The 40,407-nt window shown below is 61.5% G+C and carries 34 protein-coding genes and 1 pseudogene; 16 read left to right on the forward strand and 19 right to left on the reverse strand.

Going from position 1 to position 40,407, the window contains the following annotated elements; genetic code table 11:
* Both NFH97_RS20695 and pyrC read right to left on the reverse strand, forming a co-directional pair.
* Window positions 1-1,806 (reverse strand): retention module-containing protein (locus NFH97_RS20695; RefSeq protein WP_349625520.1); only part of this gene is annotated, 1,806 nt, incomplete at its 3' end.
* A 469-nt stretch (window positions 1,807-2,275) separates the two neighbouring features.
* Window positions 2,276-3,316 carry a dihydroorotase gene (gene pyrC, locus NFH97_RS20700; RefSeq protein ID WP_349625521.1) on the reverse strand — a complete coding sequence of 347 codons (1,041 nt, stop codon included), beginning with the start codon at window positions 3,314-3,316 and terminating at the stop codon, window positions 2,276-2,278.
* A 260-nt stretch (window positions 3,317-3,576) separates the two neighbouring features.
* Here pyrC and NFH97_RS20705 point away from each other — a divergent pair, with 260 nt between their 5' ends.
* Window positions 3,577-4,095 (forward strand): hypothetical protein, encoded by a 519-nt coding sequence (locus NFH97_RS20705; RefSeq protein WP_349625522.1) that lies wholly within the window; start codon window positions 3,577-3,579, stop codon window positions 4,093-4,095.
* A gap of 207 nt (window positions 4,096-4,302) precedes the next feature.
* Here NFH97_RS20705 and NFH97_RS20710 read toward each other — a convergent pair whose 3' ends face one another.
* Entirely contained in the window at window positions 4,303-5,544 is a 1,242-nt protein-coding gene (locus NFH97_RS20710; protein ID WP_349625523.1) for an NAD(P)/FAD-dependent oxidoreductase, read from the reverse strand.
* Window positions 5,545-5,680: 136 nt separating this feature from the next.
* Window positions 5,681-6,142, reverse strand: a complete 462-nt coding sequence (locus tag NFH97_RS20715; protein WP_349625524.1) for a tellurite resistance TerB family protein — start codon at window positions 6,140-6,142, stop codon at window positions 5,681-5,683.
* A gap of 120 nt (window positions 6,143-6,262) precedes the next feature.
* Here NFH97_RS20715 and NFH97_RS20720 point away from each other — a divergent pair, with 120 nt between their 5' ends.
* A complete protein-coding gene (locus NFH97_RS20720; RefSeq protein ID WP_349625525.1) occupies window positions 6,263-6,730 on the forward strand; it encodes a DUF3592 domain-containing protein in 468 nt (155 codons plus the stop codon).
* A 128-nt stretch (window positions 6,731-6,858) separates the two neighbouring features.
* Window positions 6,859-7,479, forward strand: coding sequence for a TetR/AcrR family transcriptional regulator (locus NFH97_RS20725; protein WP_045993008.1), 621 nt, complete (start codon window positions 6,859-6,861; stop codon window positions 7,477-7,479).
* Window positions 7,480-7,551: 72 nt separating this feature from the next.
* Here the strand turns inward: NFH97_RS20725 and NFH97_RS20730 are convergent, their stop codons facing one another.
* The 3 genes from NFH97_RS20730 to NFH97_RS20740 form a co-directional block, all read right to left on the reverse strand.
* The gene (locus NFH97_RS20730) at window positions 7,552-8,196 is read right to left on the reverse strand and encodes a lysozyme (protein WP_349625526.1); all 645 of its coding nucleotides are present in this window, start codon (window positions 8,194-8,196) and stop codon (window positions 7,552-7,554) included.
* A 406-nt stretch (window positions 8,197-8,602) separates the two neighbouring features.
* Window positions 8,603-9,910: an ArgE/DapE family deacylase gene (locus tag NFH97_RS20735; protein WP_349625527.1), complete on the reverse strand. Its 1,308-nt coding sequence runs from the start codon at window positions 9,908-9,910 to the stop codon at window positions 8,603-8,605.
* A gap of 228 nt (window positions 9,911-10,138) precedes the next feature.
* A complete protein-coding gene (locus tag NFH97_RS20740) occupies window positions 10,139-10,837 on the reverse strand; it encodes a GntR family transcriptional regulator (protein ID WP_349625528.1) in 699 nt (232 codons plus the stop codon).
* Between the two features lie 258 nt (window positions 10,838-11,095).
* Between NFH97_RS20740 and NFH97_RS20745 the strand changes: the two genes are divergently transcribed.
* The 6 genes from NFH97_RS20745 (at window position 11,096) to NFH97_RS20770 (ending at window position 19,124) form a co-directional block, all read left to right on the forward strand.
* A complete protein-coding gene (locus tag NFH97_RS20745; RefSeq protein ID WP_083970426.1) occupies window positions 11,096-12,793 on the forward strand; it encodes an ABC transporter substrate-binding protein in 1,698 nt (565 codons plus the stop codon).
* Between the two features lie 95 nt (window positions 12,794-12,888).
* Window positions 12,889-13,869, forward strand: a complete 981-nt coding sequence (locus tag NFH97_RS20750) for an ABC transporter permease (RefSeq protein ID WP_045993011.1) — start codon at window positions 12,889-12,891, stop codon at window positions 13,867-13,869.
* Window positions 13,866-14,699: an ABC transporter permease gene (locus NFH97_RS20755; RefSeq protein ID WP_045993012.1), complete on the forward strand. Its 834-nt coding sequence runs from the start codon at window positions 13,866-13,868 to the stop codon at window positions 14,697-14,699. The genes NFH97_RS20750 and NFH97_RS20755 overlap by 4 nt, the downstream gene beginning before the upstream one ends.
* Window positions 14,700-14,702: 3 nt before the next feature.
* Window positions 14,703-16,463, forward strand: a complete 1,761-nt coding sequence (locus tag NFH97_RS20760; RefSeq protein WP_349625529.1) for an ABC transporter ATP-binding protein — start codon at window positions 14,703-14,705, stop codon at window positions 16,461-16,463.
* On the forward strand, window positions 16,463-17,893 hold the full coding sequence (locus tag NFH97_RS20765) for an FAD-binding oxidoreductase (RefSeq protein WP_349625530.1): 1,431 nt from the start codon (window positions 16,463-16,465) through the stop codon (window positions 17,891-17,893). Before NFH97_RS20760 ends, NFH97_RS20765 begins: the two co-directional genes overlap by 1 nt.
* 109 nt (window positions 17,894-18,002) lie before the next feature.
* Window positions 18,003-19,124, forward strand: a complete 1,122-nt coding sequence (locus NFH97_RS20770) for a pyridoxal phosphate-dependent aminotransferase (RefSeq protein WP_349625531.1) — start codon at window positions 18,003-18,005, stop codon at window positions 19,122-19,124.
* Window positions 19,125-19,427: 303 nt separating this feature from the next.
* Here NFH97_RS20770 and NFH97_RS20775 read toward each other — a convergent pair whose 3' ends face one another.
* A complete protein-coding gene (locus tag NFH97_RS20775) occupies window positions 19,428-20,255 on the reverse strand; it encodes a 2OG-Fe dioxygenase family protein (RefSeq protein WP_349625532.1) in 828 nt (275 codons plus the stop codon).
* Between the two features lie 306 nt (window positions 20,256-20,561).
* Here NFH97_RS20775 and NFH97_RS20780 point away from each other — a divergent pair, with 306 nt between their 5' ends.
* The gene (locus NFH97_RS20780; protein WP_349625533.1) at window positions 20,562-22,370 is read left to right on the forward strand and encodes a putative bifunctional diguanylate cyclase/phosphodiesterase; all 1,809 of its coding nucleotides are present in this window, start codon (window positions 20,562-20,564) and stop codon (window positions 22,368-22,370) included.
* A 258-nt stretch (window positions 22,371-22,628) separates the two neighbouring features.
* Entirely contained in the window at window positions 22,629-23,432 is an 804-nt protein-coding gene (locus tag NFH97_RS20785) for a lipopolysaccharide biosynthesis protein (RefSeq protein ID WP_349625534.1), read from the forward strand.
* 202 nt (window positions 23,433-23,634) lie between these two features.
* Here NFH97_RS20785 and NFH97_RS20790 read toward each other — a convergent pair whose 3' ends face one another.
* Both NFH97_RS20790 and NFH97_RS20795 read right to left on the reverse strand, forming a co-directional pair.
* On the reverse strand, window positions 23,635-24,978 hold the full coding sequence (locus NFH97_RS20790; protein WP_349625535.1) for a UDP-glucose dehydrogenase family protein: 1,344 nt from the start codon (window positions 24,976-24,978) through the stop codon (window positions 23,635-23,637).
* 164 nt (window positions 24,979-25,142) lie between these two features.
* The gene (locus tag NFH97_RS20795; RefSeq protein ID WP_349625536.1) at window positions 25,143-26,141 is read right to left on the reverse strand and encodes an NAD-dependent epimerase; all 999 of its coding nucleotides are present in this window, start codon (window positions 26,139-26,141) and stop codon (window positions 25,143-25,145) included.
* A gap of 195 nt (window positions 26,142-26,336) precedes the next feature.
* Between NFH97_RS20795 and NFH97_RS20800 the strand changes: the two genes are divergently transcribed.
* Both NFH97_RS20800 and NFH97_RS20805 read left to right on the forward strand, forming a co-directional pair.
* On the forward strand, window positions 26,337-27,443 hold the full coding sequence (locus NFH97_RS20800) for a glycosyltransferase (protein ID WP_349625537.1): 1,107 nt from the start codon (window positions 26,337-26,339) through the stop codon (window positions 27,441-27,443).
* 3 nt (window positions 27,444-27,446) lie between these two features.
* Window positions 27,447-28,181: a lipopolysaccharide kinase InaA family protein gene (locus NFH97_RS20805; protein WP_349625538.1), complete on the forward strand. Its 735-nt coding sequence runs from the start codon at window positions 27,447-27,449 to the stop codon at window positions 28,179-28,181.
* Here the strand turns inward: NFH97_RS20805 and NFH97_RS20810 are convergent.
* The 4 genes from NFH97_RS20810 to NFH97_RS20825 all read right to left on the reverse strand — a co-directional run bounded on the left by NFH97_RS20810 (window position 28,145) and on the right by NFH97_RS20825 (window position 32,714).
* Entirely contained in the window at window positions 28,145-29,056 is a 912-nt protein-coding gene (locus NFH97_RS20810) for a glycosyltransferase family 2 protein (protein ID WP_349625539.1), read from the reverse strand. The genes NFH97_RS20805 and NFH97_RS20810 overlap by 37 nt on opposite strands.
* A 188-nt stretch (window positions 29,057-29,244) precedes the next feature.
* Window positions 29,245-30,336, reverse strand: coding sequence for a glycosyltransferase (locus tag NFH97_RS20815; protein WP_349625540.1), 1,092 nt, complete (start codon window positions 30,334-30,336; stop codon window positions 29,245-29,247).
* Window positions 30,337-30,526: 190 nt separating this feature from the next.
* Complete coding sequence (gene galE, locus NFH97_RS20820; RefSeq protein WP_349625541.1) at window positions 30,527-31,540, reverse strand: UDP-glucose 4-epimerase GalE; 1,014 nt, start codon at window positions 31,538-31,540, stop codon at window positions 30,527-30,529.
* Window positions 31,541-31,616: 76 nt separating this feature from the next.
* Window positions 31,617-32,714 carry a glycosyltransferase gene (locus NFH97_RS20825; RefSeq protein ID WP_349625548.1) on the reverse strand — a complete coding sequence of 366 codons (1,098 nt, stop codon included), beginning with the start codon at window positions 32,712-32,714 and terminating at the stop codon, window positions 31,617-31,619.
* Window positions 32,715-33,008: 294 nt separating this feature from the next.
* On the opposite strand from NFH97_RS20825, the gene NFH97_RS20830 reads away from it, so the two are divergent.
* On the forward strand, window positions 33,009-34,196 hold the full coding sequence (locus NFH97_RS20830; RefSeq protein WP_349625542.1) for a glycosyltransferase: 1,188 nt from the start codon (window positions 33,009-33,011) through the stop codon (window positions 34,194-34,196).
* Window positions 34,180-35,484 carry a PIG-L deacetylase family protein gene (locus NFH97_RS20835; RefSeq protein ID WP_349625543.1) on the forward strand — a complete coding sequence of 435 codons (1,305 nt, stop codon included), beginning with the start codon at window positions 34,180-34,182 and terminating at the stop codon, window positions 35,482-35,484. Before NFH97_RS20830 ends, NFH97_RS20835 begins: the two co-directional genes overlap by 17 nt.
* Window positions 35,485-35,488: 4 nt before the next feature.
* Here NFH97_RS20835 and NFH97_RS20840 read toward each other — a convergent pair whose 3' ends face one another.
* Together NFH97_RS20840 and NFH97_RS20845 are read right to left on the reverse strand one after the other, a co-directional pair.
* A complete protein-coding gene (locus NFH97_RS20840) occupies window positions 35,489-36,850 on the reverse strand; it encodes an O-antigen ligase family protein (RefSeq protein ID WP_349625544.1) in 1,362 nt (453 codons plus the stop codon).
* 20 nt (window positions 36,851-36,870) lie between these two features.
* Window positions 36,871-38,262 (reverse strand): sugar transferase, encoded by a 1,392-nt coding sequence (locus tag NFH97_RS20845; protein WP_349625545.1) that lies wholly within the window; start codon window positions 38,260-38,262, stop codon window positions 36,871-36,873.
* Window positions 38,263-38,510: 248 nt separating this feature from the next.
* Between NFH97_RS20845 and NFH97_RS20850 the strand changes: the two are divergent.
* A pseudogene (locus NFH97_RS20850) lies at window positions 38,511-38,773 on the forward strand (transposase); the annotation flags it as partial.
* 29 nt (window positions 38,774-38,802) lie between these two features.
* Here NFH97_RS20850 and NFH97_RS21260 read toward each other — a convergent pair.
* The 3 genes from NFH97_RS21260 to NFH97_RS20865 are packed head-to-tail and all read right to left on the reverse strand — an operon-like array spanning window position 38,803 to window position 40,090.
* Window positions 38,803-39,024, reverse strand: coding sequence for an integrase core domain-containing protein (locus NFH97_RS21260; RefSeq protein ID WP_502878719.1), 222 nt, complete (start codon window positions 39,022-39,024; stop codon window positions 38,803-38,805).
* Between the two features lie 60 nt (window positions 39,025-39,084).
* Window positions 39,085-39,744 (reverse strand): DDE-type integrase/transposase/recombinase, encoded by a 660-nt coding sequence (locus tag NFH97_RS20860; protein WP_349625546.1) that lies wholly within the window; start codon window positions 39,742-39,744, stop codon window positions 39,085-39,087.
* Window positions 39,641-40,090, reverse strand: a complete 450-nt coding sequence (locus NFH97_RS20865; RefSeq protein WP_349625547.1) for a DUF1153 domain-containing protein — start codon at window positions 40,088-40,090, stop codon at window positions 39,641-39,643. Before NFH97_RS20865 ends, NFH97_RS20860 begins: the two co-directional genes overlap by 104 nt.
* Between the last annotated feature and the right edge of the window lie 317 nt (window positions 40,091-40,407).

Here is a 40,407-nt window from a genome sequence, read left to right on the forward strand (position 1 = left end):
CGTGCCGTACTGGCCGGCGCCCGTCGGCGCGTCCAGTGCCACGCTGGCCGGATCAGCCTCGGTGGTGTCGGCGCCGGTGGTGTCGTTGGACAGCACATTGCCGGTGATCGACGCGGTCTCCTCGGCAATAGTGTTGCTGTCATCACGAGCCTTCGGCACATCGTCGTTGACGTCGATGGTCAGACTGGTCGAGGCCGTATCGCCATCGCTGTCGGTAACGACGATGGAGAACTGATCCGCCAGATCGTCGCTGCCGGTGCCCTGGCTGGTGTGGTCCTGGGTGCTGCCATCCAGGGTGTAGCTCCAGCTGTACTCGCCGTCAGAGACACTGACGCTCAGGGTGCCGTAGTCGCCTTCGACCGTGCCGCCGCCCGTCACGTTCTGGCCGTTGATCACCAGCGAGGCCAGGCTGTCGCCACCGGTGGTGATCGGCAGACTGCCGTTGGTGCTCTGGCTGCCGTCGCCTGCCGCGCTGCCGCCCGGCAGTCCGGCTTCGCTGACGCTGAACTGACCACCTTCGGCATCGGGGGATTCGTCCGGCACGCTGACGGTGGGCGTGGAATCCGCCGCCACGGTGACGGTGAACACCGCGTCGCTGGTGTCGCCATCGGCATCGCGGATGGTGTAGTCGATGACCGCATCGCCCTCGAAGCCTGCCGCCGGGGTGAAGGTCACCTCACCGGTGTCGCTGTCGAAGCTCACACTGCCCTGGCTCGGATCACGCAGGGTGGCGTCGGTGACACTGGCACCATCAGCGCCCTGAACATCGCTGGTGCCGTCGGAATTGACCAGCACGTTGTAGGTGACCGCTGTGTCCTCGCCGGTCGTGGTGGCATCATCCACCGCCTCGGGCGCATCGTCGAGAATCGCGATATCCAGAGTGCCACTGGTGGTACTGCCATCGCTATCGACAGCACTAATCTCGATGCTGTCGACCACGCCATCGTCGGTTGCTCCGTCGACGCTGTCGTTGTCGACGTTGTCGGTCAGATCGTAGGTGTAAGCAACGCTACCACCGGTGTCATCGCCGCTATAGCTTGTCAGCGTCAGGCTGCCCAGGGGCGTCTCGATGGTCAGCGGATTGCCGGACAGGCCATTGAGTCGATCCAAGCTGATCGGACCACTGCCGCCAACGGTAATGAACGACAGGCCATCGGGAGCGGATACACCAAAACTGCCACTCGCTGATGTCGCGGCGGAGCCTGATGCACTACCGCCAGGAAGTCCCGCCTCACTGACGGTCTGTTCGGCAGAGGAAAAGCCGATATCGGCGCTGCCTGCTGCTCCCGCAGGCCCATCGAGCCCCGTCAGGGTGACGGACTCGTCCTCATCGGCCGCGGTCCCGCCATCCTGCTCCTGAACGTCGTAGACCTCGCGCTGATAGCCGTACTCGAACGACAGTGGCGACACTTCCTCGACGATACGCAAAAGACGCACGAAATCGTGCCCGCCCTCGGCGCCGGCGCCCCCCGCGGAGCCAGCGGCAGGAGCTTCCAACGCCTCGAGCAGATCTCCTTCGCCCTCTTCGAGCAGCGCCAGGACCCTGGCGACCTCGGCGTCTTCTATCACCTCGTCATCGGCCGACCCTTGCTCGTTGATCGCCTCGCTAATCGCCACCTCGACTTCGCCACCGAGCTGCGCCAGGCGGGTGCCGTCGGGTTGCACGAGGTTCACTCGAGCGCCGGTTTCGGTGATCACCACCTCGCCCCCAGTCAGGCGGTCGCCCTCGGCCAGGGGCCTCAGATTGCCTTCCGCATCTCTGGCCCAGGCTTGGCCGGTAACTTGTACGACGATGGCGATGATCATAGGGGGGCGTCTCTCTTTTTTTGGATGACAGACCTAGGCCTTGTGAACAAAGGGATGACAAACCTAGTCCGGCAGCAACAAAACTGTGCTTATGCGCACATTACATGCATGGGGTATAGGTCAATACTGTACTAGAGGACAATGAACTACCTCTAATCCAATGGCCCAACTTTTCCATGCCTCTTCGCTACCCCTTTGATGCTTCACGTCAGTCCTTGTCGAGCCCTCCTCCAATACAGAGCCGCCTCCCCTGGCATTCCCCTGGCCCGCACCTCGGCGCTGGCCAGGCGCCAGATACGAAAACGGCGCGCCCTTTTGGGGCGCGCCGTTTTCGTGGTCAAGAAACCCTGAGCCATATCATCAGGGCTAGCTAAAGCAGATTATCGTCCAGAACATCTCATCCAAGTATGAGGACGGCGTACCAGGCCGCGGCTCGAGGTCGCCACGTCAGGTCATAGCATCAGGTCTGTCAGTCCTGGCGCATCTTCCAGCCCAGGGTTTCACCGGCACGCAACGGCACCAGCGTCTTGCCTTCGCCAAACGGCAGTTCCGCCGGTACCTGCCACTCGACCTTGTCCAGGGTGATCGAGTCGCTGTTGCGCGGCAGGCCATAGAAGTCGGGACCGTGGTGACTGGCGAACCCTTCCAGCCGATCCAGCGCGCCGGCCTGTTCAAAGGCGGTGGCGTACAGCTCGATGGCCGTCAGCGCGGTATAGGCGCCGGCACAGCCACAGTCACTTTCCTTGTCGTGACGGGCATGGGGCGCGCTGTCGGTGCCGAGGAAGAAGCTCTTGTCGCCCGAGGTCGCCGCCTCGATCAGCGCCTCGCGATGACGCTCGCGCTTGAGGATCGGCAGGCAGTAGTAATGCGGGCGAATCCCGCCCACCAGCATGTGGTTGCGGTTGTAGAGCAGGTGATGAGCGGTGATGGTCGCGCCGATATTCGACGGCGACTCGGCCACGAAGCGCGCCGCGTCGGCGGTGGTAATATGCTCAAACACCACCTTGAGATCAGGATGACGGGACAGCAGCGGCTTCATGACCCGCTCGATGAACACCGCCTCGCGATCGTAGATGTCGATCTCGTGATCGGTCACCTCGCCATGCACCAGCAGCGGCATCCCCAGCCGTGCCATGGTGGCTACCGCTTCCTCGCAGTGACGCAGATCGGTCACGCCTGAGTCGGAATTGGTGGTGGCCCCGGCCGGATACAGCTTGACCGCCTGCACCTTGCCGCTGCCCCAGGCCGTCTCGATGTCTTCCGAAGTGGTGCGATCGGTAAGATAGAGGGTCATCAGCGGTTCGAACTGGCTTTCCGCAGGCAAGGCAGCCAAGATGCGTTGGCGGTAGTCCAGTGCCTGGTCCAGATTGGTCACCGGCGGCTTGAGGTTCGGCATGATGATCGCACGGCCCATCTGGCGGGCGGTATCGGCCACCACGGAGGCCAGAGCGACGCCGTCGCGCAGGTGAAGGTGCCAGTCGTCGGGCCGGGTCAAGGTAATCGCAGTCACTTGTTATCCTGTCGTCGAGTGATCCATGGTCGGGCGCAGTATACCGTAAAGGGCAACGTTTCATGGCCCAAACGGGGTGAGATTTCGCGTATCATTCGAGGGACATGCGCGCGGATCTGATCCGCACCGTCGAGGAGTCGCGGCACGTTACCATCGATGTCCGGGGCGATACGTTGTCAAGGCGCCGTCAACGAGCCGACGAGTCCCAGGGCCTCTGGCCGCGCGCAGACTTATTACAGAAACATCCTAGCGAGAGTTACATGCCCAAGGTTCGTCACTACGCCGACCTCGTCGCCACCCTGGCAGGCCTGATGTGGCTGATGCTTTACTGGTCGATCAGCGTGTCGCTGCATATCGGCAGCGCCGAGCCGGCCCTGGCCGCCCTGCTGCTGCTCGGCAGCATGATCCTGGTGAGCTTCGTTCACCGCCCGGTGCGAGTGATGCTGGGCCGCTACCACGTCCGCAAGCGGCGCACGGAGATGTGGATGCACATCCTGGCGCTGCCGCTGAACCTGGCTTTTCTGCTGGCCATCGGCATCGACCATCTGATTACACCGATGAGCGGCGCCCAGAAGATGCTGCTGTTCAATGTACTGGCGACGGCCAGCTGGCTGGTGTTCCTGGTGACGCTGCTGATCAAGCTGCTGGCACGCGCCCTGGCCGATCGCCGCGGGTCATCCGGCGCCGAGCCTGCTCTCTCGACCAATAGCTCGACCGATACTTCAAACAACAGTAACTCAGCCTCCGTCCTTCACCGTCGTGACGCCGACGAGGCCTGATAAAGGCCTCAGATCATGACGGGGCCGACGTCTGGTCACCGACTGGCCCCAGCCTGACCAACCCCGCCGCCGCCGACAACGGCGCTTGCACGCAGCTTGCCCGCCGCTTCCCCACCTCTTTCGCCCTCGCTGACAGCCACGCCATACCGCCCCATGCAGAGGCGGCATGGCCCCGGACTGCCGGCATGGGCCGGCGCCAGCGCGGGATCAGAAGCGGTCCACCCTGAACGGCGCCATGTCGATGTCCGGCTGCTCGCCATCGATGACCTGCGCCAGCAGCTTGCCGGTCACCGGGCCCAGGGTGAAGCCCTGATGACCGTGGCCACAGGCCAGCCACAAGCCTGACTGCCCGGGTACGCCACCGATCACCGGCTTCATGTCCGGGGTACAGGGTCTGGCGCCTTTCCATGGCGTGGGCTCGAGACGCTGCCCCAGCGGAAACAGCTTGCGCGCCTGCTGCTCCGCTGCCTCCAGCTGTTCCAGGTGGGCCGGCGCATCAAGACGCTCAAGCTCGGCGCCCGTGGTCAGGCGAATCCCGCTGCTCATGGGCGCCAGCAGATAGCCTACCTCGGCGTCCATCACCCAGTGGGTCAGCCTGGCGTCATCCGACTGACCATAGTGCATGTGGTAGCCACGCTTGACGAACAGCGGGATCGACAGACCCAGGGCCTTCATCCAGTCCTGTGACCAGGGGCCCAACGCCATCACCAGCCCATCTGCCTCCAGGGTGTCGCCCGAAGTGTCGATGCGCCAGGTATCGCCCTGCCGGCGCACATCGGTGACGTCCGCCTGGATGATCTCACCGCCATCATCGGAAAATGACTTGGCGTAGGCGGCCACCAGATCACCCGGATTTGCCACCGTCCAGGGATCGAGCCAGTGGATCGCCCCGGCAAGTCCGGGCTCCAGATCCGGCTCAAGGCGCGCCAGCGCCTCGCTGTCGAGGTAGTCGAAGCGGATGCCGAAGCGCTTGGCATCCAACTCGGCCTGGGCCGCTCGCTCGCCCAGCGCCTTGCTGCTCCGATAGACCTCGAGCCAGCCTTGGCGACGTACCAGCGCGTCGGCACCGGAAGCCTCGATCATCGCCGAGTGGGCCTCCAGGCAGCCGCCTATCAGCGAGGCGTACTCCGGTACGATCTGTTCGTAACGGGCGGGCGCCGAGTTCTGCCAGTACTTGAGCAGCGTCCCGGCGCTTGCGAACATCGCGCCCGGCCGATACCGAATGTCGATCTGACGATTGGGTACCACCCGCAACAAGGTCGCCAGATCGCGCGGGAAGGCATAGGGACGCACCGCCTCGCGCTGGATGATGCCGGCGTTGCCGTAGGAGGTCTCGCGACCGGGCTCACGACGGTCGACAAGTGTGACCTGGTGGCCACGGCGCCTCAGATGCCACGCCACCGACACACCGACCATGCCGGCTCCCACTACCACCATCTTGCGCGACATCATTTCCTCCTTGTCCTATAACGCCTGCTAACGTCTGACGACGAGTGATTACCTGGATATGCCGCCCGTCGCCAGTAAAACCATGGCGACCACGGCGTCATATGCAGAAAACCTTATTGTAACGTCGAGACTTTCGCTACACACCCTCGGCGCGATTCTGTTCGACGATGCGGGTGCGCACGAAGTCCGAGTGGCTGACGTGCAACAACTCCGCCAGGGCGCGGATACGGTGTTCCTCCAGGGCATCCTTCTCGCCGTCGGCAAACGCCAGCGCCCACATCTGCTGTACCAGCGCTACCCGGTCCTGATAGCCGGTGCGGTCACGCAACTCACGCACGAAGCGGTGATGATCCACCGCACCCTCGGCCTCTTCCCGAGCCAGTGTCATCAGCTCGTCCAGCGCTTCGTCCTCGAGTTCGAACTGTTCCTTGAGCTGGCTGCGCATCAACTGGATCTCGCTGTCATCCAGGCGGTAGTCCGCACGAATCACCTCGCACAGCAGTACCACCGTGGCCAGTGACAGGTCCACCCTGGACGACGCATCCTCTTGCTGCGCCACATCATTGATCCAACGCTTCAGGGACGCCATCATCGTCATCGTGTTTTCCTCGTTGTTGCGCCTTCCAAGAGTTGCGCTTTCCAGGAGGCTCATGAACCGCGCGTGACGGAGCCCCCCTGCTTCGCCCTCGACATTCATGGGCTCATTCGGAATACCACCATGCCTCATCCGCTGCTGATCGTCTCCCTCGCCGCTCTGATCGGCGCCGTCATCGCCGGCGTCGGCGCGTACAAGGTCCGCGACGTCAACCGCTGGCCGACTACCGAGGCCACCGTGACCCACACCGAGGTCCGGCTGGCGGAAGCCCAGCGCCACCAGCGCGAGCGAGACGATCAGCAAAGGCGTTACCTGGCATTGCTGCGCTTCGAAGCCACCATCGACGGTCGGCGTATTCAATCCGACAACGCGGGCTTCGATGGCGTTCCCTCCTTCACCCGACAGGAAGACGCCGATGCCTACATCGCCGACTATCCCGTAGGCAGCGTCGTGCGTGTGCGCTACTCACCGCGCAAGCCTGAGCTGATGCATGTGGGCAACGCCTCGCTGCCCTGGGGCCGCATCGGCCTGGCGGGTTTCCTGCTGGTGGCAAGCCTCGGCGCCTTTGCCCTGTTCTCGTTCAAGACTTGAATCACGCCTCACGCCCACTCGCTGTCGCCAGCCCCGCACATCCTGGCGTTGAAACATGAATGTGTAATGCAGACTACAATCGTCCCGACAGCCTGATATCGCCCCCTCCTGGATTGATGGAAGCCACGATGACGTCCGCAGATTCATGCTCTACACCGAAGGGCGAGGCCCGCCGCCAGCGGCTGCTGGCCGCCGCCCGCGAGGTATTCCTGGACAAGGGCTACGCCGGCGCCAGCGTCAATGACATCGTCGCCCGAGCGGGCGGCTCGCTAAGCACCCTCTACAAGCTGTTCGGCAACAAGGAGGGGCTGTTCACCGCCGCCCTGGAAGCCCAGGCCTCCAGTGTCTGGTGTCGACTGGGACAGGCCGGCGAGCGTCCGCCGCAAGAGGTGCTGGAGGAGCTTGCCCGAGACCTGATCGACCTGGCGCTGCCAAACGCCAACATCCGACTGATTCGTGGGATCGCCGCCGAGGCCGAGCGTGCCCCGGAGCTGGGAGCACTGTTTCTCGATCACGGCCCGGATCGTACCCGCCGTGAACTGGCCGACTACCTGCGCGACCAGCATGCCCGCGGCAAGCTGGTGGTAAAGGACCCGCGCACCTCGGCCGGCTTGTTTACCGGCATGGTGCTCGGGGAATGGATGCTCGATTCGCTGGTCGGGCGCCCACCCTCGCTGACACTGGAGGCGAGAGACCACCGCGCACGCTACGCGACCGAGCTTTTTCTGGCGGGGCATGCACCGACTTGAAGATAGGGCTGACTCCTTGCCCCACCCCGCTTCGGGCACCTCTTCTAGCGGGCTCCCTACAAGAAAACTTGCCTAGATGTCAGGCCCGTAGTCACCCTCTTTAAAGATGCGCCACTCCTCGGCGCGACGCCGCTCCAGTCCTGGCATCACCTCGCCGCCAGCGTACTTCCAGGCAAGCCACGCCTGTTCAAGCGTCGCGTAGGGGGTCACCGTACGGGAATCACACAGCATGGCCACCAGTGACGAGTTTGAAAATGCCGCCAGTCCGATATTGAAGGCCAGCAACACCAGGGCATCGAACTGGTGCTGACGAAGACCTCGCGCCCCCACCCAGGGACGACAGGCCTCGAGGCGATCGAGCACCCCAAGCTCCACGTGCCGCAGGTCCTGGCGCAACAGTGACTCCGCCCAGTGCTTGTCGATGCCATTGGCAAACCACGGCCACTGCTGCCGAATGATCAGATGCCCCACACCGATCGTCGCCCCCTTCTGCCAGTGGTGGATGGGCGCTCCGCTCAGGTCGAGATAGGGCATCAGCCGGCAGCCCTCGGCGTTGATCAACCATCGTCGCCCTCTCGGGCTCAGCCGACCGGGCGGAGGACTGACCTCCGCGTCGATCGCATCGTAGAGCGAAACCGGTCTCGGCCCTTTACGCCTTGTCCCGCCGGCTGCGGGATTCTCCTCGGGGTCATCCTTCCCGCCCACTTGTGTTGCCATGCCACCCTCCCTGCCAATTGACGCGAGCTCTGCATGAAATGTCGACATTCCTGAGCCCGCTCGTGCAGCACCCTCCGCTCCACTCCATGGAACAACGCTTTTAGAGTGGCAGCCTGCTGACGGCAAAACCCCGACTCAGGACAACAGAAACCGAGTCGTTCGGCGGTCACAGACGAAAGTGCTCGACCCAGTCAACCTTGGCGGGTCGAGCTTGAGGAGTGGAATTGGGCGGGCTGGACTTGCGGGCGGGTCTTTCGGGCGGGTCTTGCCGACAGGCCTGCGAGTCAGGCTTTCGCGCTGAGCTTGCAGGCTGAGCTTGTGGACCGAGCGTCCAGGCCGGGCTTGCACGGCGATCGTGAGGGCCCGGCCAGGGCTGGCCGGGCCAGCGCTGGCCGGACTATGGGTATCACTGCGGACAGGTATCGGAAGCGGCCTGGCCCTCGGCCCAGCGCCCCCAGCGATACAGAAACAGCGCGTAGGCCTTGAGGGTGTGCTGGATAGAGGCAATCTCGACCCGCTCATCGATGCCATGGATGCGTTCGGCCACGGGCCCGTAGCAGGTCCCGGCGATGCCGTGTCGATTGAGCGCTCGCAGATCCGTGGTGCAGGTCAACGCCACCGAGGGCAGCTCCTCACCGGTCAGCGCACGATGACAATCGGCCAGCAGGGCGACCCCGGGGCTGTCGGTGTCGACGTGGTGGCCCTCGGAGCGGAAGCCGTGAAACTCGACGTCCAGCCCGGAGATACCCGGGCCCAGCGAGGCGCTCGCCGCCTCGACACAGCGCCGCACCTTTTCCATGATGTCTTCCACCCGAACTTCGGGCGCGAAGCCGATACGCCCCTCCAGGGTCGCCCGGGACGGCACGCTGGACGCCCAGTTGCCCCCTTCGATCTTGCCGATATTCAGGTTGAACGGGTGCTCGATCTCGTCATAGGGCGGCTCGCGCCCGGCGTTCAGTTCCGCCTCCAGTGCCTTGAGCGGCGCCACCACCAACTGGATCGCCTCGATGGCGTTGGCCCCGGCGGCGGTATCCAGCACATGTGCCGGCACCCCATCCAGCGACACCTTGAACCACAGGGTGCCGATCTGGGCCGTGGTCAGGGTCGCCCCGAAAGGCTCGGGAATCAGCGCAAAGTCGCCGCGGCCGTCACGGGCCAGGCAGGCCAGCGCGCCATGGCCGGTGCATTCTTCCTCGATCACCGTCTGCAGCGTCAGCGGAAAATCGATGTCGAGCCCTGCCCGCTTCATCGCCGCCACCGCCGTCACCATGGCGGCGATGCCAGCCTTCATGTCGCCAGCGCCGCGCCCGTAAAGCCAGCCGTCCTCCTGCCAGGCTTCCCAGGGCGGACGAGACCACATCGACAGCGGCTCCGCCGGCACCACGTCCAGGTGGCCGTTGAAGATCAGATGCGGCCTGGACGAGGTGCCGTTGATCACCGAGATCAGGTTGTGTCGGTCGACGCCCCTGGCCACCGGTGCCTGCTCGGCATCTGCGCCTTTCTCGGGCAGTGGTACGCGCTCGACAGGCAGCCCCATGTCCAGCAGATGGCTTTCCATCACCTCAAGTACCCCGGCCTCCGCCCCCAGTACGCTGTACTCGCGCACCAGAGCGCTGGTCAGGGCAAGGGTCTCCGGCATCAGTTCGTCGCAGGCATCGAGCAGCCGCCGTTCGTTGGCGTCCAGGGCATCGGTGGATAGTTGTGGTGTCGTCATTGACGGCAAATCCCGCATGTTAAATGTGTTTTACGCGTACTAGTTATGCACCTTCGAGCACCTGCAGCACAAGCCCAGCGCACCCGATACAGGATCTCGCCGCAGCCCTGGGCCCACCGTTCGACCAGGACTTACGTCGCTATTTGAGTCGCAATTTGAATCGGTATTTGAGTCACTGCTGGAGTCGCTAGTTCGACCACGACGTCACTCCCGACGTCGCCCAGTCGTTCAGCCACGCGCCACCCCGGCGTGATCGGCCAACCGCTCGATCACCGAGTCCCTGGCCACGCCAATATGGTAGTCCACCTCGTCCCGGCAGCGCTGAGGATCACCGCTCTTCAGTGCCTCCAGCAGCCGCCAGTGGGAAGCGGCGATGCTTTCGGGGGTCTCGTGGGTACGGGTGATCAGGGTGATGCACAGCCGCAGCTCAAAGCTCAGGTCGTCGAAGGCACGTGCCAGCCGGGCGTTGTCGGCCAGCTCGAACACCAGGCGATGAAAGGCCAGGTCCTCCTCGATCTTGAGCCCCTCGTCATCACCGGCGGCGACCTCGCACAGACGACTGATCTGCCGATGCAGACGCTGCTCGATAGCCGCGTCGAAGCGCACCATCACTCGCTCGAAGGCGTGGCGTTCCAGACCGATGCGCAGATCGAAGACATCGCTCAGCTCGGCCACATCCAGGGTACGCACGAAGAACCCGCGCCGCGGTCGCGATACCAGCAGGCCACGGCTCTCCATCAGCCTGGCGGCCTCGCGTACCGGGGCCCGGCTGATGCCGAGCTCCGCCGCCAGCCCCGCCTCCGACAACCGCTCGCCCGGTGCGAAGCGCGAGGCCAGGATCGCCTCGGTCAAGTAGTCGACCACCTGGTCCACCAGGTTGCGCTGAACCACGAAGGGCGCGGCTGAGGGGTCCCGAGGATTGGCCATGCTCGACTCCCGTAGTTGGCCTGAAGGGTCATACCCCAGTATGACCGCATCCTGCGTCGAACAACAGTCGATTGCCGACTGTCGACAGTTTGTGCCGAGGCTGCTAGGTTCTAAAGGGCTTACGGAAATCCCCAACAACAACAGTCCCGGAGCTGGCCTCAGCGACGCGAAAGCCCGGCAACAGCGCACTGGCAGCGCTTTCTACCCCAGGCTTCACGCACCTCTGGCAACACCTCCGGGCCACCAAGGTGCCCTGATATGACCTCGAACTCCCGCCACCCCCACTTCGCCGCTCTGCCATCTTGCTCGCCGCTGTCCCCCTCGCCCCGGGCAAGCTCGACTCAGGCACGCGCCTCTCGCTTCAACACTTCCCTGCTGACGCTGGGGCTCGCCGCCCTGCTACCGCTGGCGGCCACCCCGGCGCTGGCCCAGGACGACGGCCAAGACGCCCAGCAAGAGGCCACCCAGGAACCCCAGCGGGGCGGTGTCATCGACACCATCATCCAGCCGGAGCCGCCGGGCCTGGTGCTGGGCATGATCCAGAACGCCCCCACCCGCACGGTGGCCGGCAACATCTACGAGGGCCTGCTGCGCTACTCCACCGACATGGAGCCGATGCCGCAACTGGCCAAGAGCTGGGAGATCAGCGAAGACGGCCTGACCTACACCTTCCACCTTCAGGAAAACGCTAAGTGGCATGACGGCGAGGCCTTCACCGCCGAAGACGTGGTGTTCTCCGCCGACGTCTTCCACCGCGACTTGAATCCCAGCGCCCGTGCGGTGCTCGAGCACGTCGAGAGCATCGAGGCGACCGACGACCACACCGTGGTGTTCACCCTGAAGAAGCCCTTCGGCCCCTTCCTGATCTCGTTCGAGGCCGGCACCTTCACCATGGTGCCCGAGCACATCTACGCCGGCACCGACTTCCGCAACAACGAGGCCAACAACCATCCCATCGGCACCGGCCCGTTCCAGTTCGACAGCTGGGACCGCGGCACCGTCATCAAGCTGACCCGCTTCGATGACTACTACGAGGAAGGCCTGCCCTACCTCGATGGCATCAACTGGCACGTCATTCCGGACGGCGCCTCCCGCGCGGTGGCCTACGAGAACGGTACCGTCGACGTGCTGCCCTACGGCACCGTGGAGAACTTCGACGTCCCCCGGCTGACCGCCATGGACAACACCTGCGTGACCGAGAAGGGCCACGAGTACTTCAGCCCCTTCGCCATGCTGTGGATGAACAATCGTGAAGGACCGACCGCCGACAAGCGCTTCCGCCAGGCGGTGATGTACGCCATGGACCGCGAGTTCGCCCGGGACGTGCTGTGGAACGGCATGGGCCAGGTACCGGCAGGGCCGTTTGGCTCCAACGCCAAGTTCAATGACCCCGACCTCGAGGGCTACAGCTACGACCCGGACAAGGCCGAGGAACTGCTCGACGAGATGGGCTACGACGGCGAGGAGGTCACCCTGCTGCCGCTGCCCTACGGCGAGACCTGGAATCGCTGGGCCGAGGCGGTACAGCAGAACCTCAAGGAGGTGGGCATCAACGTGCGCACCGAGGCCACCGACGTGGGCGGCTGGAACCAGCGCCTGGGTGAGCGCGACTTCGACCTGGCCTTCACCTACCTGTACCAGTACGGCGATCCGGCACTCGGCATCTCGCGGACCTACCTGTCCACCAACACCGAGAAGGGCTCCCCCTGGAACAATGTCGAGGGCTACCAGAACCCCGAGGTGGATGAACTGTTCAACGCCGCCGCCACTGCCTATCCGGACAGCGAGCGTGAGCGTCTCTACCACGAGGTGCAGCAGATCCTGCTCGAGGACGCACCGCTCGGCTGGTTGCTGGAGCTCGGCTTCCCGACCATCTACCGCTGCAACGTCAACAATCTGGTGACCTCGGCGGTGGGCGTCAACGACGGCTTCAAGGACGCCTGGATCGCCGACTGAGCCAAAAACGGCGATACGGCGCGGCCCACCACGGGCCGCGCCAGCCCTGATTTTGCTGCTGCCATCACCACAGGCTTACTGCCCGGGACCTCACCATGCTCTACGCCCGCCTGATCATTTCACGACTGTTGAAGGCCGCCATCGTGCTGCTGCTGATCGTCGTGTTCAACTTCGTGCTGATCCAGCTCGCCCCCGGCGACCCGGCGGCCATTCTGGCCGGGGAAGCCGGCGCCGCCGATGAAGCCTTCATCGCCCAGCTGCGCGAGCAGTTCGGGCTGGACCAGCCCATGTATGTCCAGCTGTGGCACTACGTGTCCGGCATCCTGACCCTGGACTTCGGCTACTCCTACCGCCAGCAGATGCCGGTGCTGGACCTGATCCTCGACCGCCTGCCCGCCACCCTGCTGCTGACCGGCACCGCCTTCGTGCTGTCGCTGGTGCTCGGCATCCTCGCCGGCTCCATGGCCGCGATGCGCGTCAAGAAGGCCTCGGGCTCGCTGATCATGGCGCTGGCCCTGCTGTTCTACGCCACCCCGCTGTTCTGGGTGGCGCTGATGGCGGTGGTGCTGTTCTCGGTGTACCTGGACTGGCTGCCCGCCTACGGCATGTTTACCGTCGGCGCCAACCTGGAAGGCCTGGCCTACGCCCTGGACGTGGCCAAGCACCTGGTACTGCCGGCCACTACCCTGGGCCTGTTCTTCATGGCCATCTATACGCGCATGACCCGCGCCTCGATGCTCGACGCCGCCCAGCAGGACTTCGTCAAGACCGCCAAGGCCAAGGGCCTGGCGCCAAGGGTCATCCAGCGCCGCCATATCCTGCGCAACGCCCTGTTGCCGATCATCACCCTGGCGGGTCTGCAGGCCGGCCAGATGGTCGGCGGCGCCATCCTCACCGAGACGGTGTTCGCCTGGCCGGGCATCGGCCGACTGATGTACGAGGCGCTGATGCAGCGTGACTACAACCTGCTGCTCGGCATCTTCTTCTTCTCCGCCGCCCTGGTGATCCTGTTCAACATCGCCACCGACCTGGTCTATCGACTGGCCGATCCACGCATCAAGGGGGCCGCCGCATGAGTTTCTTCGCCCGTTTCGCCCAGAACCGAGGCGCCCTGGTGGGACTGATCATCCTGTGGGCGATCATCCTGATGGCCGTGCTGGCCCCGGTGCTGTTCCCCGAATCCCCCTGGCGCATGGTGCAGCGCCCCTTCCTGCCACCGCTGGCCCAGGACGGCTTCTGGCTCGGCACCGACACCATGGGCCGCAACGTCGCCGCCGGACTGATGCACGGCGCCTGGGTGTCGCTGCTGATCGGTCTGGTCTCCACCGCCGTGGCGCTGGCCATCGGCGTGCCGCTGGGCGCCATCGCCGGCTACTACGGCGGCCTGGTGGACGACGCTCTGATGCGCTTCACCGAGTTCTTCCAGACCATCCCCAACTTCGCCCTGGCCATCGTGCTGGTGGCGATCATGCAGCCCAGCGTGACCTCCATCGTGCTGGCCATCGCCATCGTCAGCTGGCCGCCGGTGGCCCGCCTGGTGCGTGCCGAGTTCATGTCGCTGCGCCATCGCGAATACGTCGAGGCGGCGCGCCTGGTCGGCCAGACCAACACCCAGATCATCCTGCGCCAGATCCTGCCCAACACCCTGTCGCCGATCATCGTGCTGGCCTCGCTGATGGTGGCCACCGCCATCCTGCTGGAGTCGGCGCTGTCGTTTCTCGGCCTCGGTGATCCCAACGTGATGTCCTGGGGCTACATGATCGGCGCTGCACGCACCGTGATCCGCCAGGCCTGGTGGCTGTCGTTCTTCCCGGGCCTTGCGATCCTGTTGACCGTGCTGGCGTTGAACCTGGTCGGCGAAGGGCTCGATGACGCCCTCAACCCCAAACTCGCACGGGAGCGCTGAGCCATGAACACCTTTGACAACAGCACCAGCGGCACCAGCGCATCCACTGCATCGCGCAGCGAACCGGTGAAGGTGCCGAAGGGAGCAACCGCTGGCGATCCTTGCGGCGATCACAGCGGCGATCCAGCCCCGGAACCGATCCTGCGCATCGAGGGCCTGAGCGTCGCATTGCCCGCCGGCGCCGATCGCGAATACGCCGTGGAAGAGCTGTCCTACGAAGTCAGCCCCGGCGAGATCCTGTGCGTGGTGGGCGAATCCGGCTCCGGCAAGTCCATGGCCGCCAACACCGTCATGGGCCTTCTGCCCAAGGGCGTGCGCCCGGTGGCCGGGCGGGTGATGTTCGAGGGCGAGGACGTGCTGACCCTCGACGAGAAGCGTCACCGGGCGCTGCGCGGCAAGAAGATCGGCATGATCTTCCAGGAGCCGATGACCGCCCTTAACCCGCTGATGCGTATCGGCGACCAGATCGCCGAGGTGTTCGAGGCCCACGGCGAGCTCAAGGGCGCCGAGCGTCAGGCCCGGGCGCTGGAGCTGCTCAAGGAAGTCCGCCTGCCCCAGCCCGAACGGGCCATCCGCGCCTACCCCTTCGAGCTTTCCGGCGGCCAGCGTCAGCGGGTGATGATCGCCATGGCGCTGGCGCTGGAGCCGAAGCTGTTGATCGCCGATGAGCCCACCACCGCGCTGGACGTCACCACCCAGGCGCAGATACTCGAGCTGATCGCCGACCTGCAACGTCGCCACCATATGGCGGTGATGTTCATCACCCACGACTTCGGCGTGGTCGCCGAGATCGCCAACCGAGTGTGCGTGATGCGCCACGGCCGGATCGTCGAGATCGGTCGCCGTGACGAGGTGCTCGACAACCCCCGTCACGACTATACCCGGGCGCTGATCGAGGCCATTCCCAGCGACGCCGCGCCGCCCGAGCGCGAGCCAATGGCGCCGACGCCGATCCTCGAGGTACGCGATCTGAATCGGGTATTCCGTTCCCGCGGCGGGCTGTTCAAGCCCTCCCGTGAGGTACGCGCCCTGGACGAGGTCAGCTTCACCCTGTCACGCGGCGAGACCATCGGCATCGTCGGCGAGTCGGGCTCCGGCAAGTCGACCCTGGGGCGCTGCGTCGTGCGGCTGGAGCGCCCCGACAGCGGCGAGATCCTGCTCGGCGGCGAAGACCTGTCCGCGCTCAAGGGCGACGCCCTGCGGCGCCAGCGCCACCGGGTGCAGATGGTGTTCCAGGATCCCTACGCCTCGCTCAACCCGCGCACCCGGGTGGGCATGGCCATCGCCCAGGGCCCCATCGCCAACGGCGTGCCCCGCGAAAAGGCATTGGCCAAGGCCGACGAGCTGCTCGACCTGGTGGGGCTTGGCGGCAGCGCCGACCGCTTCCCTCATGAGTTCTCCGGCGGTCAGCGCCAGCGCATCGGCATCGCCCGCGCCCTGGCACTGGACCCGGAGCTGATCGTTGCCGATGAAGCGGTGTCGGCGCTGGACGTATCGATCCAGGCCCAGGTGCTGGAGCTGCTCGAGGATCTGAAGCAACGCTTCTCGCTGTCGCTGCTGTTCATCACCCACGACCTGCGCGTCGCCGCCCAGATCTGCGATCGCATCATCGTCATGCAGAAGGGCCGCATCGTCGAACAGGGCAGCGCCCAGGAAGTCTTCACCCGACCTCAGGCCGACTACACCCGCGAACTGCTCGCCGCCATTCCCGGACGCGACAAGACCACCGATGACAAGACCAGCAACGAGGAGACCACCCACTGATGGCCGTCACCTCCCAGCAACTATCGTCATCGCTTGCCACCCTGATCGAGACACTGCGCGAGCGCCTGGGCGCCGCCCAGGTGTTGACCGGCGACGACGTGGCAAGCCGCCAGGTGGACTGGCTGAGCGGTGCGCCCTGTCGCGCCGCGGCCATCGTGCGGCCCGGCACCCCCGAGCAGGTAGCAGAGGTGCTCGCCCTGTGCCACCAGGCCCGCCAGCCGATCGTCACCCACGGCGGCCTGACCGGGCTGGTCCACGGCGCCGAGGCGGCCCCGGACGAGCTCGCGCTGTCACTCGAGCGTCTTGCCGCCATCGAGGAGATCGATCCGGTGGCCGGCACCATCACCGTGCAGGCCGGCGCGCCGCTGCAGAAGGTCCAGGAGGCCGCCCGCGAGGTCGGCATGCAGTTTGCGCTCGACCTGGGCGCCCGTGGCAGCTGCAGCATCGGTGGCAATATCGCCACCAACGCCGGCGGCAACCGGGTGATCCGCTACGGCATGATGCGCCAGCAGGTGCTGGGGCTCGAGGCGGTGCTGGCCGATGGCCAGGTGATCAGCGCCATGAGCCCGATGCTCAAGAACAACGCCGGCTACGACCTCAAGCAGCTGTTCATCGGCAGCGAAGGCACCCTGGGCGTGGTCACCCGGGCGGTGCTCAAGCTGCAGCCGGCGCTTGGCGACACCCGCACCGCGCTGGTCGCCTGTCCAGACTTCACCTCGATGACGTCGTTGCTTACGCACCTGCGTGACAGCCTTGGCGGAAGCCTCGCCGCCTTCGAGGCCATGTGGCAGAACCACTTCGCCCTGATCACCGAACAGGAGCGTCATCAGCCGCCGCTGGACACCGACGCGCCCTACTACGCCCTGGTCGAGTCGCTGGCCAACGACGAGGACCACCACCGCCAGCAGTTCGAGGCGGCACTCGAAGCGTCCGTCGAACAGGGCTGGGTGGTCGATGCCGTGATCGCCCAGTCGGAAAGCCAGCGCGACAAGCTATGGGCGATTCGCGATGATATCGAAGGACTGGTGGAGGCGCTTTCGCCGATCATGGCCTTCGACGTCAGTCTGCCGATCGGCGAGATGCAGGACTATGTCGCCGAGGTCCAGGCACGCCTCGAGGCCCGCTGGCCCCAGGTGCGCCTGGCGGTGTTCGGCCATCTGGGTGACGGCAACCTGCACCTGTCGGTGGGTGTGGGCAGCGATGATCCGGACACCCGCCACGAGGTCGAGGGCTGCCTCTACGAGCCGCTGGCCCGGGTCAAGGGATCGATCTCCGCCGAGCACGGCATCGGCCTGGAAAAGCGCGACTGGCTGTCGATCTCGCGAAGCCCCGAGGAACTCGCGCTGATGGCGACGCTAAAGCGCACCCTAGATCCCCATGGCCTGCTCAACCGCCACAAGGTGGTGCCCTGGTCCGTGCCACAGACCTGACCGGACCTGACCTGACCTGACCTATTGACATAAGCCGCTGTCGTAACGCTCTCGGACCACCCTCTGACACGCCTCCGCACCCTTCAAGCCAACTCCCACAGGACATCCCATGGCATCCGATACCCCCACCTTCGCCGACCACCTCTACTCCCCGGGACCGGACAACCCCTTCCCTGGCATCTGGGTGCTGAAGCGCCGTATCGGCAAGGAGATCCCGCACCGTCTGGGCTCCAACGAAGGCCTGGACATGCCCCATCGCGCCCTGCGCGAGCACTTCGGTGACGCCATGGTCGAGCACGTCTACTGCTACGGTGACTCCGAGGCCCTGGGCGTGCGCGAACGCCTCGTCCGGCTGCACGGCTTCGACCTGGACACCCTGCTGGTGGACGCCGGCTGCGACAGCCTGCTGGCGCTGGTGCTGCGGGCCACCGCCCCCGCCGGTACCAGCGTGGTCAGCTCTGCCGGCACCTACCCCACCTTCGGCTACTTCGCCAAGGGCCAGGGCTGCCGCCTGATCGAGGTCGACTACGAGGAGACCGCCGAGCACCTGGCGCCGGACATCGACGCCCTGATCGACGCCGCCCACAGCCACCACGCTCGGCTCGTCTACCTGGCCAACCCGGACAACCCCACCGGCTTCGTCCACGACGAGGCTACGGTCGCGCGGCTGCGTGACGCCCTGCCTGATGACTGCTGGCTGCTGCTGGACGAGGCCTATCACGACTTCCGCGACGACGCCGCCAAACCCAGTTTTACCCGCGCCCTGCCCGGGGTGATTCGCTGTCGCACCCTGTCCAAGGCCCACGGCCTGGCCGGGCTGCGCGTCGGCTACGCCATCGCCGAGCCCGACACCCTGGCGATGCTGATGAAGGTGCGCATCCACTACGCGGTGTCGACCCTGAGCCTGGCCGCCGCCGAGGTGGTACTGGACCACCAGGACGAGACCGACGCCCACATCCAGGCGGTGCTGGAGCGCCGGGCGCGCCTTTCCGAGCACTTCAAGGCGCTGGGCGCCGACGTGCTGCAGAGCGGTACCAACTTTATCGGCATTCGTCTGGCCGACGCGGATCTGGCTAAACGAGTCAACGCCGACCTGCTGGACGAAGGCAAGCTGATCGCACGCCCGGCTCACCCGGCCCTCGGCCACGTGCTGCGCATCACCGCCGTGGCCGATGCCCTCGAGCCCGGGCGGCTTGCCCGCCTCGAGCAGGCGGTGCGTGAAGGAGGCTGAGGCCAAGGCTGAGGCGATGGAAAGTCAGTTTCCAGGCAACGTCTCGATGGCAGGCGAGACCTCAATGGCAGACAGGATATTAACGGCAGGCGAGGTCTCAATAGCAGAGAATATCTCAACAAAAAGTACCGCCAGGCGACCGAGGTCGCCTGGCGGTAATGCTGGGGTGAAGTAAGCGCCGTAGGCCCTATCGCATGCCAGCATAGCAAGCGGCTGGCCCGGGCCCTCGACCCGGACCTCGCCACGGACCCTCAAGGTCGGTGAAACACCACCGACGCCACCTTGCCTGGTGGACGCCGGCCTTCAGCTGGCGCTTTCCAGTATCGCTTCGTTCAACACCGCCTGGGGGAAGTGGCGGCGCAACATGCGATTCTGGAACTCGTCCACGAAGCAGGCGTTGATGATGATGATAAAGCGCTCGAAAGGGGCGCTTGGCTCGCACTGGGTGATCGCATCGACGCTATGGAACAGGCGATCGTCACGCAGGTGCAGCACCTCCCCCGGCGCCAGCGTCACCCGGCCGACTTCCTGCTGGCCGGCCTTGTCCCGATACAGGGTGTTCACCGCCCCGCTGACGTTGTCGCGATTGAGCACCATGATGCTCAGGTACTTGCAGCCATCGGCGTGGATACCCTGCCCCTGCAACGGATCCACGGTGCCGTCACCACGTACACCGGTGATCTGCATCAGAATGGGCGCGCGGCGCTCGAGCCCCCAAAGCTCCGCCCAGGCCTTGACGAACGCCTTGACGTCCTCGCGCTCGGTAAACTCGGGCAACAGCGGCTCGTAGTAGCGCAGCCGATCCGCCATGCTGGCGGCGTCATTGAAGCGCCCGCCCTGGGCCATGGGACACTCGCCCAGGGTTTCAACCTCTCCCTCGTCGTTCAGGTGCAGCCAGGACATGCGCTTCCAGCGGCGATTGACGTAGGGGTCCCGCGGCAGGTCACCAATGAATGACTGCCAGGCGGACAGATCAATATGCGCCAGGCGCGTCTTGCTCCAGGACTGAGAGGCGACCTCCTCCAGGACAGAGAAATCCCAGTACCCGGATTCAGGAATCCGGAGCCCAACGTTGATCGTCTCGATGGCGGCAAGATGCCGACCTTGTGCGACTTTCTGCGCTATTTTCATGTCATTAACCTCGGTTTTGTGCACAAACATGTGCACTTCATGGATGTTGCATATGCAACACCGAGGATCATGTGGAGCGCCCACACAGTGGTCAAATACCGGGAACGAAGAAACTTCGTTGACCAACTTGATGCCAAAAGAGAGTATCTGCGACGTTTATTCCGATAATGGAAAAACTCATTCCGGCGTTTGGTACTCGCTGCTAGCGACAATTTGTACGACACTGCCGATATATGCGGATTCGTTACTTTTGTTCGGGCACACCCTCTGGCACACCTCGCTGCCCTTGCTCAGGAAATGACGCCATTGCACATCGGTGACAGATTCCACGCACCGCGCTCGACCGCTGCCGATGCCGGTAGCGGCGCAGAGAACGCCCTCCCGCTGCCGTCCCTGACGCTCAGCGACTGGCGCTTTCGTGAACTGCTGATGAGCCTTTCACGCGTCGCGGTGCAGGGGTACGACAGGGACAGGCGCGTCATCTACTGGAATGGGGCCAGTCAGGCGCTGTATGGCTACAGCGAGCAGGAAGCCCTGGGCAAGCGTCTGGAACAGTTGTTGATACCGGAGGCCATGGTCGACGCGGTGATCGATGCTCACCAGGCGTGGGTCCACCGCGGCGTGGAGATCCCCGCCGAAGAGCTCGAGCTCAAGCACCGTTCCGGCGCCAGCGTACCGGTGTTCTCCCATCACGTGATGCTGGGCCGGGAGACCGACAATCCGCTGATGTTCTGCATCGACATCGACCTGGCGGGTGAGCGCAAGGCGCGTCGCGATCTGGACTACATGACGCGCTTCGACCGCCTGACCGGCCTGCCCAACCGCCACGCCTTCGAAATCGAGCTCAAGCGGACCCTGGCAGAGTGTCGGCGCCACAACGACAGCCTGTTAATCCTGTTTGTCGACCTCGACCACTTCAACGAGATCAACGACACCCATGGCTACGACTGCGGCGACAAGGTCATCCGTCAGGCGGCCAATCGCCTGCAGGCCTTCCGGCGCAGCGATGACCTGCTCTGCCGCTTCGGTACCGATGAGTTCGTACTGGCCCTGCCCCAGGTGGACATGGCCACAGACGCCATACAGGTGGCAGAGCGCCTGCTGGAAAGCCTCTCCCGCCCGATGCGGGTGGACGGCCGCGAACTGAGAATCCACGCCTCGATCGGCATCAGCACCTTTCCCGACAATGGCAGCGAGGTGCAGGAACTGGTGGGCAGTGCCGACGCCGCCAAGACCCGGGCCAAACTCACCGGCCGCAACACCTACCAGTTCTTCAGCCCCGAGGCCCACGCGGCGATGGTGCGCCAGCACACCATCGCCGAACGCCTGCAGCGCCTGCTCGACCAGGACGGCGGCGGCGAGCTTGGGCTGGTCTACCAGCCCCAGGTGGCTGCCGCCAGCGGCCATATCGACTCCCTCGAGGCGCTGCTACGCTGGACGACCCGGGACGGTGAAGCCATCTCCCCCGCGGAGTTCATCCCGGTGGCCGAGCGCAGCGAACTGATCAAACGCCTGGAGAACTGGGTGCTGCACAAGGTGTGCGAGCAGCAGCGCCAATGGCGCGCCGAGGGCAGCCGCCAAGTGCGGGTGGACGTCAACGTCTCCGGGCGTCACGCGGTCATGCCCGGCATGTTCGAGGCCTTCGCCTCCTGCGTCGCGTCATACGGCCTGGGGCCTCGCGAGATCGGCATCGAACTCACCGAGAACGTGCTGATCGAGGCCGGCCAGGACGTGCTGGACAGCCTGCGCAGACTCTACGACCAGGGCTACAAGATCGCCATCGACGACTTCGGTACCGGCTTCTCATCGATGAGCTACCTCAAGGTGCTGCCGATCACCGCGCTCAAGATCGACCGCACCTTCGTCGCCGAGTGCACCCAGGACCCCAGGGACAGGGCGATCATGGAAGCCAGCATCTTCCTTGGCCACCGCCTCGGTCTCGAGGTCGTCGCCGAAGGCGTCGAAACCGACGAGCAACAGGCGCTATTGCAGGAAATGCGCTGCGACCTGCTCCAGGGCTTCTACTACCACCGCCCCATGGATGCCGATCTGGCGGGGAGGCTGTTGCGTGCCGACAAGTCAGTCCTTTTACCAACAGGTAAAATGAGTCACTAGGCGCGCCCTTTCCAGTTCGGCGACCGTTGCACTGCTCCCTGCGCCTGCCTCTTTACGATGCCCCGGCACGAAGGCCCCTTCACAACCCCAGCCGCTTCATAACAGTCCTTACACGCAGGCGCTTGCGCGATACAACGGCTTCTGTATCCTCTGCAAGGCACCTCGCAATGAATTGTGCCATCGACTTTCTACATAACATTGAACACGCCGCCACCGACTCCTCGGGTACGGCGAAGCGCGAGCAAGGACCCTACTGCAATGGCTAACACCCCCACCCAACCTCCGGAGCACTACTATCCAAGGCCGCCGGCGGATGACGAGATATCGCTGGTCGATATCACCCTGATCCTGGTCAGGCGCTGGAAGATGATGGCAGGGGTGTTTGTGGTCATCGTGCTGCTGGCGCTCGCCTTTGCACTGACCAAGGCCGACAGCTACCGCTACGTGTCGGTCTACCACGTGGCCGAACGCCAACCCAGCGAAGAAGCCGGTGTCGGGCTGCTGGAAACCCCGGAAAGTGTGGTCGCGAAGATCGACAACTACTACTTCGACATGGTGACAAGCCAGTTGCTGGAGGAAAAACCCCTCGACAGGCTCGGCTTCGAGACCACCGCCAAGGCGCCGGAAAACGTGGCTTTCCTGACCCTCTCCTCGGAGGCTGGAGAGGATCGCGCCGAACTGGTCACCGAGTATCACCAAAAGCTTCTGGACACGGTCAAGGCCGACCAGGATGAGCTTGTCGCCAAGCGTCGCGAGACCCTGGAGCAGCAGCTCGCCAGCGCCAACGAGAGTCTCGAGGCCGCCAAGCAGTCCGCCTCCGAGAGCGCCGCCGAACTGGTGGCCACCTACACCGGGAATGTGGTCGACATCGAAGAGAAGCTGGCCTACCTCGCCGAAGGCAATATTCAGCGCGTGGCAGCCCAGAGTCGCGAGCCTGTAGGAACCAGCAAGGCCCTGATCATGGCGCTGGCTATCGTGCTGGGTGGCATGCTGGCGGTGATGGCCGCCTTCCTGGCCGAATTTGCCGGCACGGTGCGCAAGGCGTCAGCCCGCAAGGGCTAATGAGCCTTTAGCTCCCGTTAAGCGGACACAAGCGCCAATCGCATAACGCCCCGAAGGCCATGGCCTTCGGGGCGTTTTGCTTTCAGGTAACTTTCTCGAGCTACTTGATTTCGGTCGACCTTCTTTCGAGCTAGCAGGCAATGCGGCCCACGCACTGTCTGTTAAAACGCTTTCCGGATAGCACCTTCTTCTTCAGCGTTCTTTATGCAACGCCCTCAAGCGAATCACCTCGACCGACGGCGTAGTACATCAGCCCGGCCTGGCGCACGCTCTCGGGGTCGTAGAGGTTGCGGCCATCCACCACCACCGGCATCGACAGCTGGCCCTTGAGCCAGGGGAAGTCCAGCGAGCGGAACTCCTTCCACTCGGTGCAGATCACCAGGGCGTCAGCTCCCTTGACCGCCTGGATGCGATCCCCCGCCAGCATAAGGTCTTCACGCTCACCGTAGATGCGGCGAGTCTCGCCCATGGCCTCAGGGTCATAGGCCTGGACCCTCGCGCCGGCTTCCCACAGGGCCTCCATCAGGGTACGGCTGGGGGCGTCACGCATATCATCGGTATTGGGCTTGAACGACAGCCCCCAGATGGCAATAGTTCGACCCTTGAGGTCACTGTCAAAGGCGTTGGCCAGCTTGGCGAACAGTGTCTGTTTCTGGCGCTGGTTGACCGCTTCCACCGCCCCCAGCAGTTCGGCCTCGTAGTCCACCTCTCGGGCGGTGCGAGCCAGAGCCTGGACATCCTTGGGGAAGCAGGAGCCGCCGTAGCCACAGCCCGGGTAGATAAAGTGGTAGCCGATCCGCGGGTCGCTGCCGATGCCGCGGCGTACCTGCTCCACGTCGGCGCCGAGGCGCTCGGCCAGATTGGCGATCTCGTTCATGAAGCTGATCTTGGTGGCCAGCATGGCGTTGGCGGCGTACTTGGTCAGCTCCGCCGCCCGCACATCCATGAACATCAGCTTTTCCTGCAGACGGATGTAGGGCGCGTAGCACTCCCGCATCAGCTGCTTGACCTTGTCGGAATCAGTACCGACCACGATACGCGCACCGTGGGCAAAGTCCTCGATGGCAGCGCCTTCCTTGAGAAACTCAGGGTTGGAGCAGACGTCAACGTTCAGGCTGACACCGCGCTGCTCGAGCTGCGACTCCACCATCGCCTTGACCCGATCGGCGGTGCCCACCGGCACGGTGGACTTGTCGACTACCACCTTGTCTTCCTGCATATGCTCACCGATGGCCTTGGCCACCGCCAGCACGTACTGCAGGTCTGCGCTGCCGTCCTCATCCGGCGGGGTGCCCACGGCGATAAACTGCAGCACACCATGGTTGACCGCCCTGGTGGCATCGGTCGTGAACTTGAGCCGCCCCGCCGACACATTGGCCTTGACCATGGGCTCAAGGCCCGGCTCGAAGATCGGGATCTCCCCGGCTTCGAGGCGTGCAATCTTGTTCTCATCCACGTCCATGCAGATGACATCGTGACCGACGTCCGCCAGACAAGCACCTGTGACCAGGCCCACGTAGCCGGTGCCAAAAATGGTGATCTTCATCCCTTGTCACTCACTGAACATTTTGATCGGCCAAGGATAGCAATCCCGCCCTGCAAATGGCACAGCCGTTTCTTCGCCTAAGGCAAATGGGATGGCAAGAAGGCTCCACAGGCACAACCTATCGCACTTTGTCCCCCTAGGCTGACACATGTCTGACACATGGCTTACACCGCGTAGAACCCGCGATACCAGTCGACAAAGCGCTTGACGCCTTCTTCCACCGGCATCTGAGGACGATACCCGGTTGCCTGATACAGCGCCTCGGTGTCCGCCCATGTACGCGGCACGTCACCCGGCTGCATGTCCTTGTAGTGGCAGATCGCCTCTCGCCCCACCGCTTTTTCGATGGCGCGAACGAAGTCCATCAGCGACACCGGGCTACCACAGCCGATGTTGTAGAGCGCGTAAGGGGCCGAGGCCGTATCGGTAGTGACCTCGGTGCTACCCCGAGGGGTCGGTACCACGTCCATCACGCGCACGACGCCCTCGACAATATCGTCGATGTAGGTGAAGTCCCGGGACATGTCGCCATGGTTGTAGACGTCCATGGGCCTACCTTCCAGCACCGCCCGGGTAAACTTGAACAGCGCCATGTCAGGACGCCCCCAGGGGCCATAGACGGTAAAGAACCTGAGCCCGGTGGTGGGCAGGTCATACAGGTGGGAGTAGGTATGGGCCATCAGTTCGTTGGCCTTCTTGGTGGCCGCATAGAGGCTGATGGGGTGGTCGACGTCATCGTCGGTGGCAAAGGGCACCTTGTCATTGGTCCCGTACACCGAACTGGACGAAGCGTAGACCAGGTGCTCCACTATACCGTGACGGCAGCCCTCCAGCACATTGAGGTGTCCCACCAGGTTGGCATCGACGTAAGCATGCGGGTTATCGATGGAATATCGCACGCCAGGCTGTGCGGCAAGATGGATGACTCGATCGAAGCGCTCCTGCTCGAACAACGCTGCGACCTCCGCCCGATCGGCCAGGTCGATCTTCATGAAGCGCACATCCTCACAGCCCGCCAGGTCATCAAGGCGTGCCTGCTTGAGGGCGACATCATAGTAGTCATTGAGGTTGTCGATACCGACAATTCGATGGCCCGCACCGCTGAGCCGCTTTGCCACGGCATGACCAATAAAGCCTGCCATACCGGTAATCAGGAGTTTCATCGCAGAGTCCTTGCCAAGTGCGCGCCTATTGTAACGCGACATCCGGCAAAACGCTGCGCGTCACATCGCGAATCACTTGGACGTGGCTACCCAAAGCATCCACTGACAGGCCGAAAGGCGACCCTTTGCGTGTTGGCTTTTCGGCTATGGTAGGATTCGCGACGATCCAACGTCGCCAGCCCAGCAGGAGCCGCCGTGAACCATCAGCGAATCGCCTTTGTCATCGAAGACCTCTACGGAGGCGGCGCTCAGAAGTCGCTTTTGTACACGGCGGACCAATTGCGCCAGCGTGGTCACGCCGTCAAGGTCTTCACCCTGCGCGACAAGGTGGAGCACCGCCTCCCTGATGGCCTCGATATCGAGAACCTGGCGGTGGTCACGCGCCTGACCAAGGCGACCTCCACGGTACTGACCGAAAAGTGGCAGGCCCGCAAGGTCCAGAAGGCCCTTGAAACCTGGCGGCCAGAGGTGGTGATCTCCTGCTCCTGCGACAAGATCACCCGCCACCTGGACTGGCCCAACCTCTACTTCTGGATCAAGTCCGACGTCAGCGCCAAGTTCAGTGACCCGGCCGCCCGGGACAAGGCCTTTGCCAAGGTGCGTCGCTTCTACGGCGGGCGCAAGGTGATCGCGGTGTCCGAGGGCGTCAAGGAAAACCTAGAGCAGGTAGTGGGACTCAAGGCCGAGACGATCATCCCGATCTATAACCCCTACGAGCGGGAGCCCTTTGTCGCGATGGCAGACGAGCCCCTGAGCCTGCCTGCAGAGGTCGAAAAAGGCCGCTACCTGTTGTCGGTGGCCGCCATCGAGCCGCGCAAACGCCAGGATCGCCTGCTGCGGGCCTATCGCCAGGCCCGGGACGAGTATGGCCTGGATATCCCCATGGTGCTGCTGGGCAAGGGCAAGCCAGAAAATGAACAACGACTGAAGGCCATGATCGGCGAGCTGGGGCTCGATGATCACATCCACTGGCTTGGCTATACCGCCAACCCCTACCCCTACATACAAGACGCCTTGGCCATGGTACTGACCTCGGACGCAGAAGGCCTGCCGCGAGTACTGATCGAGGCGCTGCTGCTGCACACACCGGTGATCAGCGTCGACTGCCCCAGTGGCCCGAAGGAGATCCTGACCCAGGAGCTTAAGGACTTTCTGGTCGCACGCGACGACGAGGCAGGGCTTGCCAGCGCCATGGCGCGCATGGCCAAGACGCCCGTCACCATCGAACCGCGCCACTACCAGCAGTTTCTCACACAAAACGTGCTGCCGAAGTTCGAAGCCTTGCAGTCAGGGGCAGCCTGAACCATGCAGCTTCTGGATATTCCCTTCAACGACCGGCGCCGGCGCTACCTGATGTTCCACACCCGGGACCTGCCGGAGCGTCTTGCGCTGTCTCAGACCACGACCACCGCCGCCTTCGAGGCGGTGGGCTCCAGCCGCTTTTTTGTCTCCCAGGACGGCAGAATTCTGGCCAAGGTGGTGCCGGACAAGTTTTCGAAGACGCTCGAGCCCTTCAAGTGGTTGACCCGGGACTACCTCGAAAAACGCTGGCTGGCCCAATCGGATGCGCGCAAGGAATACCTCAGCATGCGCATCCTCAAGCGGGCGGGACTGCGCACACCACGTTTCCACGGCTGGGGGTTGAGCCTGAATCCGCTAAACAGAAACGCCTCACTTCTGTTGATGGAGAGGGTCAGCGGGGCAACAACGGCGGGCGACGTGTTTGATCAACTCTCCCGCCATCAGCAGAAGAGCTTTCTCGACAAGTTCAGCAAAGAGGTGGCCCAACTGGCCCGGGCAGGCTTTGTCCACCGGGACCTTCACTTCAACAACCTGCTGATCGACAAGCAGGGTGACTTTACCTGGGTCGACGCCCACGTCAGGCCCCTGCCGCACCAGACGGCCAAGCGATGGCGCCTGCTGGAAGACTCGCTGACACCCAACAAGCTGCGTGGCCATGACAACCTCAAGGAAGTCTCCGCACGACTCCACCACTACCTGGATCAGTTCGACGGGGATCTCAGCCAGGACAGCAGGTAGCGTTTCAGCCAACGCGAACTCGGCGAGAGCTCTCCCTGACGAACGCTGCGTCGCAACGCCTTGCGGAACTGCGAATGCTGGCCGGTGCGGTACAGGGCACTGAGGTAGGTGGACACGCCTCGGCTGACCAGGTCCTTGAGCAGGTCAGGCTCCACACGCTCCTGCACCTCGGGGTTGGTACGCACGGCATCGATAAACCGATACCCCTGGCGGGCGATACGTTCATGGTGATTGCGGGCACGCACGTCACCGAGGTCGTGCATCCTCGAACAGGCCTGGCCACAGTATCTGGCGTTGACACGACACAGCGCTCGAATAAAGAACTCCACGTCCTGTTTCTGTCGCAGGTCTTCGCGGAACCCGTCCAACGCAAGAAACCGCTCGCTCGAAATCATGAACGCATTGGTGTGGAGCCATCCGCGATCCTTCAGATAGTCCTGAAGCGAGATATCTTCGCCCTTCTCGACGGTGCCGGGAAACAGCACCTCGGACTTTCCAGCAACGATGTTGCCACCAAAGGCGATGCCATCAAATTCAGGGTCTTCGATAAACACCGAGACCCGGCTCTCGATGGAGCCCGGCAGAAGCTCGTCGTCGGAATCAAGAAAACAGACCCACCGTCCCCGCGCAGCACGCGCCCCCACATTCCGGGCAGCGCCCTGACCGGCATTCTCTTCAAGCTCGATAACGCGCAGCGCTTCCCGCTCACCGGCCAGGCCGCGCAGCATCTCGCCAGAGCCATCGGTCGAGGCGTCGTCGACGACGATACACTCAAGATTCGGGTAATCCTGGCTCAGCACGGAGCCCAGGGCACGTACGACCGTATCACGCCGGTTGTACGAAGGAATAACGACGCTGACACCGTATTGCTTCACAGCCTTGCCACCACCTTAAGAAAAATTCGCGGCGGAGTATAACAAGATGTGCCGCTTCAGGTGCCAGTCTCGATGCTGACGAGAACAGTTTCGCTGGCCCGGACTACTGCTGCTGGATTTGCTCAGGTAGCACCAAGGTTCGACTGACCTCTTGCGGGTTGGCCACAACTACGCCTTTAATCTCTTACCTAGAGCGCCAGGTAGCGCTCGACAACATTCTCCAGTCGATAGTGCTCGCACTGGGTGGCATCAATCTGCGGCGAGCCATTCACCAAGCGAGCAATTTGGGCGCCAAAGGCCTCGATGCTGTCGAGCGGTACGAGCCAAGGCGCCAAGTCGCCTGTCAGTATCTCTGCCGGGCCGGTGGGACAATCGACGCTGATCACCGGTGTCTGGCAGGCCAAAGCTTCGAGCAGAACAAGCGGAAACCCCTCATAGTCGGAACTCAGGAGCAGCGCGCGCGCCCGATCGATATACGGATAGGGATTTTCCCGGGGCCCCAGGGTCAGGACTCGCCCCTCCAACTGGCGCTTTTTTACCATCGACCTGACCTCATCGAGCCCCGCCCCTCCACCTACCATGATCAATGGCAAGGCGGTGCCACTGGCCAGGTAGGCGTCGAGCAGCCGGTCCAGCCGTTTCTGACGAATATCCATTCGTCCCACATAGATGAGGTAGTCGTCAGGCACGTCATCGACAGCACTGCCCGCCAACCGACGAATATTGTCGATGGCGACCGGATTATGGATGGCCACGCCACGAGAGGGTGTGACCCCGAAGTGCAGACACAATCGATCCAGCATTGCCTGGGACACGGTGACCAGCTTGCGGCCCTGGTACAAGGCGCGCACCTTGCGCTTCTTCAATAACCGCGAGAATCCACGCTTGTTACCAAGAAAACCAATCACCGGATCGGCATGCAGGCAATACCAGGCGTGGTCCTCGAGACGCGAACGCGATACCACCTGATGGGCATGGTGCAGGTGCGCATACACCCGATCGAAGACGTGCTCTTGCTCCTGCAACCAGCGATCCAGCATCTTCGCGTGGGCCCGATAGCGCATCCATTTGCTGAGGTTCCCTTTGACCACATAGGGCAACGTCACCAGGTGCACCTCAGCAGGCAGACGGTGACGTTGTCGGTCACTCAGGATCAGCAGGGTGACCTCTGCACCAGCGCTGACCATGCCAGCGATCAAATCCCTGACCACTACAGGCGCTCCGCCTGAGTCCAGATGATCCACGATAAAAAGAACGCGTAATACGCTGCGAGAAGACATGCAGGAAGCATCCGACCAAGAAAGGAGCTTCCTATCATCAGCGGCTTCTTGCGTTCACCAGAACAGATACTTGGCCCTACCACGCATGACTGATGTGCTTAAACACGAAACAAGCGTTCTAGCGCAGCTTTTTACAGCATTTGACGGAAGTCGAAGCCGTGGGCCACGCCTGCCAAGTTAGAAATCTCAACTAGCCTCCATACCCCTCAGGATTGGCCGACTGCCAACGCCAGCTATCGCGCATCATGTCTTCCAGCGTTTTCTCTGCGCTCCAGCCAAGCTCCAATCTTGCCTTCGAGGCGTCTGCCCAGCTAGCAGGGAGATCACCCGCGCGACGTGGAGCTATGCAATACGGGATTTGCTGCCCCGTCACGCTCTCGAACGTAGCTACCATTTCAAGTACCGAGGTACCCTTGCCGGTGCCAAGATTGAAAGCAGCCACGCCTGGTGCGGACTTAGCTTCCAATGCCTTAAGGTGACCTAAAGCCAGATCGACCACGTGCAGGTAGTCCCGCTCGCAGGTACCGTCCCGGGTCAGATAGTCGTCACCGAAGATGGACAGCTCCGGCAGACGCCCCACCGCCACTTGGGTGAGAAATGGCATCAGATTATTGGGAACGCCCTGTGGATCCTCGCCGATGCGCCCGGAGGGATGCGCGCCGATGGGGTTGAAGTAGCGAAGCAAGGACGCAGACCAGCGATCGTCGGCCCGTACCAGATCCTCGATCATCTGCTCCACCACGGCCTTGGTCCCGCCATAGGGATTGGAAGGTCTGCCACGCCCCATGGACTCGACGTATGGCACCGGAGCATCCTCACCGTAGACCGTGGCGGAGGAACTGAACACGATCGTTCTGACCCCAGCGTCCTCCATGGCCTCTAGCAAGCGCTGGGTGCCGGTGACGTTGTTGTCGTAGTAGGAAAGCGGCTGCCGATAGCTTTCACCGACGGCCTTCAGGCCCGCAAAATGGATCACCGCTTCCGCCGAGTGCTCGGCAAAGGCTCTGTCCAGACAGGCGCGATCACGAATGTCACCGCGCACCACCGGCACCTCCTGCCCGACCAACTCTTCGACCCTGCCAATAGCCTTGGGTGAGCTGTTGCAGAAGTTATCGTAGACAACGACCTCATGCCCTGCGGCGATCAGCTCGACAAGGGTGTGGGTCCCGATATAGCCGGCTCCACCGGTGACTAATACCTTCATTCTATTCATCCTTACGACATTGTCTGGCAGTTACCATATCCACTGCCTAAATCAAAAAAGGTCTTAAATGCTATCTTCAGCGCGCAACGAAGGCCTGCGCCACCCGCTCCGGCCTGAAGTCGTCCAGCCATTGCTCTCGCACTTCAGGCTTGGACCCTTCCAGCGCAGTGGTGATTCCGGCAGAGAGGGCTTCCTCACTACGTTCAACCAGACAGGTCTCGAGTTCACCCTTGAGAATCTCTCGCACGCCCCCCGGGCAGTCCACCGACAATACCGCCGTCCCACAGGCCAGCGCTTCGAACAGCACAATACCCATGCCTTCAAAACGCGAGCTCAGAACAAACAGCCGAGCGTGGCGCATCCAGGGGTATGGATTGTATTGATTTCCAGCGAAGATGACCTTGTCAGCGATGTCCAGCTCATTAGCCAAGACCTCCAGGCTATCTCGTTCCTGACCATCCCCCACCAGCACCAGCGGCAAGCTAGTACTGGATCGCGCGTAGGCCCGCAGCAGCAAGTCGTGCCCTTTGGCCGGCACCAGACGCGCCACGTTCACCAGGTACGGTTCGGAAGGTATCGCATCATTGCCTTCCAGCATCGCCTCACGGATCGAGCGCAGCGGGCAAGGGTTGGGAATCACCGCGAGAGAGCGTGGGCGAAACTTCCAGAGTGTCTGCGCCTTGCGCAAGCTGTCTGCAACCCCCTGAGACACAGCCACCAGATCCCGGCGATGATAGAGGCAGCGCGCAAACAGTACCTTGCGGCGACTTGCACCATCGAAGTGGAAGATATTTTCCAACACGTAGCGAGCACGCTTGTCGCGAAAGCTCCAGACCAGCTCGAAGGTGCCGATGCCCCGAAACACGATGCGGTCTACTCTTCCGTGCTCTTGCTCGAAGCGCTTCAACCAGTGTCGAAACACGACACCGCCCATTACGCCAAGACCAAGAAACACCGCCCTGCCCATCAGCGGGTTGAGCAGCAGACGGGCCAACACCTCAAGGCCATAGCCGACCAGCGTCAATCGATTGCGCTGCTGCAGCGGCAGGTGATGCACCTTGACCCCGGAATGCTCTGGTCTCAGGGGGCGCTTGACCTTGCGAAAATATACCAGATGGCTTTCATAGCCCGCCTCATGAAAGGCATCTGCCAGGTTGACCGCCACCCGTTCCATCCCACCCATCTTGAGGGATCTCACCACTACCAAGGTTCTCATGATAGGCGCCCTTGTATCCTGCCATCGCAAAAGTGCCCAATGAGACCACACAATGCTATGCAGGTTCGAGCCGGCTGCTCGCGAAACATCAACGACGAAGCTTCCTCACCTTCTCGACCCTTCTCACTACGAGCCAACCGCGCTCTGTGAGACGACTATGCTGGATCATAAACTGCGCTATTTCGGCCATTCGCACCGTTCAATCACCTGCTAAACTAACGAAAAATCAAGGAAAAAGCTGGTACCGGGAGCATGAAGGAAAAAAAACGCGTACTGCTCGTGCTAAGACGAATGGGCATGGGCGGGATAGAGCAGGCTACAAGAACCCTGGCAAGGGCGCTGCAAAGCGCTGGCCACGAGGCCCATTTGCTGGTTCTCAAGGGCGCGGTGCCATCAGCCGACAGAGAAACCTTAAGGCTCCACCAATACGATGTTGATCGTGAGAGCCGCCAAGGCCTAGGTCGCTTCATCCATCTTGCCGACAAGGCGCTGTTGTCTCCCCTTATCAAACAGTCGGGATTCGTCTGGCGCGGCAGGCGCTGCTCAAATGCCTTCACGCACTATGTGGCAGCACTGGAAGCTCAACATGGGCATTTCGACCTGATTCTGATTCGAGGCCAAGGCGCCTTCGAAAACCTTTGGGCGTTCGATGACGAACGCACATGGCGCGTCGTCGAGGCCGTGACAGGGCGATTTCCAAACACCGCAAGAGGCCGCTGGCTGACGAGAACCATGTACCAGGGCAAGCAGCTACTTCACGTCTCCAGAGGCGTGCAACAGGAGGTCGGCGATTATCTGGAGCGCCAAGGGGTTGACGTCAGTAGAAGCGAGCTTCTCTACAACGCAGTACCGGTCGAAGACATACGCCACAAGGCATTGGAACCGGCAGAACCAACCATCCCCCACCCCTACCTGGTACACGTTGCACGACTAGTTCCAGTAAAGAACCAGCAACGGCTGCTCAAGGCCTACCACCTGGCGGTGAACCAAGGCTTGGACCACGACCTGGTCATCATTGGCGATGGCTCCGAACGTCGCCACCTTGAAGAGATGACGCTGAGTCTCGGTCTTGCCGCCCGGGCCCACTTTCTGGGGCAACGGGACAACCCCTACCCCTGGATGAAAGACGCAACCGCCCTCGTGCTCAGCTCCGACTTCGAGGGACTCGGTATCGTCTTGATCGAAGCCCTGGCCCTCGGGACCCAGTGCGTCGCCTGCAAGGTACCAGGCGGCATTAGCGAGGTGTTAACAGGCCCACAGGCTAGACTACTGGCCGAGCCCAGCGATGCTGGCCTTGCCGAAAAGCTTCTGGAAGCCGTTAAAGACCCTGTCATCATCGACGAGGAGATGATCAAAGCATTTGAACCGCAAAGCGTTATCGCGCAACTTATGGCACTGACAGAAGCCCCTTCGGAACGCCTCTATGCCCATCCAGCGTGACCACCACCTCCCCCTTGCACCAGACTGGAAGTGCAAGGCCACCATCAATGACAGTGGCATCATTCAGTTGGCTGACCCCACCATTGCCTCACTGAGCACGGGCGACGTTCGGCCCAACACCTGGATGCTGGAGGTACGCTACCGGGCAACGTCTCGCTGGAAGTTGCCAGCCGTCACAATCATTGACCGAAGCAACAGCCAACCTACGGAACGCTTTACCCAATATCTCGAGCCTAATGAGACCGGCAAGCGCTTGATCAACCTCACAGGCATAGAGTCACTCGACCAACTCCAGCTAACGCTGAAACATCTGACGCTAGAGCGCGATGCCACCCTTCTGGGCTTTCGCAATCCGGACCTGGCGAGCGGACCGATCCTTATCATCGCGCCCCACCCTGATGACGCCGAACTCGCAGCCTTTGGTGCCTACAGCCAGCACCCCAAAAACACCTGGATCGTCACCATCACCGCGGGTGAGCGCCTCAAACGCCTCGACAAGCAATATTGGCCAGGACTCGATGATTCACGAAATGAGGCCTCACAGCGAAAGGGCTTTATTCGCGCCTGGAATAGCGCCACCACCCCGCTGCTCGCCGGTGTGCCGGCAGAGCAACTCATCATGCTTGGCTACTTCAACGACACCCTTGCAGTACTGCATGACAAGCCAGACACCGTCGTGCCCTCATACTCGGCGCCGGCAATTACGCCTGACGCCTATCGCCAGTGGAACAAACTGTCTCTCCCAACCGACGGGCAAGCGCAAAATACTGGAGAAAATCTCCAGAACGACCTCGCATCGCTACTGAACAAAATCAAACCGACAACCATCATCGCGCCCCACCCGGACATCGACCCTCACGCCGACCATATCGCCAGCACCCGACACCTGCAGGCAGCCATCGAGCAAAGCGAACACATCCCCGACCACCTGTTGCTCTACGCCAACCATTTGAAGAGCACCCGCGGCTTCCCAAGAGGCCCCGCTCACGCCGCCGCGGGAGTGTGGCCAACTCACGTCACCACACCATCACCTCGAAACGACAGAATCGCCAGCTTTCCTCTAAGCCTAGAGGTCCAGAAACAAAAAGCCCTGGCACTGCACTCTATGCACGATCTTGGAGGCAAGCCAGGGCTTGAGCGACAACTGAAACGAAAGCTGAAGAGGTTACTGAGCGGAATCCCATCTGCAGACTGGAGTGACTACAGCGGTCACGATTTTTTCCAGACCCACCTCAAGGCACACGAAAACTTCGTGCTACAGCACGTTGAACAGAGCGAACAGTCCTGAGCCTCTATGAGGCAGTCAGCCTCTTTCGACATGTAAAAACCGATTTTCCGGTCTCCAGCTGCCACCGCCAGATAAAGGTGACGACTACTCCCATCACGACATTCTGGATGTAGGACCCTGTCCAGAAGAAGCTATAGGATTCAAATAGGCTGACGATGAAGTAGTAGACAAAAAATGCCCAACCAAAGGCAAAAACTTCGGTCGGCATAACGCCAGCACGCCAGGCTTTCCAGCTTCCCACACCTGTCCACATCACAAGAACAAGAATGACAGAAAGGCCTAAAACCCCATAGCTCACGACGAAATCCAACAGCGTATTGTGAAGATGTCCATACTCGTCCTTCACCGACTGAGGGAGCCAATCCGTGTGGTCTATCACCAACCCTCGGCCCTCTCCTCCCCATCCGACGATCGGACGTTCTGAAAACCACTCAAGACCGGCGCGCCAAGTATGAAGACGGTTGCCAATACTGCTGTAAGGTACTTCTTCCCAGTTACCTTGCCAGGCACTGACCATATCCGAATTTTCAGCTGCAAGACGTCTTTCGAGAGTGTCTTTGAAGACGGTGCCTGACGTCCCAAGAATTGCGAGAATACACACGAGTGCTACGATGCCCTGCCTTTTGATACTTCTGGAGACAGTCCCTTTGAAGATCACTATTAAAATTACAAGAATCGCGAGAAACGTGGTTACCGTCAGCGCAAGCCACACCGCACGAGTTTGAGTCACGAAGACACCGAGCAGGCAAACAGCGAATGAAATAACCCAAAAAGGAACCGTCAACGCGGATAAGCGTCCAAGCGAAAAGCAACGACGAGAAAAGCACAACAAACCAATAACAGCTACGCCAAAAAACATGGCGGTATGTTGGGCATTTCTTATATCAAGATCAATTCTCTGCCCATGAAGGCCTCGCAACCACTGTTCAATCGAGCCTTCAAAAAGAAAGCATGTTGCCATAAAGCCGATTAAAGAAAGCAGCAACATTGTCCACACATTCTTACGCATACCACCAAGCCAGAATGCGACACCTACAAACAAAAACCACTTACCAAGTCGATCCAACTCGGGGTTGTCTGGCAACCAGTCCGGATGGTGATAGAACCCTGCCCCCCAGCTGAACAGTTGTGCAATCAGGACTCCTAGCAGACACCAGAAAACCATACTGGTTCGAAGCGTTTTACCCTTCCATAGAATCAGAACCAATGCCAGCAAGGCTATAACTGTTCCTGCCTTTTGGCCAACATCAGGAAGCCATATGCGTAGCCCCCCATAGATGAAAGTAAGCCCAAGACAAAAAACAAACATCCACTTCGGTGTAAAAGTGGAAGAGAAAGCAACAGAAAAATCTTTTTCTTGAAACATTTATATCGACCAAATTGAATTTATCTTGCGCCGTCACCGGTAAACACAGTCTTCACGGTCTTGAACAAAACAAGGACATCCAACCAAAGAGAAAAATGCTTTATATAATAAAAGTCATATTGAAGCTTCTCAATCATACCTTCAACTTCTGCAGCATACCCCTGCTCGACTTGGGCCCACCCTGAAATACCTGGACGCACAACGTGCCGATACCTGAAAAAAGGTACATCTTTTTCGTACCATTCTGAGAGTTCCATCGACTCGGGCCGAGGGCCAATAAAGCTCATCTCGCCTTTAATTACATTAAAAAGCTGGGGAAGTTCGTCTATTCTATACTTTCTAATAATTTTTCCCACTCGCGTTATACGTGGATCGTCTTCCCCGTCAGTGAATCCCTTTCCCGCTTTTCCCACATACATACTACGGAACTTATAAACCTCGAATGCCTCTCCTCTGTAACCCATCCTTTTCTGCCGAAAAATGGCAGGTCCTTTACTTTCCTTTCGGATTAATACAGCCGTTACCAGCATAACCGGCAAACAGGGAGGAAGTAGCAATAAAGCACCAACCAAATCAATGACACGCTTCACATTTGAATAAATGGCAGATGGCATCAAGGAACCAAATTCATTTTCGGACAGATGGTCGACCCTAACCTTACCAGTCATGGACTCCTGAATTTGTCTTACATGATATACGGGAATCCGACACAGCGTGCACTCCGCTAAGAACTTTTCCCAACTCGCTCCCAACCTCTCGTTTCTCAAATCCGCAACAATTGCATCATAACGCACGCCGTCAGGTTCTGGAGAAACTAGCCGTCTCAATTCTATCCTTGAGCGCGACTCCATGTTCAAAGCATTACCGACCGGGACGACGCCAATCTTCAATTGTCGATAACGTCGTCCTATAAAGTAACCTGAAAAAAACCATACAAGACACGCCAAGTATCCCATAAAAAGAACTTGCCGTGTATAAGCCCCCCTAGTAAAAAGCAAAACAGCAACAATGACGAGAAATGCCAAACTCACTGTCGGTGCGACATAAGCAGCTACGCGCACACCAGGAAATCTCGTAAACCTGCGCAAGAAAAATGCAATCACCAAGAAAGCCAAAGCAATTGCAAGCATGGTGTTTATACGATTATCACTTAGGTTGTTCCAGAACCCCCATCCCCACCGCTCCAACGAAGGAATAGCCACCACAAAAGGTAGCCCAAATAGAATCTGAAAAGGTACACCCAAGAGAAACTTTTCATACCATCTTGAATGTCGACGCTCGTAGGCATAACTCACAAGAACACCTTTCACTAAATATGTAAAACTACAAGAAACCCAATTCCATTCTGACAGAAATCCAATTTTTTTATCTGGATACCCCCCGGACACCGCACAAAAATAGATACCATGCACTATACTCTTTAGCGTTGGGAGAGATAAGATCTTATTTGTGTGATTTAAAACCAAAAGCTCAACATTACTGGAGTGCGGGAGATCCGGGCAATGGTTCTGGAGAAAATCTGCGTACACCCCAGAGGCATTCTAGCGTCAACATAACTCTAGGCTTGGTATTGCGTGATTCTGGGATCTCATGAAGCCCTCCCGGGGTGTAGGTCGATAGGTCCGGGGACTTGGACTTCCCCGGGGTCCTTTAGCCACTTCTGGCCTACGACTTAAGTAAAGGAAAAAGTGCCAGGACCAATCAGAGATATACCCCTGAATTCAAGGTAGAGGCGGTTCGGCAGGTGCTGACTCGTTGCTACCCCTTCGCCGATGTAGCCGAACAGTTCGGTGTATCAGCTCAAGTCGGTACAAGTAGGTGAAGGCGGTGAAGCCAGACAACGCCGAGCAGCGAGCCAATGAACTGGTCGAGGCTAAGAGCGAGATCCTCATGCTGCGTGCTCAGCTGCGCCGCACCGAAGAGGTGTAATGCCCCCCTGGTTTCTGCACACCTCATCCAATTAATGCGAGGTGTGCTCGGGGTGCCACATAGCCCAGAGACTGATGTGGTCGCTCTTCGTTGTAGTACCGGATCCAGCGATGCCTGTCAAGCTTGTTGGCACCTGGAATCAGGCGGCTTCTAAACTCTGATCCTGCATGAAGATTGGATCTTCCTGATCGGGGTTCAGCCAGGCCGTCCGACGTGGCGTCCAGTTGCGGGTAGCGCCGCTCCACCGTCCGGGATGTTGCCGTTTCGCCTCAGCATAGATGGCATCCCGCCTTGCCAGAACCTCGTCATCCTGGCCGGCATGCCGCTCCTCTGGGGTGACGAAGCGGATAGCGCTCTACGAGCCCGTTCTGTTCCGGCGTGTACGGTGTCGTGAACTCCTGGGTGAGTCCGTAGGCCTTCACCGTGCCCGTGTAGTGGCGACTGCTGAAGACCAGGCCGTTATCGGACCGCAGTGCCAAGGCCTGATGAATTCGGCCCAAGGCGCCGAATCGATGCACCAGGGCCTCTTCCAACGCGGCCTCGGCGGTCTTGCTACTGCCATTGTCCGATAATCGCCAGCCGAGGATCTCCCGAGTGCAACAGTCGATAATCACCGCCAAGCTGGCTCGTCGATCCTTTCCACACCACACGTGAGTCAGATCAGTTGCCCATCGCTCATCAGGTCTTGAAGCGACTGACGGCAAGCTCCTGGCACGTGGCCGGAAGCCTTGGGGTCGTTTGCGCACCTGCCAGCCCTTCAACTGCAGGATACGTTGGATAGGCTTGCGGTTCTCTCCCAACACGCACGCCAGACGACGATAACCATAGGTAGGGAACCGTTCCAGAGTCAGCTTCACCCTGCTAGCCAGCTCGGTATTGATCACACGGCGCCGCGGCTTGGGCCGGTAATACAGGCTTCGCCGGGGGAGTCCCAACCAGCGGCAGAGCTTGACGAGCGATACCACATGACCTTCCTCGGCCAGTTGCGCCTGCAGCGACCTTACGAGTTCTCGTCCTCGTCGAGCAGGCGCTTGAATTTTTTAGTGCATAGATCTGCAGATGGGCTTCGCCCAGTGCCTCCTTGGTCTCCCGGAGCTCGGACTCGTACTGCTCACGGATGTCCTTGGGGCGGGCTTCGAACCCGTTCTCCATGTTGCGTTGGGCCTCATCGATCCAGCCTTCGACCTCGGAGACGGTGAGGTCATACTGGCGAGCCACTTCAGCGACGGTTGTCTTGCCCTTGAAGATGTCCATGACCACGGCGGCTTTGCGCTTCGCGGTCCATCGCTTGATGGGGTTGTCGTCGTTCATCCTGTCCTCCTGATGGCTGCACTATAGCCTGTGCAGCTCTGGAGGGGGTCACTTCAGTACTGCCTTAACGGGGTGTCCACTGTTGGTGGGCAAGATCAGGGGGTCACTTCAAGGTCATGCTACCGAGCTACTTCAGCGACGGTGGTCTTGCCCTTGAAGATGTCCATGACCACGGCGGCTTTGCGCTTCGCGGTCCATCGTTTGATGGAGTTGTCGTCGCTCATCCTGTCCTCCTGATGACTGCACTATAGCCTGTGCAGCTCTGGAGGGGGTCACTTCACAGCTATGGAGGGGTCACTTCATTGCGGACCACGGCC

The organism is Halomonas sp. SCS19 (assembly GCF_040147015.1).
Taxonomy (GTDB): Bacteria; Pseudomonadota; Gammaproteobacteria; order Pseudomonadales; family Halomonadaceae; genus Halomonas; species Halomonas litopenaei.

Excerpts from the sequence above, each read along its gene's own strand:
- NFH97_RS20705 (WP_349625522.1), top strand. The coding sequence starts at position 3,577 with ATGCCCAAGGTTCGTCACTACGCCGACCTCGTCGCCACCCTGGCAGGC.
- NFH97_RS20710 (WP_349625523.1), bottom strand. The coding sequence starts at position 5,544 with ATGTCGCGCAAGATGGTGGTAGTGGGAGCCGGCATGGTCGGTGTGTCG.
- NFH97_RS20715 (WP_349625524.1), bottom strand. The coding sequence starts at position 6,142 with ATGACGATGATGGCGTCCCTGAAGCGTTGGATCAATGATGTGGCGCAG.
- NFH97_RS20720 (WP_349625525.1), top strand. The coding sequence starts at position 6,263 with ATGCCTCATCCGCTGCTGATCGTCTCCCTCGCCGCTCTGATCGGCGCC.
- NFH97_RS20725 (WP_045993008.1), top strand. The coding sequence starts at position 6,859 with ATGACGTCCGCAGATTCATGCTCTACACCGAAGGGCGAGGCCCGCCGC.
- NFH97_RS20730 (WP_349625526.1), bottom strand. The coding sequence starts at position 8,196 with ATGGCAACACAAGTGGGCGGGAAGGATGACCCCGAGGAGAATCCCGCA.
- NFH97_RS20735 (WP_349625527.1), bottom strand. The coding sequence starts at position 9,910 with ATGACGACACCACAACTATCCACCGATGCCCTGGACGCCAACGAACGG.
- NFH97_RS20740 (WP_349625528.1), bottom strand. The coding sequence starts at position 10,837 with ATGGCCAATCCTCGGGACCCCTCAGCCGCGCCCTTCGTGGTTCAGCGC.
- NFH97_RS20745 (WP_083970426.1), top strand. The coding sequence starts at position 11,096 with ATGACCTCGAACTCCCGCCACCCCCACTTCGCCGCTCTGCCATCTTGC.
- NFH97_RS20750 (WP_045993011.1), top strand. The coding sequence starts at position 12,889 with ATGCTCTACGCCCGCCTGATCATTTCACGACTGTTGAAGGCCGCCATC.
- NFH97_RS20755 (WP_045993012.1), top strand. The coding sequence starts at position 13,866 with ATGAGTTTCTTCGCCCGTTTCGCCCAGAACCGAGGCGCCCTGGTGGGA.
- NFH97_RS20760 (WP_349625529.1), top strand. The coding sequence starts at position 14,703 with ATGAACACCTTTGACAACAGCACCAGCGGCACCAGCGCATCCACTGCA.
- NFH97_RS20765 (WP_349625530.1), top strand. The coding sequence starts at position 16,463 with ATGGCCGTCACCTCCCAGCAACTATCGTCATCGCTTGCCACCCTGATC.
- NFH97_RS20770 (WP_349625531.1), top strand. The coding sequence starts at position 18,003 with ATGGCATCCGATACCCCCACCTTCGCCGACCACCTCTACTCCCCGGGA.
- NFH97_RS20775 (WP_349625532.1), bottom strand. The coding sequence starts at position 20,255 with ATGAAAATAGCGCAGAAAGTCGCACAAGGTCGGCATCTTGCCGCCATC.
- NFH97_RS20785 (WP_349625534.1), top strand. The coding sequence starts at position 22,629 with ATGGCTAACACCCCCACCCAACCTCCGGAGCACTACTATCCAAGGCCG.
- NFH97_RS20790 (WP_349625535.1), bottom strand. The coding sequence starts at position 24,978 with ATGAAGATCACCATTTTTGGCACCGGCTACGTGGGCCTGGTCACAGGT.
- NFH97_RS20795 (WP_349625536.1), bottom strand. The coding sequence starts at position 26,141 with ATGAAACTCCTGATTACCGGTATGGCAGGCTTTATTGGTCATGCCGTG.
- NFH97_RS20805 (WP_349625538.1), top strand. The coding sequence starts at position 27,447 with ATGCAGCTTCTGGATATTCCCTTCAACGACCGGCGCCGGCGCTACCTG.
- NFH97_RS20815 (WP_349625540.1), bottom strand. The coding sequence starts at position 30,336 with ATGTCTTCTCGCAGCGTATTACGCGTTCTTTTTATCGTGGATCATCTG.
- galE (WP_349625541.1), bottom strand. The coding sequence starts at position 31,540 with ATGAAGGTATTAGTCACCGGTGGAGCCGGCTATATCGGGACCCACACC.
- NFH97_RS20825 (WP_349625548.1), bottom strand. The coding sequence starts at position 32,714 with ATGGAACGGGTGGCGGTCAACCTGGCAGATGCCTTTCATGAGGCGGGC.
- NFH97_RS20830 (WP_349625542.1), top strand. The coding sequence starts at position 33,009 with ATGAAGGAAAAAAAACGCGTACTGCTCGTGCTAAGACGAATGGGCATG.
- NFH97_RS20835 (WP_349625543.1), top strand. The coding sequence starts at position 34,180 with ATGCCCATCCAGCGTGACCACCACCTCCCCCTTGCACCAGACTGGAAG.
- NFH97_RS20840 (WP_349625544.1), bottom strand. The coding sequence starts at position 36,850 with ATGTTTCAAGAAAAAGATTTTTCTGTTGCTTTCTCTTCCACTTTTACA.
- NFH97_RS20865 (WP_349625547.1), bottom strand. The coding sequence starts at position 40,090 with ATGAACGACGACAACCCCATCAAGCGATGGACCGCGAAGCGCAAAGCC.